The sequence below is a fragment of the Taishania pollutisoli genome (genome assembly GCF_014518315.1).
Taxonomy (GTDB): domain Bacteria; phylum Bacteroidota; class Bacteroidia; order Flavobacteriales_D; family Crocinitomicaceae; genus Taishania; species Taishania pollutisoli.
The window spans coordinates 115344-173014 of record NZ_JACVEL010000004.1; the positions used below are offsets into that span (position 1 = coordinate 115344).

At 38.4% G+C, this 57671-nt stretch carries 46 protein-coding genes and 1 pseudogene (2 of these 47 cut by a window edge); 6 read left to right on the forward strand and 41 right to left on the reverse strand.

Translation table 11 applies throughout. From position 1 onward, the window contains the following. Positions 1-1004 carry the 3' end of an OmpA family protein gene (locus tag H9Y05_RS07665; protein WP_163489747.1) on the forward strand. The gene continues 1114 nt to the left of window position 1, outside the view, so 1004 of the gene's 2118 nt are visible here — the last part of the coding sequence; the start codon falls outside the window, past its left edge; its stop codon occupies positions 1002-1004. 129 nt (positions 1005-1133) lie between these two features. After that, complete coding sequence (locus H9Y05_RS07670) at positions 1134-2426, forward strand: NAD(P)/FAD-dependent oxidoreductase (protein WP_216713944.1); 1293 nt, start codon at positions 1134-1136, stop codon at positions 2424-2426. On the opposite strand, the gene H9Y05_RS07675 is transcribed toward H9Y05_RS07670, so the two are convergent. The 11 genes from H9Y05_RS07675 to H9Y05_RS07725 all read right to left on the reverse strand — a co-directional run bounded on the left by H9Y05_RS07675 (position 2423) and on the right by H9Y05_RS07725 (position 14635). Further along, the gene (locus H9Y05_RS07675) at positions 2423-3286 is read right to left on the reverse strand and encodes an aminotransferase class IV (RefSeq protein ID WP_163489749.1); all 864 of its coding nucleotides are present in this window, start codon (positions 3284-3286) and stop codon (positions 2423-2425) included. The two genes, H9Y05_RS07670 and H9Y05_RS07675, sit on opposite strands and share 4 nt — an antisense overlap. 2 nt (positions 3287-3288) lie before the next feature. Then, positions 3289-3960, reverse strand: coding sequence for a rhomboid family intramembrane serine protease (locus H9Y05_RS07680; RefSeq protein ID WP_216713945.1), 672 nt, complete (start codon positions 3958-3960; stop codon positions 3289-3291). An 18-nt stretch (positions 3961-3978) separates the two neighbouring features. After that, on the reverse strand, positions 3979-4950 hold the full coding sequence (locus H9Y05_RS07685; RefSeq protein ID WP_163489751.1) for a M23 family metallopeptidase: 972 nt from the start codon (positions 4948-4950) through the stop codon (positions 3979-3981). A 125-nt stretch (positions 4951-5075) separates the two neighbouring features. Next, positions 5076-5783, reverse strand: coding sequence for a lycopene cyclase domain-containing protein (locus H9Y05_RS07690; RefSeq protein ID WP_163489752.1), 708 nt, complete (start codon positions 5781-5783; stop codon positions 5076-5078). Further along, the gene (locus tag H9Y05_RS07695) at positions 5783-6232 is read right to left on the reverse strand and encodes a sterol desaturase family protein (protein ID WP_163489753.1); all 450 of its coding nucleotides are present in this window, start codon (positions 6230-6232) and stop codon (positions 5783-5785) included. The genes H9Y05_RS07690 and H9Y05_RS07695 overlap by 1 nt, the downstream gene beginning before the upstream one ends. A gap of 7 nt (positions 6233-6239) precedes the next feature. Continuing rightward, positions 6240-6881, reverse strand: a complete 642-nt coding sequence (locus H9Y05_RS07700; RefSeq protein ID WP_163489754.1) for a carotenoid biosynthesis protein — start codon at positions 6879-6881, stop codon at positions 6240-6242. Beyond that, entirely contained in the window at positions 6874-8328 is a 1455-nt protein-coding gene (gene crtD, locus H9Y05_RS07705) for a 1-hydroxycarotenoid 3,4-desaturase CrtD (RefSeq protein ID WP_163489755.1), read from the reverse strand. Before crtD ends, H9Y05_RS07700 begins: the two co-directional genes overlap by 8 nt. 2 nt (positions 8329-8330) lie before the next feature. Further along, positions 8331-9167 (reverse strand): phytoene/squalene synthase family protein, encoded by an 837-nt coding sequence (locus tag H9Y05_RS07710; RefSeq protein ID WP_216713946.1) that lies wholly within the window; start codon positions 9165-9167, stop codon positions 8331-8333. Further along, a complete protein-coding gene (locus tag H9Y05_RS07715) occupies positions 9164-10651 on the reverse strand; it encodes a phytoene desaturase family protein (RefSeq protein WP_216713947.1) in 1488 nt (495 codons plus the stop codon). Before H9Y05_RS07715 ends, H9Y05_RS07710 begins: the two co-directional genes overlap by 4 nt. A gap of 261 nt (positions 10652-10912) precedes the next feature. After that, the gene (locus tag H9Y05_RS07720) at positions 10913-12184 is read right to left on the reverse strand and encodes a hypothetical protein (protein ID WP_216713948.1); all 1272 of its coding nucleotides are present in this window, start codon (positions 12182-12184) and stop codon (positions 10913-10915) included. 27 nt (positions 12185-12211) lie between these two features. Beyond that, on the reverse strand, positions 12212-14635 hold the full coding sequence (locus H9Y05_RS07725) for a TonB-dependent receptor (RefSeq protein WP_216713949.1): 2424 nt from the start codon (positions 14633-14635) through the stop codon (positions 12212-12214). 295 nt (positions 14636-14930) lie between these two features. On the opposite strand from H9Y05_RS07725, the gene H9Y05_RS07730 reads away from it, so the two are divergent. After that, positions 14931-16925: a transglutaminase domain-containing protein gene (locus H9Y05_RS07730; protein ID WP_216713950.1), complete on the forward strand. Its 1995-nt coding sequence runs from the start codon at positions 14931-14933 to the stop codon at positions 16923-16925. 64 nt (positions 16926-16989) lie between these two features. Here H9Y05_RS07730 and H9Y05_RS07735 read toward each other — a convergent pair whose 3' ends face one another. From H9Y05_RS07735 to H9Y05_RS07780, 10 genes are all read right to left on the reverse strand, one after another. Beyond that, positions 16990-18033 carry a hypothetical protein gene (locus tag H9Y05_RS07735; RefSeq protein WP_216713951.1) on the reverse strand — a complete coding sequence of 348 codons (1044 nt, stop codon included), beginning with the start codon at positions 18031-18033 and terminating at the stop codon, positions 16990-16992. 100 nt (positions 18034-18133) lie between these two features. Then, positions 18134-19162, reverse strand: coding sequence for a hypothetical protein (locus H9Y05_RS07740; RefSeq protein WP_216713952.1), 1029 nt, complete (start codon positions 19160-19162; stop codon positions 18134-18136). A gap of 65 nt (positions 19163-19227) precedes the next feature. After that, entirely contained in the window at positions 19228-20076 is an 849-nt protein-coding gene (locus tag H9Y05_RS07745; RefSeq protein ID WP_216713953.1) for a methyltransferase domain-containing protein, read from the reverse strand. Further along, a complete protein-coding gene (locus tag H9Y05_RS07750; protein ID WP_216713954.1) occupies positions 20069-21820 on the reverse strand; it encodes an FAD-binding protein in 1752 nt (583 codons plus the stop codon). Before H9Y05_RS07750 ends, H9Y05_RS07745 begins: the two co-directional genes overlap by 8 nt. Positions 21821-21956: 136 nt before the next feature. Further along, positions 21957-22148, reverse strand: coding sequence for a hypothetical protein (locus H9Y05_RS16590; protein ID WP_394366342.1), 192 nt, complete (start codon positions 22146-22148; stop codon positions 21957-21959). A 44-nt stretch (positions 22149-22192) separates the two neighbouring features. Then, complete coding sequence (locus H9Y05_RS07760; protein WP_216713955.1) at positions 22193-22549, reverse strand: bleomycin resistance protein; 357 nt, start codon at positions 22547-22549, stop codon at positions 22193-22195. 179 nt (positions 22550-22728) lie between these two features. After that, positions 22729-24612, reverse strand: coding sequence for a T9SS type A sorting domain-containing protein (locus tag H9Y05_RS07765; RefSeq protein WP_216713956.1), 1884 nt, complete (start codon positions 24610-24612; stop codon positions 22729-22731). 76 nt (positions 24613-24688) lie between these two features. Further along, positions 24689-26644: a T9SS type A sorting domain-containing protein gene (locus H9Y05_RS07770; protein WP_216713957.1), complete on the reverse strand. Its 1956-nt coding sequence runs from the start codon at positions 26642-26644 to the stop codon at positions 24689-24691. A gap of 432 nt (positions 26645-27076) precedes the next feature. Beyond that, a complete protein-coding gene (locus H9Y05_RS07775) occupies positions 27077-27487 on the reverse strand; it encodes a hypothetical protein (protein ID WP_163489764.1) in 411 nt (136 codons plus the stop codon). Between the two features lie 11 nt (positions 27488-27498). Then, positions 27499-28074: a hypothetical protein gene (locus H9Y05_RS07780; protein ID WP_216713958.1), complete on the reverse strand. Its 576-nt coding sequence runs from the start codon at positions 28072-28074 to the stop codon at positions 27499-27501. Between the two features lie 492 nt (positions 28075-28566). Between H9Y05_RS07780 and H9Y05_RS07785 the strand changes: the two genes are divergently transcribed. Together H9Y05_RS07785 and H9Y05_RS07790 are read left to right on the forward strand one after the other, a co-directional pair. Then, positions 28567-31812 (forward strand): LodA/GoxA family CTQ-dependent oxidase, encoded by a 3246-nt coding sequence (locus H9Y05_RS07785; protein WP_216713959.1) that lies wholly within the window; start codon positions 28567-28569, stop codon positions 31810-31812. Beyond that, positions 31812-32939, forward strand: coding sequence for an NAD(P)/FAD-dependent oxidoreductase (locus H9Y05_RS07790; RefSeq protein ID WP_216713960.1), 1128 nt, complete (start codon positions 31812-31814; stop codon positions 32937-32939). The genes H9Y05_RS07785 and H9Y05_RS07790 overlap by 1 nt, the downstream gene beginning before the upstream one ends. Before the next feature lie 619 nt (positions 32940-33558). On the opposite strand, the gene H9Y05_RS07795 is transcribed toward H9Y05_RS07790, so the two are convergent. The 3 genes from H9Y05_RS07795 to H9Y05_RS07805 form a co-directional block, all read right to left on the reverse strand. Continuing rightward, on the reverse strand, positions 33559-34242 hold the full coding sequence (locus H9Y05_RS07795) for a methyltransferase family protein (RefSeq protein WP_216713961.1): 684 nt from the start codon (positions 34240-34242) through the stop codon (positions 33559-33561). A 220-nt stretch (positions 34243-34462) separates the two neighbouring features. After that, entirely contained in the window at positions 34463-35209 is a 747-nt protein-coding gene (locus tag H9Y05_RS07800; protein WP_216713962.1) for a hypothetical protein, read from the reverse strand. A 152-nt stretch (positions 35210-35361) separates the two neighbouring features. After that, entirely contained in the window at positions 35362-36336 is a 975-nt protein-coding gene (locus H9Y05_RS07805) for a hypothetical protein (protein ID WP_216713963.1), read from the reverse strand. A 337-nt stretch (positions 36337-36673) separates the two neighbouring features. Between H9Y05_RS07805 and catB the strand changes: the two genes are divergently transcribed. Next, positions 36674-37303, forward strand: a complete 630-nt coding sequence (catB, locus tag H9Y05_RS07810) for a type B chloramphenicol O-acetyltransferase (protein WP_163489771.1) — start codon at positions 36674-36676, stop codon at positions 37301-37303. Positions 37304-37867: 564 nt separating this feature from the next. Here catB and H9Y05_RS07815 read toward each other — a convergent pair. The 17 genes and pseudogenes from H9Y05_RS07815 to H9Y05_RS07895 all read right to left on the reverse strand — a co-directional run. Further along, complete coding sequence (locus H9Y05_RS07815) at positions 37868-38584, reverse strand: hypothetical protein (protein ID WP_216713964.1); 717 nt, start codon at positions 38582-38584, stop codon at positions 37868-37870. A gap of 191 nt (positions 38585-38775) precedes the next feature. Then, on the reverse strand, positions 38776-39996 hold the full coding sequence (locus H9Y05_RS07820; RefSeq protein WP_216713965.1) for a hypothetical protein: 1221 nt from the start codon (positions 39994-39996) through the stop codon (positions 38776-38778). A gap of 57 nt (positions 39997-40053) precedes the next feature. Beyond that, positions 40054-40215: a hypothetical protein gene (locus H9Y05_RS07825; protein WP_216713966.1), complete on the reverse strand. Its 162-nt coding sequence runs from the start codon at positions 40213-40215 to the stop codon at positions 40054-40056. Between the two features lie 422 nt (positions 40216-40637). Next, a complete protein-coding gene (locus H9Y05_RS07830; RefSeq protein WP_216713967.1) occupies positions 40638-41189 on the reverse strand; it encodes a hypothetical protein in 552 nt (183 codons plus the stop codon). Positions 41190-41194: 5 nt separating this feature from the next. Continuing rightward, on the reverse strand, positions 41195-44401 hold the full coding sequence (locus H9Y05_RS07835; RefSeq protein ID WP_216713968.1) for an SNF2-related protein: 3207 nt from the start codon (positions 44399-44401) through the stop codon (positions 41195-41197). Between the two features lie 37 nt (positions 44402-44438). Beyond that, entirely contained in the window at positions 44439-46667 is a 2229-nt protein-coding gene (locus tag H9Y05_RS07840) for an AAA family ATPase (protein WP_216713969.1), read from the reverse strand. A 3-nt stretch (positions 46668-46670) separates the two neighbouring features. Next, positions 46671-47699 carry a Kiwa anti-phage protein KwaB-like domain-containing protein gene (locus H9Y05_RS07845; protein ID WP_216713970.1) on the reverse strand — a complete coding sequence of 343 codons (1029 nt, stop codon included), beginning with the start codon at positions 47697-47699 and terminating at the stop codon, positions 46671-46673. Positions 47700-47704: 5 nt separating this feature from the next. Next, a complete protein-coding gene (locus tag H9Y05_RS07850; protein WP_216713971.1) occupies positions 47705-48319 on the reverse strand; it encodes a hypothetical protein in 615 nt (204 codons plus the stop codon). A gap of 15 nt (positions 48320-48334) precedes the next feature. Then, positions 48335-51415 (reverse strand): AAA family ATPase, encoded by a 3081-nt coding sequence (locus tag H9Y05_RS07855; RefSeq protein ID WP_216713972.1) that lies wholly within the window; start codon positions 51413-51415, stop codon positions 48335-48337. Then, positions 51412-52638, reverse strand: a complete 1227-nt coding sequence (locus H9Y05_RS07860; RefSeq protein WP_216713973.1) for a metallophosphoesterase family protein — start codon at positions 52636-52638, stop codon at positions 51412-51414. The genes H9Y05_RS07855 and H9Y05_RS07860 overlap by 4 nt, the downstream gene beginning before the upstream one ends. Positions 52639-53144: 506 nt before the next feature. Continuing rightward, the gene (locus H9Y05_RS07865) at positions 53145-53930 is read right to left on the reverse strand and encodes an inositol monophosphatase family protein (RefSeq protein WP_216713974.1); all 786 of its coding nucleotides are present in this window, start codon (positions 53928-53930) and stop codon (positions 53145-53147) included. Between the two features lie 2 nt (positions 53931-53932). Further along, positions 53933-54529 (reverse strand): phosphoribosyltransferase, encoded by a 597-nt coding sequence (locus H9Y05_RS07870; protein ID WP_216713975.1) that lies wholly within the window; start codon positions 54527-54529, stop codon positions 53933-53935. A 458-nt stretch (positions 54530-54987) separates the two neighbouring features. Beyond that, positions 54988-55335: a helix-turn-helix domain-containing protein gene (locus H9Y05_RS07875; protein ID WP_216713976.1), complete on the reverse strand. Its 348-nt coding sequence runs from the start codon at positions 55333-55335 to the stop codon at positions 54988-54990. A 585-nt stretch (positions 55336-55920) separates the two neighbouring features. Continuing rightward, positions 55921-56355, reverse strand: a complete 435-nt coding sequence (locus H9Y05_RS07880; RefSeq protein WP_216713977.1) for a hypothetical protein — start codon at positions 56353-56355, stop codon at positions 55921-55923. 125 nt (positions 56356-56480) lie between these two features. Continuing rightward, positions 56481-56684, reverse strand: a pseudogene (locus H9Y05_RS16595) (hypothetical protein); the annotation flags it as partial. 112 nt (positions 56685-56796) lie between these two features. Beyond that, positions 56797-57294, reverse strand: coding sequence for a hypothetical protein (locus H9Y05_RS07890; RefSeq protein ID WP_216713978.1), 498 nt, complete (start codon positions 57292-57294; stop codon positions 56797-56799). Further along, on the reverse strand, positions 57294-57671 hold the final stretch of the coding sequence (locus H9Y05_RS07895; protein ID WP_216713979.1) for an RHS repeat domain-containing protein. The gene runs 8958 nt beyond the window's last position; the window shows 378 of its 9336 coding nt (coding positions 8959-9336); its start codon lies beyond the right edge, outside the window — the gene reads right to left on this strand; the stop codon is at positions 57294-57296. The genes H9Y05_RS07890 and H9Y05_RS07895 overlap by 1 nt, the downstream gene beginning before the upstream one ends.

Below are 57671 nucleotides of genomic sequence, written 5' to 3' on the forward strand. Positions count from 1 at the left end.
CGGATGGAAAAACAATTTACTTTTCTTCAAAAGGACATAATTCCATCGGAGGATACGATGTGTTTTATACGGAATTGCGCCCTGACGGAACGTTCATGGATCCGATCAACATGGGGACTCCGATCAACACACCGGACGATGATGTTTTCTTTGTTGTGACAGCAAGCGGTCGCTATGGTTACATGACATCATTCCGCGAGGATGGAATGGGAGAAAAGGATTTGTACAAGGTTACATTCCTGGGAGAAGAGAAAAAGCCGATGTTGAATTCGGAAGATATTCTGTTGGCCGGTTTGGATGTGATCATTGCTGAAAAAGCGGTAGAACCGATCATTTCCAACAGAAGAGGAGAATTGGCCTTATTGAAAGGAACGGTATACGATGATAAGACCAGGAAGCCGATTCACGCATACATCGAATTAATTGACAATGTGAAAGGAGAATCACTGGCTGAGTTTGAATCGGATCCGGTAACAGGGAAGTTCCTGGTTTCATTACCTGCCGGTAAAAATTATGGAATTGCAGTAAAGTCGGACGGGTATTTGTTTCACTCGGAGAATTTTGATATTCCGAAAGGAGCCGACTATCAGGAGTACAATAAGGATGTATACATGAAGAAAATCGAGATCGGAGAGGTAATCGTTCTGCGAAACATCTTCTACGACCTGGCGAAATATTCATTGCGTCCTGAATCAAAAACAGAGTTGGATCGTTTGATTAAGCTGATGAACGACAACCCGACACTGAAAATCCAGATTTCCGGACATACGGATTCACGTGGTTCGGATGAATCAAATAAAGAGCTGTCTAAAAACAGGGCAAAAGAAGTGGTTGATTACCTGATCAAAGCAGGAATTGCCGCGAATCGTCTGACTTCCGAAGGGTACGGAGAAGAACAGTTGATCTTTTCAGATGCGGATATCGCGAAGTTGAAAACAACCAAAGAAAAAGAAGCGGCACACCAGGAAAACAGAAGAACAGAGTTCAAGATTATTTCCAAATAAACGGTCGTTTTCGCAATGAAATAAGCAAAAAAACGGGTGAACATTCTCACCCGTTTTTTGTGTAAATCATTTTCTTTTGTTTAAATTTGTGACACTATATCCATGCTGTTAACCTGTCAAAAGAAAGGTATGGAAATTCGTATTGAAAAAAATGCAAAAAAACGTATCGTAGTTGTCGGAGGAGGTTTCGGAGGACTGCAGATTTCACAAGATTTATCAGCATCAGATTACCAGGTTGTTTTGATCGACCGGAACAATTTTTACCAGTTTCAGCCCTTGTTTTATCAGGTTGCAACATGTGGTCTGGAAACAAGTTCCATTGTGTTTCCGTTTCGGAAAGTTTTTCAAAAATCAAAGAACATACACTTCCGGATGACTTCTGTTCAACAGATCATCCCGGAAGAACATAAAATTGTCACTTCACTGGGAGACTTAGAGTATGACTACCTGGTTATTGCAACAGGTGCAGGAAATAATTACTTCGGAAACGAAAACATTGAACGGCATTCCCTTCCGATGAAAAGCCTGGTGCAGTCGCTGCATTTGCGAAATACCATCCTGGAACGGTTTGAACAGGCATTGAGCGTGCAGGAAAGCGAACAGGAAAGTTACCTGACCTTTGTTGTAGCGGGAGGAGGACCGACCGGAACAGAACTTGCGGGAGCATTGGCAGAAATGAAAAGTAACATCCTTCCGAAAGATTACCCGGAACTGAATTTTTCCAAAATGAAAATTATCCTGGTGGAAGGAGGACCACGAGTATTGGGTGCCATGCATCCTGAATCCAGTGAGAAAGCGCACCATTACCTCAAAGAATTAGGTGTGGAAATCCGTTTAGCGACATTGGTGGAAGATTACGACGGTTCGGTGGTAAAATTGAAAGGAGGAGACGACATCCATTCCAAAACGCTGATCTGGTCTGCAGGAATCAAAGGAAACATGATCGATGGATTGACAAAAGCGGAAGTAGTACCCGGAAACCGCTTGAAAGTAGATGATTACAACCGTGTGATCGGGTATGAAAACATCTTCGCGATCGGAGATATCGCAGCCATGTTGTCCGAAGAATACCCGAAAGGACATCCGCAAATGGCACAGCCGGCCATGCAACAAGGGAAAAACCTGGCGAAGAATTTTAAAATGATGGTACACAATGGACCGTTAAAACCGTTCAAGTATAAAAATTTAGGTTCCATGGCAACAGTGGGACGCAACAAAGCGGTAGTGGAATTGCCGAGAAAACGATTCGGTGGTTTCCTGGCATGGTTTACCTGGATGTTTGTCCACCTGCGTTCCATTTTCGGCATCAAAAACAAGTGGATTATTTTTATCAACTGGGTATGGAATTATTTTACCTATAATTCTTCACTGCGATTGATTATCCGAAGAAGAGAAGCGAAATTAAAACCGAGTGAAGATTAAATCAACCTGTTGTTCAGGTCTTCATCCCAGTACTCATTGAGTAAGTGGGTTAGTCGTTTTGCTGTATTGTTGAAATACCGTTTGGTTCTGTAACCACTCACCCAGGTAATGCCTGAAATGGCGTTGGTGAGGAAAATTTCATCTGCAACGAGCAAGTTTTGGGGGAGAATATTGGATTCGTACACCCGGATATTGTTGCGAATGGCCAGATTGATAATTTGCATGCGCATGGTTCCTGCTAAACAACCTTCTTCCAGCCCGGGAGTGTACAATACACCATTGGAAACAACAAATAAATTACTGCTGGAACTTTCCAGGATTCCACCGGTGTCATTACTGATCAACAAGTCGTCTAACTGGCGCTCCTGTGCTTTGATACTCGCCATGATCGACAACAAGCAGTTTTTAAGCTTGAAGTTGGCAAGCATATTTTTTTGCTTTTTCAAATCCGTAAAGATATCAACTTCCAATCCTTTTGTGTTCAATATAAAATCGTTGTGATCGACGGGTTTTACTTCAATGAAGAACTGCGCATCATTGGTTTCAGGTTTGTACTTTCCACCATTCATCCTGTCTAGCGACAAGCGGCAGAAACCACCCAGTGTGATTCCCGATTTTTTGCACAACTCCCGGATACGGATGTCAAAAAATTCAGTCGTGAAGTAGGACGGAACACGGATTTTGATCGCTTTTGCCCCCTCCAGCATCCGTTTGATGTGATTCTCCAGGTTAATGGGAATCCCGTTGCGAATCCGGATGCTTTCAAAGACGCCGTCACCATACAAAAACGCGCGACTTCCGGAGTGAATGCTGAATTCCTCTGCTGGTATAATTGTCTCGTTGTTGTTGACGTAAAGCATCATTAAAAGATTAAATCAATAAACCGTTTTCCGGCATCAATATTAGTAAATAAAACGAATAAAATCCCAAAAATTGCCCCGCCGATATGTGCATCGTGTGCAATTCCCGTATTTCCACGTTTGTCCATGTAAATTTCGTAAGCGATGTACAGCGGGCCGAAGATATAGGCCGGAATTCCAATCGGAATAAAGAGTAAATGTAATTTCATCGTCGGGTTCCAGAGAATAGCGGCAAAAATAACAGCCGAAACCGCTCCTGAAGCTCCGAGTGACATGTATCCGGGATTATTTTTATTGCGGGCATACGGAAGAAGTGTTGCGAACAAACCTCCCGCAAAGTAAAGCGCAACAAATAACGCCTGACCGCCCCAAAAACCGTATTTCTGAATCCATCCGTCCTGTACTTCAATGATTCCGCCGCTTCCGTCTAAATAAGTTCCTCCTTCCATATTGAGCATAAAGCTTCCCAGAAAATACAGAGAGAGCATATTGAAGATCAGGTGTCCGTAATCAGCATGAATGAACATGTGTGAAAAGAACCGGTATTTTTCTCCGGATTCCTGTACCCGCGTCGGAATAAACATGAATCGGTACAGTAAATCCTTGTTGTTGAGTGCAGAGAAGGAAATAAGTACCGTAATAACAATAATTAAAATTAAAACGTTGAATACCATCTGTTGTTGTTTAATTGTCTAATCGAATGCTTTGTATGATTGCTGACTCATCTCAATCAGTTTTTCATATTCTTCCGGAGAGAGGTCCGAATGAAAGAAATTGATCGGGTCGATTTTGTTGCCGTTCATTTCTACTTCATAATGCAGGTGAGGACCTGTACTCTTTCCTGTATTTCCAACCAATCCGATCAATTCGCCGCGTTTTACTTTCTGTCCGAGCTTTACTTTAAACGCGCTTAAGTGTGCATAGCGGGTTTTGTAGCCGAATCCATGATTGACTACGATGCATTTTCCATATCCCCAGGAACCATTCTCCAATTCTTCTACAACACCGTCTCCCGTTACATAGACATCTGTTCCGATATCCGCAGTAAAATCGACACCGGTGTGCATCCGACTTGTCTTATAGATGGGATCTACCCTCCACCCGAACCCGGAAACAATTCTGTTCAAATCTACATTCCGTACAGGTTGAATGGCCGGAACACATTGCAGCAATTTCTCTTTTTCCTTTGCCAGTTTCTGTAGTTCCCGGAGCGAAAGACTTTGTCCCAGAATACGTTGCTCCAGCAAATCCATCTGTTGGGATGATTCTTTCATCAACTCACCGGTAGAGTAACTGGACAGGTAATCGTATTTACTGCTTCCCCCGATCCCCATTTGTCGGAATTCTTCCGGGAATTCATCAGCGTACAGTGCGACCCTGTACAGGTCCTTGTCTCGTTTTTCAATGGCGTCCAATGCCTGGTGAACAGTCGCGATATTATTGTTTAGTTCTGCATACCGGAGGCTCATCGCTTCCAGGTCTCTTTTTAATTGGGCTTCTTTGGGGGTTGCCATTCGCTGGCTGAAGAAAAAAGCAAGTACCAACCCCATTACGATACTGGGTGCGGCAAAGAGAAACCACTTGAAAATGCGCTTTCCAAGGCTCTCACGAACAACTTCGTACGATAATTTCTCCTGGTTAAACCGGTACTTCTGCTTCGACATCGTTCAAAGTTAATGAAAAATGAGAGAGAATACCGGAAAATTAGACGAAGGCAATCAGAAAAGTACCCGGGAGGTTATTTCTTGTGTTTTTTTAACTGTCGGCAGAGAATTTTATACCGTTCGCGTCAGATTGTTTGTCTTTTCAGAATCAGTTTCTGCCAGGCAAAATAAAAGAAAAATAAACTGATCATCATCAATGTATTGTAGAAGAAATCTTCAATCGGAATGGTCCAAATGCGGACTCCGCTGATGAAATCATTGCTGTAAAGTACAACGGGTTCGGGGGTGAATCCTCCCGTCAATGCGCCGTTTATCAGGAAGAACGGAATGAAGATGAACAACAGGGAAACCAGGCACAGGGCAATGTAGTTCCGGAATAACAATACACTCAGGTTGACCAATACCAGTGTCAATCCGAAAACGGTAAACGAATACAATTTTTCCCAGAATACAATCAGCAAGGTGATGGTTGCAGCGTTGAAAATGACAAGTGCAACCCAATTCAGCCGGGAGTCAACTTTCTGAACAAAGCCCGGGAGGTAATACCGGACACATTCCAACACAAAAATACAGGCAAAAGGGATGGCTACAAAGAAGATGTTTTCTTCCAGCGGCAAGCCGAATAAATGGATGCCGAGGGTATATTTTTCATTGAACCACCAAACCCCCAGGCTGTGAAAATACAAGTCCCACGGTAAAAAAATAAAGAAGGATGCAATGATTGAGATAATGGAATACCGCCATTTTTTAATGTACCGGACATTTTTATCGAAACTTAAAACGATCGGGCACATGATCGAGAATAAATTCAGGTATAGGTAATAAAACTCCATCAGTTCTTTTTAAAATATTTTTTCGGAATAATGAGAAATCCAAAGCAGGAACCTCCTTCTTTGAAACGGTTTTTGTGGTGAACTTTGTGTGCCATGCGAATGGCTTTGAAATAACGGTTATCAATACCGTCCAGCCATTTAAAGCGGCGGTGAACCAGCACATCATGTGCCAGAAAATAGATCAGTCCGTATGCGGCCACACCAAATCCAAATGAAACGACGAACCAATTCTGATAAATCCATCCGAACATGATGGTCAACCAGCTGGGAATGGCGAAAATGACAAAAAATAAATCATTTTTTTCAAAGAACCCCCCGGTCTTCTGGTGGTGGTCCTTGTGGAGAAACCAACCCCAACCGTGCATGAGGTATTTATGGGAAAACCACGCTACAAACTCCATGAAAAATACGGTAGCGATTCCTATCAATATGTAAATAATCCACAACATCGTCCAACTAATTTGCTAAAATTACGAAAAAAAGAAATTGTATCACTAAAACAGGTAGTGCCATTTTGTTACTCATTTCAGGAGTAAGGGTTTTACCCAACAACCAGGAAAAACACATGGCAATAACAGCCCACGACATATAATTTTGCAACGGGGGTACTGTTTCCAGCCATTGCCACAAGTTCCATTTGATGGCAAAAGGTTCGATGAAAATATCCAGGATTACAAGCAATGCACCCGTTAAAACAGGTTTTGACCACGCCGGCAGTTTCATAGGATGAATGAATAAGGTGCCCGCGTACACCAGCATTCCCCAGTTGATCCCCATCACCAACGGTGTATTGAATAGTTTTACGCCCAATACATCGGAATACGAATACAAACCAAAGGGCAATCCTGTCTGTGTTCCGACGACTTCTACCAGAAATCCCAGCAAAATAATAATCCCAATGGGAAAAATCAGTTTTTTTGACCAGTGAACGTGATTGAGCAACAGGACGGCTGTTGTGAACATTAACGTAAATGGTGTGAGCCGGATAATTGCTTCTTTGTCCTCACTCGTTGTGAGTAGCGTAATACCGACAATGTAGTAGATCACCAGACAGATCAATGAGATCGGGAAGCGATATGTGCGAATGTGTTCAAACATGTTCAGTTGCGATTTTAGCGGAGTGCAAACATTGCGGAATTCCTCCTCCGGGATGTGTACTTCCTCCCACAAAATACAAATTTTTGTACGATTTGGAAAAATTGGAATGTCGTTTGAAAAAAGAAAAAGCCGAATTACTGGAAATTCCGTGTAGAGCTCCCTGGTACGAATTGGTTTTTTTCTCAATCAACCGCGGTGACAGGTGATCTTCAAAAACAATGTGCTGTTCCAGATCAGTCGTTAGTACCTTATTCAGTTTGGCAATCGTATTGTTTCGAATCTGTGCGATTGCCTGATCATTGATCTGTTGAGTGTCGCTTGGTGTCATGACCATTACGAACCAGTTTTCCATTCCTTCCGGAGCATCAGACGGAACCACTTCACACGAACGGTGGATGTACACAGAAGCATCGTCAATCACCTTTCCTGTGGAGAAAATACCGTTGAATTCAGCGGCATAATCATCCGGGTAGAACATGTTGTGCAGATCCAGTTCCGGGAATTTCCGATTGATGCCCCAGTAAAAGACAACGACCGAGCTGGAACGTTCCTGTAAAACGGATGCCGGAAGTTTCTTTTCTTCCAGTAGGTGTCGGTGCGTAAAATGTGCATCTGCTCCACTGAAAACAAGGTCACTTTTGATAAATGTTCCGTTGACAACAATCCCTGTTGCCTGTTTTCCTTCCGTTACTATTTTTTCGACCGGAGCACCGAAATGAAACTGAACCCCAATGTCTTTTCCCAATTGATAGATGCTGTTTGTAATGTCGTGCATCCCGTTTTTCGGGAAGAACACCCCTTCTGTAATCTCCAGGTGAGGCATCAGACTCATAATACCCGGCGTTCGATAAGGATCGGATCCGATGTAGGATGCAAATTTATCCAGAACCTGTACCAGTTTCGGATGCCGGATGAATTTTTTATTGGTTGCATGTAGCGACTTGAAGATGTCCATTCCGACAAGTGCAGGATAGGACTTCAGGTACGCACGGCTGAAATAATTTTTTTTGAGGTGAACACTTTTTTCCAGGAACACCGGTTTACTGATCCGGTATTTTCGTTCACTGTCGTCCAGGTATTTGAGAATGTGTTGCCGCGCTTCACCAAATTGGTGTGTCGCAGCTTCAATAAACGCGTCTTTATTGGCCGGTGCTTCAAACACTGTTCCGTCATTCCAGAAATACCTGGCTGAAACGGGATGTTGGATGTATTCAAAATAATCCGTTGGGTTTTTACCGGCCAGCTCAAAAAGTTCAGTCACCAAATCCGGTAATGTAAATACGGAAGGACCTGCATCAAAACGAAACCCATTTGCCTCAAGCACGGTCAGTTTACCTCCGGGATAGTCATTTTTTTCATATACATGGACATCAAATCCTTTTACCTGCAAGCGGATAGCAGTGGCTAAACCTCCGATTCCTGAACCGATGACAACCGCTTTTTTCATGCTTAGATAAAATTGAATTGGTGTCGGACATACGAACTCACCAGGAGTGTGTATTTTTTGCGATCCGGGATCCGGACACGCTCATTTAACAATGTATGAGCCGGTCGTTGCTTAATGGATCCCAGCAATTTAGTATAGTACACATATGCCAGGTATACACCAAAGCGCGATGACTTCGGCAATTTCTTAATCCCGTCCAAACCGATCTTGAAATCCTGTTCAATTTCCGTTATCAGTTCTTTTTTGGTCGTTTCGTCAAAACGGGACATGTCTACGTTCGGGAAGTAAATTCTACCCAGGTCCTGATAGTCATCTTTCAGATCACGCAGGAAGTTGATTTTTTGGAAAGCAGACCCTAATTTCATGGCGTACGGTTTGAGTTCCTCGTACATCGCATCGTTTTTATAGACAAATACGCGCAGGCACATCAAACCGACCACTTCAGCAGATCCCAGGATGTATTTTTCATACAAATCGGAGTTGTAATCGATTTTTTCAAGGTCCATTTCCATGCTGTCGAGGAAGGTATCGATCAATTCCCGTTCGATTCCGAATTCATTGACGGTTTTTTGAAAGGACTGCAACACGGGATTGGTGCTGATTTTCCGGTCGATGGCATTGTAAGTATCCTGGCGGAATTCCTGCAACAAATCCGCTTGCGGACAGTCGTGAAATGAATCGACTATTTCATCGGCGATGCGCACGAAACCGTAGATGTTATAGATGGGTTCCTGTAATTTTTTGTTCAGCAGCCGAATTCCCATCGAGAACGAAGTGCTGTACGTTTGTGCAATCGTTTTACTTGTTATACTCGATATGTTATCGTAGACTATCTTCATAACGTATTTTCAGTCGTCAGTTTGTTGATGTATTCCGCAACTACCTTTCCTGAGATGATCGCAGGAGGTACTCCGGGGCCGGGAGTTGTCAGTTGCCCGGTATAGAACACGTTGTTCAATTTTTTATTGCGGATTTTAGGTTTTAAAAAAGCGGTTTGTTTTAGTGTATTCGCCAATCCGTAGGCATTTCCTTTGTAGGCGTTGTAATCACGGATGAAGTCATTCAGTGCGTATGAACGTTTGTAAACAATGTGTTCAAGGACTGATTGATTGGTCAGTCGCTCAAATCGGTTCATCACTTGTTGAAACAACCGCTCACGTTCATGCTCACTGTCTTGTATTCCCGGCGCGATCGGGATGAGCAAAAACAGGTTCTCACATCCTTCCGGCGCTACGGTTTTGTCCGTCACACTTGGTGCACAAATGTAAAACAAGGGATTTTCAGGCCATTTTCTATCGGTATAAATCTCAGCGGCGTGTTTCCCGAAATCGGCATCAAAAAAGAGGTTGTGATGAATGATGTGCTCCAGTTTTTTCCCCACTCCGATGTAATAAATCAGGCAGGAAGGTGCCATTTCGCGTGAATCCCAGTACTTTTCTGTGTAGTTGCGAAACGAATTGTCAAGTAACTGTTGATCGACATGATGGTAATCCGCACCTCCGACAATGGAGTCAAATGCATGTGCTACTCCATTGACAATAATTCCCTTCGCTTTTCCGGACCCTGTTTCTGTTATGACCTTTTCAACGGTTGCATTGTAGTGAATGGTGACACCTTGTTGTTCACAAATGGACACCATCGCTTTGATGATCTCAAACATGCCTTTTTGCGGATACCAGGTACCTCCGACCAAATCAGCATAGTTCATCAGGCTGTACAACGCCGGAATATTCTGTGGTGTTGCTCCGAGAAATAATACCGGAAATTCAAGAATTTGAATGATCCGTGGATGCTTGAAATAAGAACGCACGTGTTTGGAAAATGCTTTCAGCAAATCCAATTTCATGAATCCTTTCGCGATTTCCCATTTTGCAAATTCAAAAACAGAAAGGGAAGGCTTGTGCACAAACCTGTTCATGCCGGAATCGTATTTGATGGCTGCATCCGCCAGAAATTTATCCAGTTGAGCGGCTGCACCTGCTTCCAATGATTCAAACAATTGCTTGAGTTCATCCAGTTTATCGGAAACCGGAACAGCTTGTTCATCTCCGAAATGAATGGAGTAGGAGGGGGACAAGCGATCCAGTTGATAAAAGTCGGATGTTGTCTTCCCGAAATCGTTATAGAATTGCTCGAAGACCTCCGGCATCCAGTACCAGGAGGGCCCCATATCAAAGGTAAATCCTTGTTCTTCAAACTGCCGGCATCGCCCGCCCGGGGTACTGTTTTTCTCAAAAACGATCACTTCATGCCCGTCTTTCGCAAGATACGCAGCACATGAAAGACTTGAAAAACCGGTCCCGATAACGGCTATTTTTGACATGGTTGGTATTCTTTTAGGTTTTGATCGTTAGCAATCAGGCAACAAACATACGTCATTTTTCGGAAAAAATGGTGACAGGATGTTAAAAGATACTGAAAATATAGAGGTGAGTAAAGACAATTTATACATGTGGTATATCCGGTAATTTATTGAATGATATAATTATTATAACTGGATGAAGTGATAGTGTAGGCTTGATTATTGGGGTACAAAAAACCCTGCGACAGATCTGTCGCAGGGTTTTTATAAAATTCACTGATCTTAAAAAATTCCTAAATAGAATGCATCTGTACCTGTTTGTAGTTTGGCCCCCGTTGTAAATCCATCCGGAGTCGCGTTTTGCGGGTCGAAGATGTAGATTCTCCCTTCTCCTCCAAGCGGAGTAATCGCCATGTACAACTTACCTTCAATTACAGAAGCCCATTGGTATTGTTGCAACCAGAACGACTGACCCAGGTTCATTTTTGTTGCTGTTCTGCTGTTGAGATCGATGCGAACAATGTCCCAGTTAGCAGATGAAGAAGCGCCTGCATCGGCATTCAAAACAGGTGCATAACCGATTCCGTTACCAACGTAAAACCAACCATTTGTCTGGCAGGCGTGACCCAATACATCATCCAGTTTGAATACGTATGAAGCATCGTATGTATTGTTGGTGATTTTCAATACGCTCATTCCTTTTGATGTAGAAACCTGGTACACATCCCCGTTGTCCATTTGATGTGCAACCGGGGTACGGTAACCGTTTGTATTTCCTTTTGCCCCGCCTGCATTTGTGCGAATGATGTGTTCATTTTCCAACGACGGGAAATCAACAACCAGCGACATCGCATCTGTTCCGGTGTACGCAGCTGCAGTATTGGTTGTTGTATTCATTTTTTGTTTTCCGCATCCGTAAATCAATTTTCCGTTTTGCAAAACAGGCGCATCAATACGGAAAATGAATCCGCCGTCCGCATCCATGTTCACAGGAAATGAACGAACAGTTCCCAGGCTCATTGTTGACAGGTTTACCACCGCCAATTTGATGGTTGAAGTGGTTGTCTGGTAAACCGAATCCGTTGTATAACTGTGTTCCACAACTACGTGATGCAGAAGGGCATTATTGTCATCAATTTTTGTCCAACGCGGATTGGCCGTTCCGATTGCTGCTTGTACGGAAGTACTCAATAACTGCGTGTATTTTTGACCACCGTCGTACCGGTATTTTGCCACTTCACCACCACCGAAGTTCAGGTTGTACAAAGTTTTACCATCCGTTGACGTATACATCCGTGCCGTTCTGACAGAAGGAATTTCAAATCCGAAATTATTGAAGGTGATCGTATGATTTGCATCCCGCATCTGTTCAACCGTAATTCCCTGGCTGAATGTCAATGATTCTCCTGTAGATCCTTGTCCCATTACAATGTGATAAGGTCTGTATGCTGATTCCGGCATCACAACTTCTTCTTCTTTGTCTTTTTTACAAGAAGTTAACGTAACTCCGAGAATCAACGTAATTTTCGTAAATGTTGAAAAAACTTTTGTCATGTTATTGCTTATTTTAGTTGTTACTTATTAAAAGATTGAATACGTTAATTTTACATAGCACCCTCTTCCGGGTTTTTGCAGCGCGAAATTGTCGAACAATTGGGCGTTAAAAAGATTCCTGACATCAAAGCTGACGGTAAACCGTACCTTCGGGAAGGTATAAGCAACTCCGGTATCGTGTGTCATTTGCGTCGGAATGAATGTCTGACCGGCACCGCCCAACCCTGTTCCTCTTCTCAAAAATTCATGAACGTACAGGAAATTGTAATGGAAAATAAACAAATCTCCTTTTGCAAACAAACTTGGCCGTTCGATCCGGAAATTGGAATTGATGGTGAAATAAGGGGTATTCGGCAACCTGCTTTTATTGGTCAGGACGGGTTCACCGGAAACCGGATCCAGAGTCGTGTTGTGAATTTGCGCATCAAAAATGGAACCGTTCACAGCAACCATCAACCATCGTTTAAAGGAATACAAGAGTTCCGCATCGACCCCTTTCGTAAACACTTTCCCGATGTTGCCGCTCACCAGGTTTTGATCATATCCCCCTTGATTGTATCGTAAAATGAGATCATTGGTATTGCGGATAAAGATATTCGGTCGGAAAATAACGTTGTGTTTCGGTAAATCGGGATTGAATTCGATTCCAAAATTGAAATTGTCGCTTCGTTCAGGTTTCAATTCCGGGTTGGCAATGATGTTTTCCGCAACAATTCCGAAAATTTCATTGGCTTCCGGTAAACGCACTGCCCGCTCCGCAGAAGTCATGACCATCAACTGGCGAATAATTTTAAAGGAAATCGCTCCCCCGAAACTGTAATTCTGCGTGGTCATATTCGTTTCCTTCAAATTGACAATCTGGTTGGGGCCATTTCCTGTTTTCGTGCGCAAAGATGCGTTGCGTTCCATGAAGTACCCTTTTCCGAAAACGGTTGTCCGCAATTTCTGTTTGAATGCCACATTCTCATAAGACAATCCCAGGATGTTCTTCATAAACGAACGTTGTTCACGCATGGCATTTTCAGCAGCCGGAATCATCGGATCGTCGGACTTGCGCTCAAAGGTGTTCAACAGGTGGTTGAACGTCAGTGTGTTGTTTTCATTGATGTGATACACCAGGTTGGTGCGTGAATTGATGTTCAGGTCAATGTCGTTTAACAGTGATTTTCTCCCTGCTTCTCCGCCACCGAGTACCCACACATCGGGTTGTGTCCCATTGTAATAATAGGTTTCCCTTCCCAACCAGCTGTAATGCGTGGGAATGGTATCCACCGTCGTGCGATCCAACCGGGAGACAGAAGCAAAGGTGCTGACATCCAGTTTTTTGAAGATACTTCTCTTTACGAATTCGAGATTTCCCATTATAGAATGAGATTTCATGTGCCGGTTTCCATAGACCACTTTCATTGATTGCCCGTGCTGAATCTGTCGATCCATGTTGGAAAACATACCGCCGATCATCAAGCGATCCGCCCATTTCACGTTTGTAAATCCAAGATCCATTTTTACACCCTGTGAGCGGTAGCGGTCGTGAAAACGTTTGGCGACAACCGGAGTGTTTGCCGCTCCAGGTGCCAGCTGCACATTCACATTGTCACCCCACACCTTGTAATTGTTATCCGAATAATTGATGAATCCGCCTCCATTCACTGTAAAACCCGACTTTTCGTTGCGGTAATTGCCTCTGAAATCAGATTGATGCGTATTGAACGATCCGTAGGAATATGAAACCGCGAAATTATTGGTCATTTTCTTTTTCAAAATAATGTTGATGGCTCCACCCAGGGCGTCATCAGACAAGTGAACGGGTACAACACCTTTAAAAATCTCAATGCGGTCGATCATAGCAGGTGGAATGCTGTTGATGGAAAACGAAGGACCGTAATTGTGGATCGGAATCCCGTCGATGAACACTTTGACTGAATTTCCCGAAAGTCCGTTGAGGTTGTAATTGACCTCCGATCCCAATCCACCAGACTGCCGTACACGGACACCTGCTGTTCGATCAAGTAGATCATTGGTTTGAATGGATTGTAACTCTAAGTTCCGGGGTTCAATGACCGAAACCGCAAACCCTTTGTCGCGTACTTCCCGCACTTCTGTTTTCCCGTAGACAATGGTTTCACCGAGCAACTTATCGGATGTGTTAACGATGATGGATATGGTTTCTTCTTCTTTATGAATGGTTTGCGAGAATGCGGTTTTTTCTATTTCGATGGAGCTGAGTTGAATGGTGTACTCTCCGAAAGGAATGTTGGTGAGTTGAAAGCGACCGTTTGCATCTGTCATGGCACGAAACTCCGTACCGACTAACTGAATGGCAACTGCAACTGCAACTTCTCCATTTTTGAACTGAACATCTCCTTTTAGTGTCCCTTGCTGAGCAAAGCACGATGCACCTGAAATCAGCATTAAAACTACTGCAAGAATGTATCTAATTTTTTGAATCATTTCCAATTGTTCAACTAAGCCAATTTGAATTTAGTCTAAATAATCGGCGCGAAATTACAACATTCTTAAGGGATATCCTATACCGCTAAAAGGGTATAGTTAAATAATTAAAGGGATGTTAAAAAGGGATAGAGTTGGAGGCTTTGCTTTCAACTAAACAGGATCTCCAACAACAATTATTTCAGTAAAACCACACAGTTTGTTAAAATAATAACAATGAATGGGCAGTTATTACGATTAGATTCCTATTTTTGCACCGCTCAAATACATACATCATCTAAAAAACACATCAATTATGACCCGGATAGGTATCCATCTACTTATTTTCGCATTTAGTTTCACGACACTTTCATACGCACAAAACAAACAACCGGAGATTCCGAAAAAAATCCAGAAATCCATACCGGATTTAGCTACATATCTGACCAAAGGAGAAACAGACCCCTTTGATAAGGTAGAACGCATTTATGAATGGATCACGGGAAACATTAACTACGATTACGATAAACTGACATCACATAAAACATTCGTGGGAACCAACCCGGAAAAAATATTGAAATCCAAAAAGGGAATCTGTACCGATTATGCCGAACTGATGTATGCCATGCTGGGTGCAATCGGGATCAAATCCGAAACAATTCCGGGGTATACCCACAATGCACACTGGCAGCCTGGTGATACACTTTTTCAGGAGGGACATGCCTGGATCGCCATTGAGATAGAAGAAGAATGGTATTTGGCAGATCCGACGTGGGATGCAGGATATGTTGGCCGTATTCCGATCAAGCCATACAAGCCGAAAACTTACAAAGAGAAGGCATTTAAAGATGAGAAAACTGCTGAAAAAGTTACAAAAAAGCGGGAAGCAAAAGAAGCGAAACGGAAGGAAGCGTACGACAAAAAGCCACCGTACACGGAAAAACACGGATTTGTGCGTGACCCTAAAAAGGAGTTCTTTTTGATTCACCCGGATACATTTTTATTGTCCCACTTGCCAACCAATCCCATCTGGCAGCTCCGGAATAATCCGATTTCCATTGAGGAATTTTCCAATGAGGATTCTGTCATCGTTGCAATCATTGAAAGCAAAGGCGCAGACTCATTGGATAACAAATTGGCGTTGATTGAATACCAGGAATTGGATTACCTTCAGAAATTGTTGGTTTTAGGTGAGGAAGGACATAAATTCAACCCTAAAAATCCTTCCGTTAAGGCATTGTATTACTTTAATTTCCTCGAACTGATTACCCGCAAGGACCTGCAAAAACTTGCGCGGGGAAGTCGTTATGAAATCGACCCGTCGAAATACAAAGCGCTTTCTTCCCTGAATGACACGTTGATGAAGTATATTTCATTGGATAAAAAATTCCAGAAAGTTTTGTACAAAAAGAATAAGGAATTTGATAGTGCTGACTTCAAAACTTCGAAAGAACGGGATAAGGTAAATGAAAAGGCGATGAGTCAGCTGGAACGCAAATCTGAAAAGTTTGGTTCCGTTCTGAATACAAATTCAGGCAAACTGGACGATCAGCAGGGAAAACTGGAATCCATGTACGCGAAAGTCAGAGCTGATTATCCGGGTGTGATGAACTATAAAAAACCGGACAACCTGGATCTTCACGTGATTCAAAAATGGATCGATTCAATCCGGGTGCAACAGGTGATGATTGATCAAGGAAAAGAACAGTTGACAACGCTGCGGAGCAATTCGTCCCTGAATCGTTATGTGAACAGTCTGCAGTACCTGGATTATCTGTACAAAGCCAATCAAAATTTTATTCCCAACAATAATTACTCGACAAGTTTCGTGATTGCCAAAGTGGATTCGTTGATTACGGTTGAAAGTAACCTTGCTACAATCATCCTTACCGATTCCATGGAATTGGAATTGTTTGACAAAGCGCTGTTTGATGCCGTGAAAAAAATTGAGTTGCACACGCGGTCAGCCAAAACGGAACTGAAAGCGATGGAAACGGCCAATCAGTTGAAATACCCTGCTCAATATGAGGAGTACCTGGCGGCATTGTTGGAAGAACAAATCCGGGCGGTGAATCAATTGATTTTAAATAGCCGGAATTTTAACGCACAAATAGCAAAAGCACATAGCCAGACGCATGGTTATTTAAAAGAGATCATCAAGAAGAAAGACAAACAAGTACAACTGAAGCAGGCAAAATACGATTTTAATTCAGAGCTGACAGAAACACAAAAAGACCGTTCGGAAGATTTGATTGACATCATGACAACGAAGTCGAAAGAGTGGAAGAATAAGTATAAGGTGAAGGGGTAGGGATACGTTTTTATGAGTTTTATTTGAGGATACTTATAGTCTTCACAATGAAACCGGATGTTAATTATCGGATGTTAATTCTGAATTCTTTATAAATGTGACAAGCACGATAATGTACCTGAAAAGGACCTGTATAGTAAAATGTCGCGTACTTCAGATCACCTTTGTTTGCTATTGAAAACCTTTCATAAGATTTTTCGGAATCATTCATCAATTCTGTTATATTGATGCTTGTTTGTGTACCCCCCATATCAAAATAAACGTTTATTCCTTTTTCACAATTCCCTGGAATTTTAAGAACATAATTAGCGTGGGTCCTTATCATGTCGATAGTTATTGAACAAGTGCATGAATCACTAACCTGTAATACAATAGGATGTTCGGATTCAGAATAATTTGTGTTCATATACTCACATGTTACCTGTCGAAGCAACGTTCCTTTATAATTCAAATTGTTTATAGAAGATAACCACGGATAATACTCTTCTGCTGTAATATTATTTTTAAGTTCTTCAATATTAATCCAAAATACTTCACGGGGTCTTGCACCTTCTTGTTCTGACATAAAAAAGCCAATATCAGATGGTATAAAATCAGGTTCATCTGTTTGTTTATTACTGTTTTTAATTTCCTTAATAACAATTTGATGTATATCCGAAGTTTTTAAAGGATATACCTCTCTTTCCGGGTAAACAAAATGTAATCCTCCAGTTGCGTCCGTTTCTATTATCGGATCCCCGAATTCATCCACAATAGGATTATCCTGATCAGCGCCTAACATAGAAAAATACGGAAACCAATTGTTCTTATTCTGAGTATCTGTTTTTGCTTTTAATACTGCTTCCTGATAGTCAATATATGACCATTCGAAACTACCGTCTTCTAATTGTTTTTCAGAATAGATATTGATTTTACCAGCGTCTACTATTTTTTTTACATAGAATATAAAATCTTTCTCTATCGGGAGGTTTGGGTCTAAACAAAAAATAGCTGAATTTATATTACCGGGCCTTAACCCGATCCAACGGGCATAGATACAAGTAGTATCTTCCACTTGTGTCAATCCGAACAATGGAAATAATACAGCAGTGATGATAAATCTTTTCATAGATTCATTTTCTATTTAATGCCGAAAACTGCTGTAAGTAACATAAAAAATTACAAAAGGCATAGGATAAGGTTGTCGAACATTAATAGACCATACGCTATTAATAATCGAACACATGTTCCACATCATACTGGTCTTCCTTTACCTGAATGAGTAATTTGTGCAGGTCTTTTACTAACACGGCCAGGACGACACGTTTTCTACCCGGTTCAGAAGGTATTGGCTGAGAGAATATATTTTCAGTATAAACAGTTGAAAAAAACTTGTTTGAAGGTAATTTAAGGGAAACGAAAATAGCAGCATTATTTCCTGCTATTTCTTTAAATGATAACCCGTCTTGAGCGAGTTGATTTATTTCACCATTAAAGCGGGCATAACGATTCAACTGAAGAAGAGTACGTTCATTATTTGTTTCAAGAATAGGATAGTTGTTATTGGATTTTGTTGGAAAAGAATCTACCAAAACGGTTGTGTATGTATCATCTGGTCCGTGAATTGTTTCAGCTCCCATTTTGATCAATTTCCCGTATCCCCATTTAACCAGCAATTCAGATGTCAGATAATATTTCCGTTCAATCTTTCTCAAAAAATGATTGTCAAAAAATGAGGTTTCAGTCCAAAGCTGCTTCAGGCGATTCTTGAAATCAAATTCATACCAAAAGTTATCGTTAATAAATGCAACATAATCACTCATATAACGAGATGCAAAACGATCTTCATCTGTTTCAACAGTTTTTGTATCGGTTAACTTACCAACGGTTCGCTCATACCATCCTTTGGTGATATATTCAGCCGAAGAACTAAAATTGATTACATAAATCATTAGTTGATACTCACCATTATAGCGATAGTTTGTTTCATTAGTATCTGTATATACTTTGATGATCTTGTGTATATCCCAAATCTGAGCATTTTGTCTCATATAGGGAAAGGTTGTTGCTGTTGTATGTGCGGTATAGGCTGCCTGCTCTTTCGGACTGAATACTAAATACCACTCCGGAATACTTAAAATAGCTTGATCTACTCGTCTTTGATACTTCGAGGGAGTTTGTGCATGTTTATTACCGGCAGTCCATTCTTTAGGAATTAAAACGCCTTCTGCACTTACATATGTATTCGGTTTCTGCATGAAAAATGTTATCAATGCAAGTAAAGAAGAAATGAATGTAAACAATAACAAGCGACGCATAAGTCTTATATTTTTTCAAATGCGAGTAAAGTGTTTAATGATGGATCATTTGTTTGTAAAATGCGAAATCCAAGATCTTTAAATCCATACTCTTCAACAATTTTCACCCATTCTTCTACTGATTTGAAAGAACGGTATTCCTGTTCATTTTTTGACCAGGATTCACCCAGTCCCAGATTAAATACCGTATGTACCAATGAGGTAAAAACGGACATTTCCTCTGAAGTCACATCGTGATCTCTCATAATAAAGAGCCCGCCCGGTTTCAAAACACGGTTGATTGACTGAACAAAAGAAGGGAGTAGTTCTGTCGGACAATGGTGCAGGCCTATATGACATGTTACAATGTCAAGGCTATTATCTGTTATTTGATGTGAAATAGGAGCGTAATCCAACGGAAGAAAAGTGCCGATTTTCCCGATTTTCCCACGTTCCATAATATCTGCAAGCCCATTATTCGGAGCAATATCATTCATTAGAAAAACAGGAGTATATACACGGATGTGTTTTTTTAATCTACTGATGTACCTACCTGTAGATCCGATTTCCAAATACCCATTTATTTCCTGGCGATTATTCAGAATCTGCATTACCTGGGTAGCCATTTCCTTTTTTTGCTTTTTAAGCGCAGGTAAGGCATATGTTAGTGGTGCAAGAAAAGGAGTAATACTTTTTAGCTCTTTCTGGACCGCTTCATAAATCTCTTTATCTGTGTGAAACTGATTCGACTTATCGGCTATCAGGTGGTGAAATTTATCTTCCGGATATAAATGAAAGATTCCCTGTAGGAATTTATAAAAATTATCGCTCCAAAGCGTATCGGAGAAAACAGATTTGAATTCGGATTTATTCATAAGTGACAGTTGGATGATAGTATTTTTCCCAAAGGGAATTTCTGAATTTATAATTCGGATCAACTTGTTGCTTTAAACGAAACAACTTTTTAGCACGGGGATAGGCTTGGTGAAATTGTCTTTCTGTTGCATGAAGTTGATAAGGCAAATAATAAGTTCCATGACAACTTAATACAGCATCAATTAATTCTCTTGTCCAGATTCCTACCGTATTTTTAGCTTTTTCATTTGTACTTTGTTTATACCAGATGACAAACGCAAAGACTTCCTGATCACTCCAACTAAGTAGTGATTCCTGATTTTGAACGGCATGTCTGATAGAAACATTAATCACATTGACGTTGTAACGCTTAAACACTTCGGCCATTTTTGTGGAGAAAACCTGAAATTTATCAACCGGAACAAAATACTCCTGCAGAATATAAGAACTGTATTCACGGGAAGCCGGTTCGAGCTCTGCTACGTCATAACCTGCTTCATAATTTCTCCAATGAATTTTTTTGCGACTATAAAGTATCGGATCAATGACAAATTGCCTTCTCCATTTCGAAAATTTACTTTTGCTGAAGGAACTGATAAAGAAACGCTCTATCGGATAGTTGGCATGTAATGCAATTAAGCGTTCTTTTCGGGTAACTTTCTTTTTCGTTTTTTCCCAGGAAACGACACGGATTCGGGAAAAATCAGGAGGATATAAATCACCGTTTTGTAAAATAACCTGACGATTATTTCGGATGTTTTGCTTGAAGAAATCTACATATTGATCTGCACGCATGAGTTTCCACTTCCGTTCCAATAATTCATTTTCTGTTAGTTCTAACTCGACTGCTATAATAATTGCTATGGCATTGTAACAACCAATAACAGCTTCAAATAATTCATTGTTTACGAATCGTGATACCGTTAATAATTCACCATTTGCCATTACAATATCCAATGAACGGACAGTCATTACCAGTGAACCATAACCCATGTATCTTCCATGGCAATTTACACTGACTGAACCACCAACTGTAAAGTTTGCATAGGATTGCATAACTTTAACGCTTAAATTATATGGATCAATGTGTTTTTGAATGTCGCACCATCGAATTCCTGCTTCTACTTTAATCACTTTCTCTTCCGGTGAAAAGTCAAGTACACGATTCATTTTCTGCATGTCAATATGAATCCCATAAGAGCTTGCCGTATGCCCTCCCATACTAAAACGACCCCCACCAACTGAGATATGAGAAGGTGCATTTCGAATAATTTCCTGTATTTCTGTTATCGAATTCGGAACAACAACTTTTGACACTAATACAGGATTTAAACGAGATACATCATTGACAATCTTTTCACCTGTTTTTAAATGTTTAATTGTTTCCGGACTCGGATTTTTATAGTAATCGACAGCCAGAGAAGAGGATGGACCAAATTTATTCTCCTTCTTTGTTCCTCTTTTGAATCCTAAAATCAAAAACAATAGTAGAGGACCTAAGACAGGAATAAGAATAAGCAAGAGCCAATAACCTGACATTCCCACATCGTGTAGACGTTTATTTGCTGTGCAGAATAAAGACCAATATAGCAAAGGATACAAAATCCAGACTGCCGATTCAGCTATTCGATATTCCAGTAAATTATATAGTGTATAAAAAGTAGTCCAGATAAAAACAGATATTAACCAATAAGTACGACGATTAATTCTCCCTCTTTTCGTAAAAAGCAGATAAGAAATAGGGAGTTGCTTCTGATACTTCATTTCGGGGTAAATATACAAGAATTTTGATTATAAGTGACTTAGAAAGAGGAAGAGATTATTCATCAGAGTACTTCCAATCGGAATAAAACTCCTTGGAACATTCAACCGTTCGTTCAATTTCTTTATTGTTTCTGCTCTATTCACTCCAGGAGCTGATGCATAACTTCGGCAACTCCATTTTCGCATATGCCAATGCCAACAAGGTGTGACAAGCTGTTCCTCCGGAACCGCAATGGACGATGATATTTTCCGGATGTATGTTACCGAATTTTGTTTGATATAAGAAGGGAAAAACAGAAGGAATAAAGTCGTCGTTCTCTCTAACCATTTTTTCATGTGTTCATCTACAAGATATACCACGGATGTAATTGCTTAAATACTCTGCCCGAAAGTCAATAAGTTGTTGTCCGGATCGAGCACAGAAAATTCCTTTTGTCCCCATGGTTTTATCTGCAAAGCTCCGTTTGGATGAATGGTTACATCGTTGTCCAGCAATGATTGATACAAACGATCAATGTCATTTGCCCGGATATACACCTGTCCATAGTTTGTTCTTGTGTCAAGCTCCTTAAACTCAAAAAAATGAATTTGAATGTTATCCTTCTCCACCATTAAGTACCCATCGAAGTCAACACTTCCAAAATTTTGAAAACCCAATTTATTCAAATAGAAATCTGTTGTTGTAGCCTTGTCCTGCATTGGTAATTTGGGATGTATGTTTGTCAGCATCTGTTATGTTATTTCTGGTGCAACTAAAAATACGGATTAATTTTTATTGATAACAACGCTTTTTGATTTCGAATTCATTCTATCAAATTCTTCATCCCTTTTGTGCTATTTGTTCTGACACGAAGAAGGGCCATAAATTAAGTTTTATAGCCCCGTCTTTTTACGTCATTGAAGTGTAATTAATGCATTACTGTAATTCGATCACTTTCAATCGTTCCTTTTTCAGTAATGAGCTGATACGTATAAGTACCCTGCGCCCATGACCGGACATTGATGTTCAGCTTTTCTGTCTCAGGGTTAATTGTTTTCTCGAAGATTAATTCACCTACCGCGTTAAAGATCCGCACTTCTTTTTTCAGCCCTTGATCACCTGCCGAAAAAACGATCTGCACCAGATCAGTTGCAGGATTCGGAAAAATAAGTGGTGTAGTACCATCCGTTTTATCTCCGATTCCTAACGTGGATACGATTGTAAAACAACTATCTGATTGACATGCATTGCCATCCAGAATTTCTACGCAATATTCTCCCGGAAGATCGACAAGTACCTGATCGTCTGAACCTGTGTTCCATACATAGGAGTAGGGTGCTGTCCCTCCTGTTACATGCAGTTCAATGCTTCCGTTGCAACCTGGGCACGCAGCATGAACAAGGGCCGTAGAAACAGTCATGGCGTCCGGCTCAGAAACGGTATATGTATTTGTATACAGGCAATTATTTTCATCTAAAACGGTAACGGTGTACGTTCCTGCAGAAAGATCAGCAGCTGACGTCCCTGTTTGGCTGATTCCGTTTCCGTCCCAGGAGATGGAGTAAGGGGTAGTACCACCGGTTATTGCCACTTGAATTGATCCGTCAGTTCCTGAATGGCAGCTTACCGGAACGATGAGGTCAGTAACACTAAAATCTTGTATGGATTGAATAATGAATTCCTGTTCTGCTGAACACGTGATCGCATCTGTTACGGTGATAGAATAATTCCCGGCATTTACATTTGTTACATTTTGGGTGATGTCTCCGTTCGACCAATTGTATTGAAGCGTTCCGGAACCACCATTTACGATCAATGAGATTCCTCCTGCACCATTCGGGCAGGTTGGCTGCGTAACAGTCCCATCGATTGTAATGCCGGGATGCACTGTAACCTGAGTTGTTTCCTCACCATTTACAACAGGATCAGTTGATGCAATGCGCAATTGGTAATCCGCGCTCGCGGTACCTGCCGGGATGAACCCGGTGATCGTACCGGTATTTGACGAACTGTTTATTGTACCGATCGTCAACGGAGCAGAAAAACTTCCGGAGGCATCTGATAGTTGTAAAGAATAGGTATTTCCGGTATTAAATGTTCCGGAAGCATTGAATGAGACTTCTATGCTGTCTCCCTGAACAGCGGAAATGCACATCGGATCAGTACTTTCTATTGTAGCGGCTGAAATGGAATTAGAAATGGCAGGCGTTGAACTCCCAAATACTTGCGTACCATTTACAATTTTCAATTTTGCTAACGTGTTAGTGGCATTCCAGGCAACCAGTCGAAAAACAACACTGTCGCTTGCCGGAACAAGAATAGGTGAAGAAGGGATCATCAAAACAGGTACATTGGTTTGAGCCGCAAATGACAATACATATACGGTGGAATTAATCGGAACAAATGCATCTCCGGTCGCGGATGATTGGTATTGAAGAATGCATGAATCCGGCGCAGATGTACTTGATTTATATAGAATGAATGAGAGACTGTCAATTTGAGCAGCAGTGGTGCTATTGCTTGTTACAGAGAAGGTAAAATAACGATTGTCTGTAATTGCCGCCGCTGCCGATGTACTATTCCACTTACCGCAGATGATTCCGTCTGAAGCAGTTGAAAATTGGTTTCCTGATCCAAATAAAAATTGTGAAAAAGTAGTTCCCGGAGCGGCAGGAGTGGTAGAAAACAGATGTGTTGGAGTGGACTGCCAGTCTGAATATGCCGTTGGATTGAAAAGGGTTTGTGCGTTTGCCTCACTCGTTGCGTAAGAGCAAACAAAGAAAATCAGATACTTGAATAATTGCTGTTTCATGAGTGTTATTTTTGAATAAATGATTAAAAGAGTCTCCATTTCTGAAGACTCTTTCATATGTTAAATTTTATGGGTATTATTTTTCTGCTTTGACAATACGCAGTGTTTTATTTTCAGAGGCAGAAGTAATATGAACGATGTACGTTCCGGCCGCAAGAGTTGATAAATCAGCTTGCAGGTGGTGTGTTCCTTTTGCCAAAAGACCGTTTTGAAGTGTCAGATGTGCTTTTCCTGAAAGGTCATACACAACCACTGCAACTTTCTCGTCGGACGTTGTATTTACTGTCAGTGCAACAGCCCCTGTTGTCGGGTTAGGATACAATTCAACTGTTGACTCTTCCATTCCTGCAACGGCTGTTCGTGTACTTCTTTGTGCTGGTTGAGGAGCACATGTATTTACAACAATTTGCCCCGGAATTGCTTCACATCCGTTGAATAAGCAGAACGTTCCTGTAACGTTAATTACCGAGTTTTCCGATCCGACAGCGATTTCTGCACAATCACCTGAAAGACTTGAAATTGATGCGTCACCGGAAGCCACACTATAGCTGTACGATGAAGCTCCGAAGGTATGCATTCCCAAATCCGCAACCTCGTCAATTGCAAGTGCCTCCCATTCTGTTGTCAATGTAGGAAATCCATTGATTCCTGCCAAATCCGGGTTAGCGGTGATTCCTGCATAGACACATGCCTTTCGGATCAATGTTTTGTTTTCTGTAGACCAATCAAAAGTTGCACTTGTCGTATCAGCATCTCTCCAGGAAGAGCCCGGATCGTTTCCTACGGATCCAAAGATATCAATTGCATTTCCCGATCCTGAATTAAACAAGACTACTGCATCGTCTCCGTTAAACTGCAATTTGTCAGAATATAAATCCGGTGTACCGGTCCACGCAGTGGCAGATGGATGAGCGATTACAAACACATCACCTGCAAGGATTGTTCCTGTCAATGGAATTGTGTATGTCGGAGTACCTGAAGCACCGTTATGGTATGTATACACTGCATATTTGCTCAAATCAACATCTTCACATGTACCGTTGAAAATCTCCAGGTACTTATTGAATCCGCTTCCTTCCACATATTGAGAAAACAGTAAGTCCTGTGCCTTCACTTTAGCACATGCCTGAACAAGATCTCCTTTACATCCGTCCAGTGTAACCGGACAATATTCAATTTGCGGATAAACGTGCACGTATACTTTTTCTGTTGTTGCTTCACATCCATCTTCACTGCTTACAATGACATAATAAGTTCCCGAAGTTGCCGGTGAATATACATTTAAGTCAGCCCCGGAGATGATTCCCTCCTGGTCATACCATTGGAAATACGGGTCAACAATATCTGTTGTTGCTGTCAATTGCGGCATTGTTGAACCTGCACATACAACTGTTTCACCTGAAACTGCAACAGCTGCAGTCGGCTCTCCACACGCTGTTGTCGAACCACACGTCATTGAAATGTCATCAATGCGGTAGTGTGGATTTGATGTGGATGTTCCTACTAATGTGTTTCTGAAACGAATGCGCAAATTGGACACATGAGCTGCTGTTGGTAGTGCAGCTGATCGTAAATACCACTTTGAAGTACCCGATCCGGTTGGTAAGCCGGCATAAGACATCGGGCTCCACGAAGCACCGTTATCGTCACTGAATTCTACTACCAAATAATCAATTCCGGTAGCAGCATTGGTGTTTTTATGTATTCCGAAATGAATGGAATCTCTGCTGGAACAGCTGGCGGCATTAATTCCCTGGATTTCAAAATACTCCTGCGCTTGGACGAGCGTGTTATACCCACCGGAAGCACCGGCATAACCGGTAGACGGCGTGGTTGTTCTCATGTCCGCGGTACCGGTATACGTGAGTGCTGTCAAATCGAAATGTCCAGCTGCCTCCCGTGCGCTGATCGTTTGCGTTCCACTTCCTGCGGATCCCATTGTCTCCACTAATTGCCCATTAGAGACAAATCCCATTAGTGCAATAGCACTTGTGGCAAATACTTGTTTGATTACATTGTTTTTTGTTTTCATGATAGGTATTTATTTGTTAAATAATAATAGGGGCTTCGAAACCTGAGTGCAAGGTATGACCAAAGGTGTTTTCAGAGCTTAAAGCCATGAATAAGATAATCTTAAGTTTTTCGGAGAATCCTGTCGAATATTAATTTTTACATTATAGCCAATCGGAATAAAGTCGTTCTGCGCACGGGATTCTTCTATTAAGAAAGTATCCTTTTCAGATAGAATAGCGTTAATATAAGATTATTGGACTGATTTTTGAGTTGAGCGGTATGGATACAGGTCATCCTGAGACATTGCTAATGGCAATATAAATCAATTATTTTTAGCGTGTTAAATTAATAAAGTACCGGGACTAACCGATGAAGGAAGCACACGAAACGTTCGGAAATGAACAAGGAGATAGAATGTAAAAAAATAGTAGCAGGATTTTCAGCCATTTTTTTATACGTCTAACGCATAAATACGCTCTTTCAGCAGCCCTTCCTGCCCGAATTCCTCTAACGTTCCGTCTAAATCCATCCAGATTTTCGTTCTGGGATCACTATCTAAATTTGTCCCCACCCACGTAAAAACACCTGTAAGATCATAGATATCATCGTTATTCTGAAGTGTGAAATTACACGTAACAGCTAAACCGCTTCGTAGTAGAATCATTTTGTCAGTATGTTCAGATTTTCTGCCTCCGGTAAGCCATTGAGGAGAACTTGTTACCTCAAAACGAAGCATTTTAGTATCGGGGGCTTGTTTGATAAACATTGCTTCAATGGTAGCGGTTATTTCCTCAAACGGTTCGTCAGAAAACCATTCTAACATATGTTTCGTGTCGATTAACTTTTCAAAATTTACTTTCATGTGTCGATTTTTTAACGATTGATCGGATGTCCCCACTCACCATTAAATTCACCCTTGTAAAACATACCGTCACCTTTTGCTAAGATGTGACAATCCGGAATTTCTTTGGAGATTTTTAACAGTCCTTCAAATGTGTAATTATTTTCCCGGACATCAATCGTAAGGTCTTTCAGATTCTTCAGTACCACCAATTTACTCAAACCTTCCTCTGTAACGGAGGTTCCGTGAATTTGTAAATCCTCTAATTGTTCTACTGCTATCAATGCCGAAATGCACGCGTTCGTGAGCTGGTAATTTTCTTTTAATCTCAGGTACTTTAGCTTTTTTAATTTCTTTAAATAGGTTATGCCTTCATTCGTGATTTCAGTTTCTTGCAAGTTCAAATTTTCAATTTCACGGCAATCGGATACATGAGCGACTCCTTCATCGTTCAGATTTGAACATGCAAAACTAACCGATTTTAAATTAGGAAACCGACTCAGACAGGATAGTTCACGCATATAGCCAGTATCTTGTTCCCATTCAAGTGAGAAATGTACACAGTTAACATCATAGTAGTGATTCCCTATTTTTATCGAATGTTCCATTTATGATGGTTGGTCTTACAATAGCGTCCAATGGATTTATTGACGAATATAACAAATTTTTAGCTGGGTTAATTTACTTATTAATTCCACCAAAATCAATTTTTTTAAACTTAAATGGGGCTGCCTGTCTTTCCAGCTTTTCCGGAAAAGAACATTCATTGGTAAAAAATCTGCGATCAGGACACAGCATTGACGGTAATTTGTCGTTATTCTTCCCGATTTCATCCTGAAATCAAGTAAAATCAGGTATAAATACCCTATTTAAAGTAAAAAGATTCCGTTTACTTTGTAAACATCCGTACGCAATTGGAACGTAAGCAACTACTATTATGAGTAAACAGTTCATTCATATGTTACGCAAGCAAACTGGCACACACTTCAGTTTAGAATAAATGTAACGTAGACAACAACAATCCAAAAGTACAATCAGTAATCAAAACGCGTATCCTGAAAAGCGAAAAAAGAGTAGGGGAAAACTAACAACTAACAGTTATGAATGAATCACCAGATGACAAATTAGCGATTGATCGGTTAAGAACACTTTTTGTCGATTTACATCAAAAAAAATTAATTAACCAAAATCCCGGGAAAGCTCCGAGAGCAGTATTTCGGAAACAACACGGAGTTGTCTTCGGAATGTTTACAATCAACCCGGATTTGCGTGCGAAGTACAAAATCGGATTATTCAATTCCCCGGGTGAACACTTCCCTTGTGTACTCCGATTTTCATCCGATACAGCACCCACGAAAAATGATTTGAATTCGACAGTCGGTGTCGGGATTAAAGTACTGACAGACCGGTTTCCCAATCCAAACTTTGAAGGACCGAATGTAGATTTCATTTTCCAGAATTTTGACCGATTCTTTGTAAATACAGCGGAGGAAATGGCAGATTTTGAAACAGCGGCACTTATTTTAGGCAATGTGGATACCTACTTCGATGAGCATAAAAGAGTAAAGGAACTGATTGATGAAATGGCTCGTCCTGAAGGGAGTTGCTTGACGACGACCTATTGGTCTGTTGTGCCTTTTAAGTTGGGGAATGACTACATTGTTAAATACAGACTGACGCCTTGTGAAGTCGAGAAATCGTATCCGGTTGAAGACAAAAATTACCTGGCTAATGACTTGCAGCAACGGTTACTAAACAAGCGATATTCGTTCAAACTTGAATTAGGAGTACAAACGACGAAAGATGCTCAAGATAAAGTCAATCAATTACAGGAAAAATGGAACCCGATTGAATGGGTTGAGGCAGCAACAATTGAATTGGTGGAACAGGATATTTGTTCAAAAGGACAACCGGAATTCGGCGATCAGTTGAGCTTTAACATTTGGCGTGTACCGGAAGAGCATTCGCCTTTAGGAAGCATTGCGACAGCGAGAAAGAGCGTATATGAATACAGTGCCAAAACGCGCTACAGTGCCAATGGATGGATCTACCAGGAAAGTGATCACCTTCCGGAACAGTATAAACAAGGCTCCGAAGAGAGTCCATTGGACACCGAAATTGTAACAGCGGCGATTTATCCTTCCATCGGCGTTATGAGAGTAGGAAACAGTGATGAGTTTTATATGGGACCGTTGGTACCTGAACCAAATCCTGACAATAACCTGGATAATTACAGGGATCAATTCGGAAGGTTGAAGCGTCAGGCGGCCCAGTTTAGAATTTACGGGTTAAATGCAAAGGGAAAGGTGGTCAAAGAGTTGACAATGGATAAAAATGCGAAGATCGAATGGTCGGTACATTTAGCGAATCAAAAAGCTGCCTGGTATGAATTCAATATAGCGTTGGATATTCCCGATGCTAAAAATTATCCTGCCTGTAATCCCCGCAATTTAAAAATCAACGATCGGAAATCGTTAATAATTGACGGAGGAAGGCAAATCATTAAAAATACAAAGGCACAGGAAAAGAAGGTATTTAAAGGAAACTTCCTGACGAAGAGCGATATTTATTTAGGAGAGCTATTTTTGGAAGATACTTCAAGTCGTTTAATTGTATTAGGTGGTAAGGGAAAGGCCGAAAATATCAATGGAGATATGGCGATCACCTTTGCAAATAACGATGGCTGGTATGATGATACATCTGACGGTCCGGTTCGTGCCAAAGTACAATTGAATGGAAAGGATATCCAGGTGAAGCCTGCATGGGTAATTTGCGGCCCCCCGGATTATGCACCGATGCAAAAATCCGTTCGTACGATGTGGGATTTAATGCGTGATTTGGCGGTTACCAATAAACTGTTGCCGATACCCGAACTTCCATCATTGAAAGAGGATATTTTACCGATTTTTCAACGCATGACGGATTTACAATGGGTCAATAAAGGGTTTTCAGATTATTTTGGTGCATTGGGACCGTTTAATTTTAATTCGCCTGAATGGATGCATAAAATCAGCGATGCTTCTCAGGGAAATCTGGAATTCAGAAGAATTCTCTATAACCAATTCAGAAAAATAGACCTGCCGGCTTCTCAGTCACCTGCACTATGGCCGTGGTTGTACGGAGATGGCGTCGAAATACCACAAGAAAATACAAATACCCAACATTCAACCCTGACTGGACTGCAATTGCGGTTTTTAAAGCAATGGATGGAAGGAAAATTTATCAATGATCTAAAGAAACCGGGAATAGAAGGGTGCCCGTTTCATGCTGCGAAGGAAGAGGCGGTACAGGATAAATGGAAAAACATTGATGAATATCCGGTAGGCGAACAACCTGATTTATTAACCAGAGCCGCATTGGATTACTGTCTGGCAGATGCGTTTCACCCGGGGTGTGAAATAACGTGGCCGATCCGGAATCCGAATATGTACATGGATGCGTTTCGAATGAAACATGAATCCACAAAAAGCTTTATGGATAATGACGAGGATTTGAGCAAGTATTTGAATTACGGCGCTACGATTAATTACACGTTACCGGATGCGGATGTCAATCCTTTTGGCGGGCAGGTAGCTGGTGGACTTACCCGTTGGATGGCGATTCCCTGGCAAACAGACACTTCCAGCTGTCGGGATGGGTATGACTTAAATTATGATCCTTATGTACCGACGTTCTGGCCGGCAAGAGTACCGAACAATATTCTGGCGTTGAGCGATGCGATTCAGTTGGAATCTCCTGAGCTGGGTATGAAGGAAAAGCTGGCATTATTCAACTACAGAAAAGAATGGCTTGCGGATTTACCCGGCGAACCGACACGTTTTACGGATTACCGGGAGGTGATCAATAGCATGGTTAGCCATTACGACAGAGTAGGTGTAGTGCTGCAAAGAGAAGTAGAGGGTGTTGAAAGAATTACGGATAAAATTCAGATCGCATTTCCGAAAACGTTGCAGCATTTGGTGAATGTTATTTATGAGTTGCTTCATCAACCTACCTGGCTGACGAAAGATGATTTGTATGCCATTTTGAAGCCGATCTTTAAGGATGATTTCAATAAAATCGGAAACACCATTGATTTTCTGTTGGAATTTAAAGAGCGGACGGAGAAATTCCTCAGTAAGAGTATAGCATCCATTGCAAAGATTGAAAAATCAAGTGGTGTTAAGCTACTATCCGGTGTGCAAAAATCCAGATCGGAAGCAATGGTGCAAACGCAATTGCAGGAAGGTCTGAAAAGGATCATCGCAGAGGCTGATGAGAATTATAAGAAAGCAATCCTTAAACCCGGAACAGAAGTGATTACCATTCATGAGCAGTTTAGAAGACAAACGCAGCACAAACAATAATGAACAACGGGAAGTTTGTCGAAAAGGATATACTGATCATTGGTGCAGGCATGGCGGGATGTGTTTCCGCTATGTCCCTGCATCGTGACTTTAACATTGCGTTAGTTGAAAAAGTAACGGATACGGACTGTTACCTGGCAGAAACGTTAATCGCATCCGGCAAACGGATTTTTAACGAATTGAATCTCCGGGACTGGCTGCTGACGGAACGTTGTCAGCAAACATACCGATTGTCTGATGGTTCGGTTTCATACTGGGGAGCAAACGCGCCGGTTTATACAGATGCATTGCGCAATCCCGAGGGGGAAAACTGGATTCTGAATAAAACGGATTTTTTAGATGAATTGCGGAATCACACGGAGCGATTTTCTGCTCCCTTGTTAAAAGGAACGGTTCATACACTCGATTATGCGCATGGTTACTGGAATGTCGCAATCAAGCTGAACGATGAAACCATTCAGTGGTACAAGGCAAAGTTCATTATTGACGCTTCTGGCAGATCCGCTGTAGCAGCCCGGAAAATAGGTATAAAACGCATCATTGAAGACAAATTAATTTGCATCAGTGCTGTTGTCAACAATCCAACGGCAAATCAGTTGTGTAAAAACTTTTCCGATGAAAACGGCTGGTGGTTTGTGTGCCCGTTGAATTCAGCTAAATTACAACTATCGTACTACACGGATGCGGATTTAATCCATAAAAACCTGACAGGAAAAGCAGAGCAATTTAGAGCATTTATTCACGCAAATCGCACATTCAACGAACGAATCGGGAATGTTGATCCGGACTCGTTTCAATTTTTGGGAACCAAGGCCGCGAACACTGCCCGTTTGGAACAATTTTGTGGTAACGGATGGTGTGCCGTCGGCGATGCAGCGATGTGTTTTGACCCACTTTCCTCCCAGGGTTCGTTTAAGGCAATGGCAACAGCCATGCAATTGACAGCTCTGCTGAAAGAGGTTAACTTTATTACCACTGAAAAGAAACAACATGAAGTGGTATTTCAGGAATTGTTTCGTGAACAAATGGAAAAAATATGGTCACATTACAAGAATCACCAGGCGTATTACTATCAAATAGAGAAGCAATCTTCGAACGTATTCTGGAAGAGAAGAAGTTTGGGGTAACAGACGGGCGCCTTTCCCGTTTTCAGACAATGGTTAGAATGAAAAGGATTTCGATGTTTTTACAAAATTCCATTTTCCTCTTTTTTTTCTGTAATAATCTACAATAAAATAGGAAGTTAAATTCTTAAACCGGACTTCATATTTAATAATGAATGTATCATTGTTCTTATTAAATAACGGTGAATGTATGTATAAACATGAGTCAATCATTTTATCGGTTGTGAAATATCCATATTTAGATGTTATCCCAAATGTTAACCAATTGATTTCCCTGCCGAAGTTATATTGAGTGTATACAGTATCGGTTCTTGTCGTTCTTTCAGAAAAAGCAGATATTTCAAATATCGGGTATGCTTTTTTCATCCTTTTATCTCTTTCTTTGAGTTCAAGATGAATTATTTCCTGAATAAAAGTTGAATCAGACTGGGATTGGCAGAAGGAGGTTATATGAATGGATAGAAAAAGGAGAATCATTAACCTTCGTGGTTCCAAAAATAGGATATTATTTCTTTTAACTTTCATTGAATCTGGAAATTAAGTTTATGAACAGAATTTTAATTTTCGACGTGTGATCATCAGGTGATTATTTACCACGTTGTTTTTTGTAACTAATCGGTCGTCAAAACAGTAAGGGGATAAGACGATATTTCACTTTTTCACAATATGCTTTATACCCAACCAAATTTTGTTTCAATTCGTTTTCTTCATCAATCGTTCGGTAAGCAATCACGAAAGCAATAATCAAAACAGGCAGCAAACCATAATAAGAACCCAGGGCTGTTGGTGTGAACGATAATAAAGCTAAAGCACCTGTATACATTGGATGTCGTACAATTCCATACAATCCTGTCGAAACTACTTTTTGTTTTTCCTGTACTTCGATCGTTGCGCTCAAAAATGTATTCTGCTTGAAAACAAAGAATAAGAAAATAAATGCAAGGGCACAAACCAAATCGCTGGTATAAGAAAGTTGTATTGGAACATTCGACCATTTGTTTTGATAGTCGAGTGCTGATAACACAAAAATTCCTAAGAATAATAGTCCGGCGATGGATTGAATTATTTTTTGTGTTACCCTTGTTTCACTCACAGGTCCGGCTTTAAGCCTGCTTTTCAATAAATGCTTGTCAAACAAAAAAAGATAAACCGTAATCGCAATAACAGAACAGGCGAATATACTTAAGTACAACCATGTCAAAGCATACTTAAAACTTCCGTATGAGAGAAATAATGCTGCTCCCATAGTGCAAAGTAGGAATAACAATCCTAAAAAACTGTTCAATAATAATTCCGATGGTTTCATTTGTTTTGCCTCCTTTTTGTTTCTATTACAATGATCGTTAGTATTTTAGTGTGCGTGGTGGAATGCCGAATGTTTTTAAAGCAAACCTATTTTTCGAAGTTAAATAATTTTTTGTAATCATTTTATATCCGATTTCACACATGCGTATATAACACTACACTCACCTTCAATGCGTTGAGTCCCGACATCAAAGAATACCAATTAGTAGATGTTAGCAGCATTAGCAACTTGTAGGAGTATTAAACACGATGAATTTTTGAATTCTGTCACCCGTTTTACTTTTTCGAGCTACAATTTTAAATATGTATGTGGTGGTAAAAAGTTCTGAGGGGAGTTGATCTTTTGACTTCATATTTTTAATCTCATTATACCATTCTATGCCACAGTGTTCCTTTACAGCAGCCTTCAATTCTTCAACTGTAAAATTTATTATTGGATTTATATCTTCCTCATTTGACCTGAATTTTAGCTCATTCTGATTAAGTTGAACTGGACTCCATTCTGATTCGAACGTTTTCCAGTTGTTGATCACACAAAAAGGGACTTCGATTGTGCGATTTGATCTCATTGCCATTTTGTAGATTATCTTTTCGTATAGTTCAATTTTGTCAAACTCTGATTGCTCAATGTTGAATTTTTTATCAAAAAACCAGTCGCCGGGCCATAAGTCAAAATATGCAGTGTCTTTATCCGTTACATATATACTGTCATTGTCCGTTAGATACATATCATCCCAACCCATTTCAATTTCTTCCAATACGATGGTCAAATCTGAATATTGAATTTTCTGGGTTCCATTACTTTCAACATAATGCGAAGTTGACCTATACGGTTGAAATTCATTTGTTGGCTTTTCAGTATCAACACGGTCATTAGTATGCTCATCTGGGTTTTCAATATTTTTTCCATCTGATATACAGGATGATAGCAGAAGAATCAAAGTAAATATTTTAACAGAATTTTTCATGGCTGCTGGTTATTATTTATTTAACTGTCGTTTTAAAATTATGCCTAACGGTTTGTCGTTTGGCGGAGGGAGATTTTGGAGCAAACGTTGAAAAAATCAGGATTCAAACCGTATATGATGCTACAGAAAATGGAGTTATAATCACCAAGAAATTACCTCACCACCACTTCTTTCAAGAATTCAAAATGAGCGTTTTCCCGCTTATCTTCTTCGTCATAAATCCAGATTAATTCAGTATTAAAAACGAGTCTTCGTTGGTTCCGTTTTCTTTTTTTGTAAAAAGCTTCAACCGCCTTAATAACGGCTTCTTGTTCCGGTTCGGCTTCCACGCCAAAAATTTTAATCGTAAATGGCTTGCGGTAGTTCCCTGATTCGATTCGGTATGTTACTTTTAGATCCCGCCAGGGAAGGTCTCCGGATTTGAATAGTTTATCCAGTTTTTTTTCTAAAGCCAAAACATGCTTATCGTTATACATATCCGTAAACAGTGTGTTTTCAAAAGGTTCAAATGGTAACTTCAGGTTGTTTCTACGGGCATACTGGATGTAGATTTTATCAATGCAATCCACACATTTCCAGCCGCGGGTTTTCATCAGGTCCCGGTAGATAGTTTTAGCTCTTTCCAATGGTTTCTTATCAGGGTGTTTTAAAACAGCAGTATACCAATCTCTATTCTGTTCTATTTCATCTGTTCCTTTGAGTTGTTTTCGTAACCCCTTAATGTTTTCAGAAGGAACATCAATGGATTTCAGAAGATCCTTTACCTTGTATTTATCGAAACATTTTAAACAAAGCCTGGTAGTCTGCACGGGAACTTCAAAAAATGGCACATAAATTCCCTTGTTTAGTTTTTTAGCTAAATGTTTGCACATTTCTACTATTCCGGTTTCACCGTGTTTGGGACATTTCGTAATCGGCATTGTTGTATTATTTAGAGTTTGTTTCTTTGGTACATTCTTTTTCAAATCCTTCCAACGAAGTTGAAAATAATTGAATTTATAGGAGTTAAATGTAGGAAAAAAACGAATTATATTCGTTTTTGACCGTGAACGAAGTACAAACGTTGAAGCGACCACTTTAACTTCCGCTTTTGGCAATAGTGTTATTTTCTGTGTTTTTCTTCTCATTCAAGCTTTTTTATTCTTGATTGAATGGCAGATTGATTACAATGCAAATCACCCAGACAAGGCTTTAGCGTGGCAAGTCCCTGGTTGTTTATGAAAAATAATAAATGGAAGAATTAGAATGTCTTAAGAATAAGGAGTACGTCATAACCAGTGTCTGAAAAAGAGAAAGGGGACACTGCTATTTTTCAAACCCCTTGTTATGTGTCGTTTTTTGTATCTTTATCAGATGAAATTATCGGATTAGCATATTTACTTTACGCACCCGTACAGCAAGAGTATAATTTAACAGTATGCTTCGCTTCTTTATTGTTTTATTGTAATATTAAATATGTAAATAATGAAAAATTTCTTTGAAAGTCCTTTTAAAGGAAAAATAATCAAAGACCACATAACGAACCCCAATATAATTGCGGGTAAATATTCGTATTATTCTGGTTATTATCACGGTCATTCATTTGATGATTGTGCTCGTTATCTGTTCCCGGATCGGAAAGATGTTGATAAACTAATTATTGGTTCTTATTGTTCAATCGGGAGTGGTGTGAGTTTCATAATGGCAGGTAATCAGGGGCATAAGTATGATTGGATTTCCAGCTTTCCATTTTTTTATATGCCTGAATGTGATGTTTTCAGTAAAAGCCAGGATGGATTTCAAAAAGCAGGAGATACAGTTGTCGGAAATGATGTTTGGATTGGTAGTGAAGCAATGATAATGCCTGGAGTTCAGATAGGAGATGGGGCTGTGATCGGTAGTCGCGCTTTGGTCACAAAAGATATTGAACCTTATTCAATTGTAGGAGGAAATCCCGCCAAGTTGATTAAAAAGAGATTTTGCAATGATGACATCCAAAAGTTACAGGAAATGAAATGGTGGGAATGGGAAGAGAAATATCTTTTTGAAGCAATGCCAATGCTTTGTTCAAATAATATTGATTTGTTATATGAGTTTTTTAGAAAAATGAAATAATAAAAAGAAGGTTCCGGTTCGGATCTTTTTTGCTTTCACCTCATTCGGTTAAAACTATACATAATGATTCACGGCTTGGCGTTTGTGTCGGAAACCAGGAAACGTCGGATTGAATTGCTATAAAGTGCTGAAAAAATAGATTGATGAGTAATGAAAAAGCCAATCCAAATAGGATTGGCTTTACTCTGTGACCCCGGCAGGATTAGTTCCTGATCCCTTCGGATCGACGTGCAGTGGATCAAAAGCATCAGTCACTATGCGCCTTCATGTGCTTTTTTCGTTTACCGGCTCACTCGAACAAGTTCAGTTCACTTTAAACAAAAAAAGCACTCGCTTCGCGAATGCTTTTTATCAGAGTGACCTCAAGAGGGGAAACTTCTAACTTTTTGATGGAGGATTTGGAGCAAGTTCAACAACTTGAAATCATTAATTTTTAAAGGGGTTGAATACTTAGATTTAGATTATGTTAGTTTATGGCTGCTAACAGTTTGTAGCTTGGTGAAGTTTTTCTGTGTTACGCCTACGGCAGAAAAATTGAGACAAACACCTGTTAGTGGTTCGTACTTAATTTTTTAACTTTTTCAAGTGTTCTCGTATAACCTCACCAATATCCTTTAATAAATCTGCTTTTACATCTACGCTTAATTGTCTCGTATGGATTACTAATTTAGTTCCATCCTCGTTGTAATGTGAGAAAAACCAATTTGTTTTATTATAAACTTTCTTAGGATATTCGTCCTCATATTTTACGCCAAAAATTTCGTCAATTTCTCGTAGATTCTTATTGTTTTTTATATAATTCGAGCAAGCTAAAACAACAACTGGAAAGTTTTGAATAAAATCAGATTCTTTAAACAATAACTTTCGTTCGTTCAATTTACTTTTATCAGCAGTACTCGTATTTTTGTTAGGTGCATCATTTATTTCTGTTGTAAACACATTTTCAAGAAAATCAATATGGTATGGTCTTTCTACCTTTTCAAATATATGGTTTGTCAGTCTTTGATATTTGCTCCAGGTGTTCTTTCCCCAGCTCTTTTCTCGTCTAAAAACATGGTCTTCTGGAATTGGATAACTTAACACTTCGCAAGTATTATTCTCGATATGATTTTGCCAATGACCTGCGTTCCTCTCATACCATTTTTGACCTTCAGTATTGTCATCAGCAATTGCAGATTCTTTTCCAATAAATAAAATTTGAGCATTGGGATTACCTGTGCCAATATGAAATTTATTTTCAACTCCGTTACTTACAAACTTTTTAAAATCGTCTTTGTACATACTTTTATTGATTTGAGAGTTCTGCTTCTCAGGTTCCGCAGTATGGCCACTAACGGTTTACGGCTTGGCTCAGAAGCAAATTTCGGAGTACAAAGCTACCAATATACCACAAAAGTTGATGCGAGGTAGAATGTTCAATTAACCACTTCACCCGGCCATTGAGCCAGACGCCTGTTGGCAGTAGTTGTTTCTTATTCTTTTTCAAGTGTCTTTATATATTCACTATATCTTTTTTCCGTGTCATCAATTAAGTCAATAAATGTTTTTAGTTTAAATTGACTTCCTCTGTATTTTACTCTCTTTTTCAAGTCGTCACTTATTTTTCGTCCTACTAAATATGCTTCAAATGTCTTTAGGTCGTAGTGATTTTCAATTACAGTCAAGTAATTTTCGAGTTGATTCAAGTCTTCAATTTCTAAGTCGTGAGAAGGTCTTTTTAGTTCAATAATTATTAATTTATTATCTACGCTTCCGCAAACAAAGTCAGGTCTTTTATCCTTAAATTCTTTGTAATTTTCGGTTAGATCTTTTACAACAACTTTTCTTAAAGTTTCATTACTGTGCATTAGCCAATATCGCTCATCGACTATCCACATTGCTCGTTCTAAAATCCGATGAATAGAGTTTTCACCGCGAATCTCATAAGTTGCATCATCTAAAACTCTTTCCTTAAAAAGGTTTAAAGTTTCAAGTCTTTCAATTACTTGATGTGATATCGATGTTATTTGCCGTAGTGACCAAGATTTCAATAGATTCCCAAGGTCTTCAATGGCCCTTTTTTGATCTTTTGGTAAATGGGTTACTACCTCTCTAAATGCTGTCCTGTAACCTTGGTCTGTTTTTGATAGCAGCTCAGTAATTTCATTAATAATTTCAGCAAAATCTTCGTAATTGCTTTCTTCCCATTTTGTAAAATCGACTTCTTTTAAAACTTTTCTGATTAAGTCAGGATATGCTTTTGTAAGTTTTGTAATTTGTTTTTCTGCTGACTCTGATTTCTCACCTTTGGTTTCAATTTGTTTAATTTCCTCAATAATTTTTTCTTTCGTTTCCCAACCAAGAAAGTCAAGAAGCTTTGTTTGAATTATTTCCGATATTTTTTCCCATTGTTCTAAGTTGTTAATGTTGTACGAAGAACGCCCTCCTGGCCACCATTTGTATAAAGTAATTCTTTTATCTTCGCTGGCTTGGGGCAACGTAACTTGAACAAATGTGTTTCTGTTTATTTTTTCAATTTTTTTAATGTATTCAGGTGCAAATTTATCTCCCTTACAACTTATACATTTAACAGCATTTGTTGGATTATTTGTAAAACACTTCTGACAAACAATATAGCTGTCAGAAAGTCCTTTTGAAGAAATCTTAGCTTTCGCTTTCTTTTTTGTCGGAGTGGTCTTTGTCTTTTTAGCCATTTTTTAGTTGTTTGAGGTATCCTTACAATTATTGCTAACGTGTGTTGGGTGCAGTTTTTATTTCAAAGCTTCTTTGTATAGCTCAATTTCATTGATTTTCAAGTGGTCAGAGTATTTTGTTAATGTTACTCTATCTTCAAGCCCAAGCTCATTGACTTTGTTTCTTAGATTTTCAATCTCTTGAACAATACTTTTTTTACTTAATTCTTTTTCAGTCATTGTCGTTTTTTAAAATTGCACCCATCGTCCGGACGGCTTTCGCCACATCTTATAAATATACGCAACAAATAATTACTTGTAATCAATGGTTATCAGTTTTCTCATTGATTTACAAGGTAATTGTATAATTCCTGTTATGCATGTACAAAGCTACTAATCCCAATCGAAATTAAAATACGTATTTATACGCCATTTCCATAGGTGATTTAATTAAAATTACCAAGGCAAAGACCCAAAAGGATTCTAACCAAAAACACCAAAAGTTCTAACTTTTTGAATAGATGTAGTGTATTGAAGATGAATAATATAAAAACTAAAAAGCCAACCCTAATCGGATTGGCTATACTCTGTGACCTCAAGCGGGGAAACGTCTAACTTTTTGATGGAGGATTTAGATGGCATAACTCAATTTATGTTACAATCTAATGCTTCCCAATAATCGGATGAAGATTCTGTGCTACTTTTAATTCAATTACACCCATAAGATCAGCCATTTCGGGGATGAATTCCATTACACTTAATTTTAGTGTCAAATTCATTCCCTTTGACCAATGGAATAATTGTAACCCCGAAGTGTCAGGGTTTTTGTTATAACCTAAATGTGTTACCATACGACCCGAAATCCCTTTTTTTACTTTTCCAACGTAGAGGTATTTTGAATTGGGTACTGTGTAACTCCACATTGCTGAACTAGCCCTAACACCTGATGTGTTCTTGTATTCAATTAGCTTTTGTCTAATTTCCTCGTGAGTATTTTCTGAAAGAATCTCGAACCAATATAGAACTGGTCCTTTCATACTTTTTAAGTTATTGAAAAGTACCTTATGGTCGGTAGAATTCCGGACGTCAATGTTCATAAAGTCCTTCAACGAATCACAATAAATGACTTCACTATGTTCTTTTATTACCCCAGTTAAAAGAGATTTTTGGAAAATTTCTATTTGATCGTTCTTGATCTTTGATATTAAATCCATAGTTCTTATTGTTTATTTGCAATCCCAATAATACAAGAAGCGATCTTGCTGTCAACATCTTCTGTTATGCGTGTGTTATTGAGAATTCTGATTAAATCATTTATTTTAAACACAATTTTACGATCTTCCTTTAAATTAGATAGGTTTAAGATTTTCTTTTTCCTAACCTGATTTGCTCTTTTTTTATTTAATAATGGTTGAAGGTGTAAAATCCAATCATCTGCAAAATGCTCATAGTCGATAATAAAATCTGGGGTTTTGGCAAACAGATCCAACAGACGCTGTATTAATTCTTTCTCCTCTATTGAAAATTCTTTACGAGTTTTTTGCCGAAGTAAAATAGCGTGGGCAACCTCGAGAGCTCTTTTCTTTTTAGGAGGCAATAAGTCACGTTCCATTCGTTTAAAATGGTTTATATATGCTTGCAACGATTGCTGCTGCCATTGTAGTTGATCCGATTTCCTGGTAATATGATGCCGCAATTGTTGACATATATCAGGTAAATCTGTATGAATGTTATTTTCATGATCTATGAAATACCAACGTGGGCTACGTTCCTGATCTCCTTTTAAGGCAATGAAGCACCAATTTGTTTCACTTCCTACAAAAGAAACCCTCGTTCTAATGGATGATCGAACTTCTTTGAATTGATTGTAAAAATCTGTTGTAATGAGTGGATTTTTTCCTTCTTTCAACTCTACAACAGCTTGAAAACTATCATTAAAACCACTCCACGACTCATCCTTATCCTCGAATTGTTTGTACTCATCGATAATGTTTTTAATCGAATCTATTTTTTCGAAATGCTTATCTTTTAGTTCTTCGGGAATAGTAATGTTAGCACCGTAAATTTTATCTACAATCGCATTCGTGTCCACAATTCGTTTATCTGCCTTGAGTGAATATTCATCAGAATCATTCGGCCAGTAGATCTCGATTTCTTTATGAAGACTGTCCATTCTATCGGCTCTACCGATGCGTTGTTCCACAATGCGAAGTACACTTGGAAGATCTAACAGAACAACGGCTGAGGCTTTTTGTAAGTCAACACTCTCCGACATTTTATCTGAGCATAGTGCAATCATTCCATCTTTAGATTCAGAAGTAAGACTGAACACCTCCATGACGTGTACACTTTCTTTGTCTTTTTCACTTCCTGTTGCGATCAAAAGTTTGCGATCCGGATATAATTCAGAGAAAAGCTTCCTCAAATAATATAGTGTGATTACTGTGCTGTCGAAGGCTAAAACAAATGAATGTTTTTTGTGAATTCTTACTAGTTCATCTAACTTCCCCTTCTCTCGTTCTCCAGATAATTGCTTGGCAAGTGCAGCTATTTCCTGATAAATTCGTAAATCATTTTTAACTGCTTCTACATATTCGTCCAAATTCGTTAACCAATCGGGAAAGAATTCAGATTTAAAAATCGAACTTTTGTATGGCAATTCATTTTTACTAATGATCTTTTGAATGGCTGCAATTTTATCTCCTGAAGTATTTGATTTTCCTGAAAATTCAAAATGTTCTTGCGCACTTTTTGTTCCTTCAATGTGCTCTACAAGTGCCACATGAGAAGATCGCAATGCGGCACGGATTTGATAAACGCACAAAGCTTTTCCAGCGCTGATACGATTGTCAATATAAGATCTTTTGCTTTCTTCTTTCGAAATGTCAAAATCAGGTTTATTAAATTTGGTGAGATGTGTCACTCCTTTAATCCCGGATGCCAGATCATTTATTTGGGCAACAATTTTTTTGTCCTTATCAGTCTCTTTTGTAGTGTATGTTTTTTCTACTTGTTTCGGAAATTTACAAACCTTATCCAAGCGATTTCGGTAACTCTCAGGTTCTTTCTCTATTTCAATATTTAATGCTCGCTTGGTTCTTCTGACTGTAAATTTGCTAATGAAATTGCGTAATTGATCAATGTGTTGATCGCTTCGTTTATTTCGTTTTTGAACCAAATTGCAATAATCAATGAAATGGTCATCACTCAAATTGTCTACATCCAACAATTCGATTAACTGCAAAAGGTCTTCTAAACGTTTACTAATCGGTGTTGCAGTGACCAAAATTTTAAAATCTGCATGATTCTTTTTAATTGTTTCTGTACGATTGGAATGTGGTGATAAGTAATTGTGTGCTTCATCAATTGTCAGGATTTTGGCAATCTCTAGGTTTCCAATGATTTCTTTACGTTTTACTTCCCCGGAATTACTCAGAATACCCATGGATTCTACTTCACAAATACGTTTTTGAGATCGAAACTCCTCTTTCCATTTTCCAACCACTAACGGGGGACAAATTGCTAAAGCGTTAGTATGATGGTTTCTTCCTGATTCAAACAACCAGTGTTGCAAAGATAAAACGAGCGAGGTACACATTTTGGTTTTACCTGCACCTGTTGGGTCTGCTATCAAAACATTCGACTGGCTTTGCAAAATAGTCATTGCTTGAGCCAAACCTTTCCATTGTGTCGACCATAACTTGGCATTTTGTAGCTTTTCTAAAATCTCTCGATAGGACTCTAACCATTCTCCTTCCAAAATTTCTGAAATGGCTCTAGCCAAAGCTTCCTCCCAAGTAACTTGCTGAATCAGGTTTTGAAGTAATTCAATTATTTTTTGATTATAATCAACCGAATCTTCCCAATAACTTTCACCAATCAGCTTAATGTCATTGTACTGTTTTTGCTCGTGTTCGTGATTTTTACAAACTCGAATATTTGCTTCATCTTGCTCATTCAAACCATTCTTACTGAAATTGGACGAGCCAAGGACTGCATAATTGTCTCCGATAAAGAGTTTGGCGTGTAATCGATCCTTGAATTTGAATTGTACTTCTTGCCGATTAATCTTTTCAATTAGGTTCATAACAGCTCCACCTAACATGACAGAAAGCCCTTTCTTGATCCAGTATTCTTTGATTTCTTTATCTAATTTCACCATTGGATATTTTTTTCGGCCACGCATATTTGGTTCAAATCCAATCAGTATTCGCACTTTTTTCAGTTTCTCGAATTCTTGTGATCCGAAAAAGTCAATTAAGTTAGACAAAGAGGTAAATCCAGTCAAAATCAAGTATTCGTCGCTTTCCTTGATGTCATTATATACAATAGTTTGAACCGTCCGTTTGTGGGCAGACAAGTTGAGCGGAAAACATTCTTGTTCCGGCCAACGATGGGCGTCGAAGTCAAATTGACCTTGATCCATATCTACTATTTTTTTGGAAGAGACACTTAGTAACGGATTAAACAACTGTACTAATTGTTGTTTCAACTTGCATCATCATATTATAATGCTCTATATGTCCCGTTTTATCAAAAACAGCTTTGAAAACTTCAAAATATTTCTCTGCAACAGTATCTTGATGTTCTATATATAGGTCATCTGGAATCACATGCGATCCATCATTTATCCATGAAATAAGAGATCTGCAAATTTCCTGCTCTTCAACGGTGTCAAATCTACTTACCAAAGCATCATCTGTATACTCACCAAGTATTTTATAATAATGTTCTATTATACGTCTCATAGTATTTTGAACCGTAATACTGTCGTTTTGTTCCCGATTTCTTAATTCTTTCCATAACAATTCGTATGAATTTTTAATCGGGTTTTCCATTTCAAAAGATTGGACTGAGGTAATGTTCCGATTTCGTCTTAGAATCCAAAAAAAAGTATCACCATTTATAGGTGTTCGTCCGTCAACAAAAGAGACCTCCTTGTGGAAATAAACATTATGAGTTAACAATATTAGTTGATGAATATTTCCCTCTCTTTTCTTGATATTCTTTATTACTTCTTTCAATAAGGAACTAACCACATAAAGAACCGTGCTATCCAAACTCGAAATTGGATCATCAATAATCAATATACGATCTTCTGTAATTGAGGACTCATCAAAACTTCCTTTTGACAATTGAAGAAAATAGAGAAAAGTAATAAATGTCATTTCCCCTTCGCTCAGAGTGGATTCGGCAATTGTTCCGTCATCTCGTCTTATTTGATACTGATTAGGGTCGGTTTCAAGGGGTACAATTTCGAAATTTAGAAAACCATATGATTTAAGGATACGGTTGATTTCGTCTACAGAAGGTTGAACACTTGTTACATTCTTGTTTGCTTCACTAATAGCTTTATTTAACTCGATATATTTTTTCCTAAATTCTTCTTGCTGTTCATTTAATTTCTTAATACCTTCCGTCAAACCATTACTTTTTTTCAAGAACGCTTCAATACTTGCTTTGTGATCTTCAACTAGGAATTTCCAAATTTCCTTTATCAAATTACTTCTTTGATTGGACAAATCATTCACAATTTTATTATGGGAGTCAATTTGTTTATTAGTGTTTAGAACTAGAGTTGAAAGAATTTCTGTTTGTTGTTCTATCGAAGTAATAATGATAACTCTACTAGGTTCCTTAATTTTACTTTGAAAGTGTGCAACGTTTTCTGACATTAAACTAATTAAGGTTTTAGTACTAGCTGAAAACAAATCTATGTTTAGCTTTGAGTTACTAATAGCCTTTTGAGATGTTTCAATTTGTGTCAAAAGATTCAAGGCAAACTCAGATAAATTGCTGTATTCATCAAATAAAGCTTTGACCGTGTTTGTATCTTCGATAAATGCTTTATCAAAATATTTTTCTAGCTGTTTCCTGAAGTCATCTGATATAGTTTCCTGCTGACAAAATGGACAAGTATTTTTATTTGATTGAAGGTATGTTTGGCCTTCGTTAACCCAATCGTTCATATTTAAGCTTTGAATAAGAGAAGCAATATCAACGTCTGTTTTTCCAAGTATTTTCTTTTTCCAGATTGAATCATTTTCTATCTGAATAATCCTATCCAAAACGGGAAGTTGAATCAAGTCTATTAAAATTGGTGTTTGCCCAAATATTGTTTGTGCCTTACCTTTCAAATCTAAATATGAAATGGTTATGGTTGTATTCGTCTTATACTCTTCAATCAATTTTGCTTTAAAAGCATCCTTTCTCATATACCCCGAAAAGGCATCTTTAAAGTCGGTTTCATATTTTTTATAGACTTCCGACCAAATCTGTTCTTTAAACGAATCTACATATTGATTGTTAACCTGCTCTTGTTTTTCTTTCGCCTCTTTCTTAGCAATCCCATTCTTTTTTAGTTCATCAAGTTGTTCTTTCATTTTCTCGATAGCTTCTTTCTCTTCTTTCGTGGCTTGCCCTAATGTGAAAACACCATCAATTTTTCCTTTTCCGAAGTTTCGCTCTCGAAAGTCTTTATTGTAAACTAATGCTTTTATTGATAATCCATTTTTCCAAGATAGTGAACTATCCTTAAAATCAGCATGTTCTGGATCATCAATTAGTTTAGTAATTGTTGTTTTTCCGCAGCCATTTGCGCCATAAATAAAGTTGATTTTTTTAAGGTCTTTTATTTCAACTCCTTTTGTATCATAAGTTGCTATATTCCGAATAGTGATTTTTTCTATCATAATTTAATCAGCTTTAATTGTTAATTCTTTACCAGCAAAAGTTCCATAGGCCTTACCTGAGACTTCGCCTCGTTTGTAATAGTCGGACAACACCTTCAATGCAAGATCTATATCACGATCATCTTCAATCAATAATTTTCCCTCATTAACCTTTAGATTAAATCCAAATTTTTTACTGACAGTTTTCATTTTACTTATTGCCTTTGCATCTAAGGATTTGTAATTACCTATTTTAGATAGCCTAACAAGTTTTTTATGGATTGCTGGATCTTTTTCAATTTTCTGTTTGATAAAATCTAATCCTTCGATCATTTTCGTGTTTTCTAGCTCTGTAATTACTTCTGTGGCTTGCTCTTTATACTCTTCTTCCAATCCAACAATCTGTTCAAATTGCCGTTTTTGAGCAATGTAAAAAGTTTCCTTATAGAATATGCAATCAACTTTCTTATCGAGATTAATTGTTTCTCCCTGCAATAGCTCCAGTTTTTGGCTCTTTGTATTAAAAACAGTTCGTATTGATTTCAAAACTTTGTTCTTCGACTTGGTGTCTTTTTCATCAATAGCTACCTTTCCGGATAGTATTTTTCGGAAAGAATAAACCCAATCATCTTCATTTACATCGTAAAAACCAACGCAGTAGGCCCATAATTCTTCCTGGTCAGAAATTATTTCAGCAAGGCTTTCTACTTTAGGAGGGCTTGATTTTAATTGATTATAAATTACATCTGAAAAAGACATAACTTTATTTTTCATTTGATAAGTGAACAGATGTTCAGTATCATCGGTAATCACATCATATTCCTGAAGATCGGATTTCTTTTTTGCCAAATAGTCAAGTTGTGTCTTGGTAAGATCATGTAAATACTGTCTTATCTCATCGTTCACATCCACCTGATAAACCTTGAAAAGAAATTTATCTAAAGCTTTTGATGTTTTCTTAATGTTTGGTTTTAATACCCTTGTAATAAAATACAAGTAGGTATTTTCTACATTGATTGATTCAATTTTTTCGTGAAGTTCTTCTAGTATCATATTCATCATTTTAATTCTTTTGCAAAAAACAGCTTATGGCCGATTTCATAAATTTTAATCTTCTCATCATCTTGAAGAGACTTGTTGCGGGAAATTATCATCCCATTTTTTTTATTATTATTTTCAGAGTATTCCACCTCGTATATTGCAAACCTTACACTCAACAAAGGATTGATCAGAATAAGTGATGAATGGATGTATATTCTATAAATGATTACCATTAGAAACAAAACGGATAAACATTCATACCATCCATCAAATCTTTGAAACAAAAAGGGAATTATATAGGTAGCTATGTAACCAATTGCTTCACTATTTTTATTTTTTACGTCTTTAATAGTAACTGGAACACCATTTTCAGAATTCTGTTCTATATTTTTTAATGTCAACCTATATCCAATAAATCCGACGATTGAGGTTGTTATTAAAATGACAGATAATCCGAACTTCAACACAAATACTTTTACTCCATTCCAATTGATACCACCCCAGTTCAGATACTCATAATTATCAGATATTTGTTTTGATACAATGAGAACAAAAAGTGGTAAATACGATGACACAAACATGGCAAATTGGGCCATTTTGTGAAGTGTGTTAATCTTTGGCTTGTTTCCCATTGTCTCTTCTTGTTATTACTCCCAACTTCCCATCACCCAACTTCCCGTCTCAGGATCATTAGCAATAGTTAGGTAAGTATCAATTTCTTGTTGTAATTCTTCTACGTGCGAGATCACACCCACAATTCGATTTTCCTGGCGTAACGCTTTTAGCGATTCAAAGACAATTCGCAAAGATTCTTTATCCTGCGAGCCGAATCCTTCATCAAGGAAGAAGAAATTCTGATTGGCGCGACTTTGCTGAGGGATGCTTTCAGCCAAGGCCAATGCAAGACACAGCGACGCTTGAAAAGTTTGACCTCCTGATAACGTTTTAATGCTACGAACACGACCTTCATTCAAGAAGTCTCGTACTTGAAAGTTATTGTTCTCGGTTACTTCTAATCGCAATTGTTGACGAGTTAATTTATGGAAACGTTCATTAGCGGCTTCGCACAATTGCTGCAAGTAAACAGATGAAATGTAGCTCACAAAGCCGCTTGAAGTAAACAGACGTTTAAGTATCTGAATATTGGCTTTACGCAATTCCAATTTTTTAAAATCTATTTGTAATTGTTTCTTTGCATTCCAATCTGCATTTAGGCGATTGAACTGAGTTTCAATTTCAATTCGAGAAGTGTTCAGTGTTTCTACCATTTCTTTTTTAGCGACCAAACTTTCTTTCAAGGTTTGATATGCTATTGGATCAAAGGTTTTACCTTCCAATTGCTGATTTAATGCCTTGACATCTTTTTCTGCGCTAAATAGCTGTTGATTGAATGTGGCTATTTTCTGTTTCTCGTCTACAGCATTCATGGAGGTTTGAAGAACCGTTTCTACTTCACTTTTATCTGAGAATGCACTTTCCGTTAATCGTTGAGTAAATAGATTTTGAGTATTTTCCAACTCTTGGTCCAATTCCTTAATGGTGCTTTCCAATCCTTTCTTTTCAGTATCAGCCGCCGCAAGTGCTATTTGATTTTGTTGAATGTTCTTGGTGAGATCGTTGTATTCAGTTGTTGTATTAGCAATATGATTTACCAAGGCAACTACTTTCTCTCGTATTGTTTCTGTATCCATTACATATACGGAAGCATCCAATAGTTGAACCTGACTTTTGAGCGTAGTTACTTGCCCTGTCAAAATTTTAATTTGAGTTTCTATCGTATCTACTTGCTCTTTAGTGGCATCATATAATTTTTGTGCGTTAACTGACTTTTCTTCTAAAGAACTCAATGCTGCTTCTTGTTGTTGGAGTTCCTGTTGTTTACCTAAGGCTTCTAACCGAACGGTATCAAATTGTTCTTTATTGTTAGAAGAGAACTGTGACCAAGTGAAGTGTGATAAATGTTGTTGCTCTTCTCCCTCAAGTTCAATAATCCTTTCTATAATACGTTTCGTTTGATCTGTTTGAACAGTAATAGCCGAAATGGCAACATTCAACTTTTGAGTAGCAAGTGTAATCTGTCTGTTTTCGGTTTCGTGTTGAGAAATCTTAACTTCAAGTTCCGAAATATCAGAAGAGACTGCGTCAATATGTAACACATTCGGATGATCATACGAGCCGCATAATGGACACGGAGCACCGTCTGTAATTTGTTCTGTGTAAGCCGCCAACTGTGTCTGAACTTGCGCATGATTTAGTTGATCTTGTAACTCTTTCAACGTTTGAACATTGCTTTTCTCCTGGTTCTCCAGAGCAGTTAAAAACAAGGAAGGAGAATCAAATGAGGAAAAAGCAAAACGGGCGTTCAGCTCCAGTGGTACACACTCCACTAGCTTACTTTTCTTTTCATCGATCAATTCATTGGCATCCTTTAACTGTTGGCGTACCACTGAAAGTTGATTTCGGATACCTTCCATTTTCACAAACCAACTTTGTACATCCCCTAACTCACTAAAATTCGGTTGTTCCGATTTCAAGGTTGCAACGGTTGCTTTTTGGTTGTTATACAGTTGTTCACTTGTTTCTTTGTCTTGATTTAATGGAGTCAACTGATCCGAAAATGTTTTCTGATTTTGTCGCTCGGTTACGATTTTCTCTTCATATTCTTTAATCGATAGAACCGTTTCGTATTCGCTTTTCTCCTTATTCCGGTTTTCCAACTGATTGTAATCAACAGTAACGGTTTGCAGTTTTGGCTCATCGATGCTTAACTGACTTTGAATTCCTTGCAAACGTTCAGAAACTACTGTTAATTGACCCCGCTTCCTCGTTTGATTCTCAAAGACGGAAGTTTCCGTGTCCATTAAACCTTTAAAATGAAGCAAGCAATATTCATACTGTGCTACTTGCTTTTCTAGCTGATCAATTTCAGGTTTCCGATCCAAAAGTGTTTTCAGAATGGTTTGTTTTTCTGCTCGGTCGTCAAATTGTTTTTTCAATGATGCAGCTTCCGATTCTTCTACTTCGAGTTTGGTCAACTCATCTTTTGCTGTTTTATGTTGTCCGGTTAAATCTTTTAATGTTTCCGATTTGGCTTTAACGGCTTCCTCAGTAACTTCTCCCAATTGATTCAAGCGACCGGATAGCTCTTGCATAACTGCATCGTTTTTTCGTTCGAGGGAGGCAGTTTGCTGATAAAACTCATACTTTTCCAATTGGAAGATTTCTTTGAGCATGTTGGTTCGAGCAGTGTCTCCTAATTGCAGAAATTCCTGGAACTTGCCTTGCGGAATGATGATTGTTCTTCGAAAGTTCTCATAAGACAACCCAATGATGGAATCAGCAGTAGGTTCGATAGGTTCCCACGAACCATTATTTAGTTTATATGCCGAGCGAGTAAAAGCCGGAACATTATCGAAATTATTACTGTTCCTTCTACCTTTTACGGTGAAGCGATAAACTTGTTCATCGTAATTCAAAAAGGTGAAATCGATCAGAAGTTCATTGGATTTCAGGTTGAGCATGTTGTAGTTTCGATTGTCACCCGATTTATTCAATCGTTCCGTATCTCCATACAATGCAAACGAAATGGCTTCTAAGATCGATGACTTTCCAGAACCAACCGTACCGAATATGCCAAACAATTGTGCATCGGTCAGCTTCTTAAAGTCAATGACCTGTTCGTTTTGATAGGAATAAAGCCCTTTTATAGTAAGCGATATTGGAATCATAGGTTCTCGGCTTTAATTTCCTGAAATAATGTCAGTAATTCGTCATTTATCGGTTGACCAGTTTTAGAATGGAAATAATCCTTGAATAAGTCATCCATTTCTTGATTCAAATTGATCGTTTTTCTTTCTGTTGGTTCGGTACCCGTATTCCGTATTTCAGGAATAATAGCTACAATACCATCGTGTGCTGTCAGAATGGCTTTTCTTTCCGTTGCTGTCAAGTAACTTTCTGTAACAAGAGTTAGTTCAACTAATGTGTCCGGATTTTGAGTAAGCCACTGTAAGGCCTCTTCCGCTCCCTCTGCTCTGTGGCGAATTAAACGTTTTCCTGACGTTAAAGAAATCTGCTCATACTGAATTGGCTTTCCCGGTTCTGCGTGAAGAATGTTTACAAACTTTTGCTGCTCCGCTTCGCTAAAACTGTAAGAAAGTGGACTGCCTGAATAGACTACCGGGCATGGGATTGAATCCATTTGAAAAGGACGATGTAAATGTCCCAATGCAACATACTTAATTTGTCCAGGGACGTTTGATGTGAAAATTGCTTGGGCTCCACCAACATGATTGATCGGTTTTTCTTCTTCTGGTTCGTCCGGAATTGGTCCACCATTTTTTACCATGAATAAATGTGTAATCAACATATTTACTCCATTCTCATCACAATGACTATCCGCAATACTTTTCCAGTGTTCTTGTAAGATTTGTCGCAATTCATTCTCTGAATCTTCCATTCCGAGGAAGGTCTTCATTCGATACTCATTCGCATAAGGAGTCAGAATTAACCGAAGCGGAACATCCGCATTGGGAAGTTTTACTTCAATAAATCCAGGAGCAGACTTTGTGACTTCTAGACCTGATTCCAATTGAAACAAAGGAACTGTCGTTGTAGGAAAGCCAGAGAAAACAATTCCACATTCTCGTGCTAAAGGATCAGGAGCCTCGATCCGTTCAGGAGAGTCATGGTTTCCGGCAATGGCAACGACTAAACGTTTCCCATTATTGGTTAACCGTTTGAGTGTTTTGTAAAACAAGTCAACTGCTTCCGTGGCAGGATTAAACGTGTCGAAGAGATCACCTGCAATAATCACAGCATCTACCTGCTGCTCATCCGCAATATTGCAAATTTCAGCTAATACAGCTATTTGTTCTTCCATACGAGAAAATTGTTCTAGGCGTTTGCCAAGATGCCAATCGGCAGTGTGTAGAATTTTTATACTATTCATAATTCAGTAGAACTTGTTGAAAGACGATTTATAAATATTTGATTATTTACGATTCCATTCAAAATTCTTAAATAGTCCAATTTTTTAATGTATAGTTTTATGACCATGTCATATCAATTTTGGTGATTCAATTATTTTGGTGATTTAATTGTTTTTGATAGTGATTAAAGCGCCGAAATAACGCAACTATTAATGAATTTATCAAGCGTATAAATACTTGTTTTTAAAAGACAAGTATAATAATAAACAATGAGTTAATTTTCTTGTATACTTCTTCATTTTGTAATCCTTATTAATCCTTCATTTTTAAACTTAGTAACACTGTCTCCTGGACTAATAAAATCAATTACCCGAACATCCGTCAAAGTATCATTTTGATTAATAATTGAATATATGCTGAAATAAGTGCAAGTTCCATTGACATTTCTCCAAAAAACGAGACCATTTAAAACTAGAGACTTTCGGGTATCAAAAACGTAAATACTTTTACTTGCATTATGTAAAAGTCAAATATTAGTGGAGTTAATTAATTCTAGTAGCTCTTTATGAATTAAATTATTTGTTGCTATTATATTGCTCTTGTCCTTAAAATTTAATCTTAAATTTTTCCAATCTGAAATATTTCCGCCCGCTTCACTAATTAATAGGCTTCCAGCGGCAAAGTCCCAAATTTCTAAATCTAATTCAAAAAAACCATCTATTCTGCCACATGCTACATAGGCTAGATCTAGAGCGGCGGAGCCTGTTCTTCTTAAATCTTGTGATTTAAAAATGGCTTTTTTCAGTAAATCTACGATTGGTAATATTTTTGTCTTGTCATAAGGGAAACCAAACCCTAAAATACTCTTTTGTAAAATATCATTTTTTGAAACATTTATTCTTTTATCATTTAAAAAAGCTCCTTTTCCTTTTTGTGCTCTGAATAAATCTTTTGTTATTGGATTATAGGTTATTCCAATAATTGGTTCATAATTATTTATTAACGTTATGGATGTACAATAATGAGGGTAGTTATGAATCAAATTGGTTGTTCCGTCTATTGGGTCAATTATCCAGTAATGACCATCGTCAATATCGGGATTGGCATCATATTCTTCAGAAACAATATTAGCTAAAGGAAAAATATTTTTCAATGATTTGGCTAAATATTCTTGAATTTCAAGATCTAAATAACTTAAAAAATTATCTTTTCCTTTTTCTTCAAAGATGTTTTTATTATTACGACGTTCTACAAACTCACCACTTTGTTGAATAATATCAATTGCCTTTTTATTTAAATCATTATAATCCATAGCTATTTCGCTTTTCCCCAGGGGAAATAAAAATTAGAATCAGGTATATCTAACCAATGGTATGTGGGTTCTTTGTGATTACCAATGGCTACTTTTGTTGTAACAACTGACATTGTCTTAATATTTTTTTCTTTAAATCCGTTTTCAATTAATAGTTGTACCAACTTACTTGTAAAATCTCCAGACATTACAAAATCGTCAACGATTAACACTTTTTTGTTCTTTTGTTTTAGCATTAGTTTTGGAATAGAGACATACCATTTATTCGTCTCAATTAGTTCGTGCTCATCAATTAATTCCTCATCATTAAAGGATTCTTTCCAGTAGGATATACCAACAAATACAGGAACTTGATTATTAATCTCATTCACTAATAAATTTACAAAAGTAGCTCCTTTAAGACCCGGTGTAAAAATGACATCGGGAGTGAAATTATCTTTTTTCATTCTATTTCCTAAATCGTTAGCACAAGATTGCAAATCCGTCCAATCTAATTTCTTTCTACTTTTTTCCAATTTAGAACTTTTTCTTCCATAATAGATTGTTAGACCAAAACTAATTATAGTGATTATGCCAAAAATAATGTTTAATGTATCCATCCTTTTGAATTAATGTTTTTTATTATTTCTAATGATGTCTAACGTTTTGGTAATTAAACAAAGTCGCAGGGCTAAATTAAACGAAAGTTTAATTTAGCTAGAATAAATAGCCAATACAGTTAGCTAAAGTAAAGAAAAAAAAGCCAATTCCCATAGTATTTGTGTAGCCTTTCTTGTTTCAGAAGCTGATTTTGCTCCTTGACCAATTCAATATAATCAAAAACAAAGTCTGGAACGTTAATATTAATTGTTCCTGAATTGAAACTATTTCCCTTGTTGATACCACCATTAAAATGATTACGGACGCAAACAGGAGACCGGTGACCTGATCTTTATGATCAGGTATACGATATAATGTCCATTGCAGCAATAAAGCTGACAGAGATACCATTCAGCTAGAGGGCATTGTTTTGATCACAGTTATGGAGACGGTTTAAAGGAAGAAAAAACGTCTAAGTTTATCCTTTTTTCCGGTTTTGAATGTTTTCGTTGATGACCTCAGCGAGTTGGTAAACAGCATCCTTATCGGTAATAATGATGATTGCGCCATTCAGGATGGAGTTATCCTTTCCTTCGTTATGTTGTTGGGTGATGCTGATATTATTGCTTTTTGCCGTGGAGAATAAATCCTCAATGCTCACTTGCAACACGTCGGCAAGTTTCGGAATATATTCTGCCTTAATGTCGTTTTCACCACGCTCCCAATTGGCATAAGTGTTTCGATCAACACCCAGGTAATCTGCCATTTCCTGCTGGGACAACTTCGTTCTCTTTAACCGAATGCGCTTAATATTTTCACCAATCATAGTATAGTTTTCTTCAAAAGTAGCTATTATCGGTCAATCAACGTTCGTTTGCATAAAAAGTTATGCAAAGTTTGCCCAGTTTTTGTTACCGATCTCTTAGTCGTTGTAAGTAACTTAGTATAACTAATTCATTGAATTACAGTTTGTGTTGCGCGGCTGTGTTAGCGCCATAAAATGCTTTGACATTACACGAAAGATTAAGAAATAGTGCACAATTTGGTCAGGATTGCATCGGTAGCAATTGGTTTAGGTAAGGTAGTAATATTTTTGATTGTGTTGCTACCGGTCGATCCTTAACCTGATCGGACTTTAAGACAGGCTGAATAACACTTAGCAGTTTCATAAGTTGTAAATAGTAGGTAGGTTAGGTGGGGAAACATCGGCAGGAATTTCGTTAAGTAATGTTGGTAGTGAAGTTAGATTCCTATTCCTGCCGGGTGCCCCGATAAAGACACCGGAACACTCGCTTAGAAATCAACCAAAATATCCTAAATACAAAAAACCGCTTCATAAGTTAATTATGAAGCGGCTTCACGTGCGCTTTATCGGTTCTGATTACTCACAACCGCAAGATTTTAGGACCTGCTAATCAAAGCCCGGCTGGGTATCAGTTTGTACAAATCTTATTTTGCCATGATCATCACCTCTGTAAATAATGTATTTTCCGGCAATTTCTGAAATTGAGTTTGTATTTACTATATTATAGTTTTTGTTTATCAATTTCAGTTCATTCATATCCCTCACCTTAATAGGAAACGAATCGGTTTCATTAACAACAGCGAAATGATGTTCATTATTTTGATAGACTTTGATATTTACCCTTGTCAAATCATACGGTTTACTATCAAGACGACAGTTTTGAAGCAGTATAGTATCGTTGAAAAACAAGTCAATGGTGTCATTATCAAAATGATCTGCAAAATAGATGTCATACACCAATACAGTAAGTGTGTTTTTGCTTTTACTGATTCCACAACTTAGACCAAGTGCGCAAATCACAAGAAAGATGATTTTTTTCATATTCATTATCGGTTTTGTACTCCGTTGTGGGGTATCTTTTTGATGCTTACTTCGCGTTCGGACTATAGTTTATACTTTCAAAGAGCAAAATGATTGAATGTGTGGAGTTAACACCCAATTAGTATTTATCTTTTACTAATATTCCCTACCAGTTTTGAACCGACTTTGAGACGTATCTTTTTCTTTGTCGATATCGTTAGTGATTTCCCCATTGACGGGTTTCTATCCTGGCACGTGTTTTGGTTTACTGTACATCTCATATTCCAAAACCGACCAGTGTAAATTCCATCACATTTGGCCAGGGTTTCCTGTAGTCTTTCTATAAATGCATCTAAAAAGTTTGATTTCTACCTATGAGGTAACTGCTTTATCGGCAATGACTTGTATGAGTTCGGACTTGTTCATTGATTTTATGTTTTTGTTGATTGTAATTGATTTGTATTACCACCCATTCACATGTTCCTTCACCAGTTCCTTTGTGTCTAAATCATATACCTTGTAAAAGAATGAATCACCGCCACCCATTACACTGAGTATTAATCCTGAAAAACAGCTATTTTCAAGCAAATATCCCTCAAAAGGAACTTCCATAAAAATAACAGAAACATAATTCTTCTTTTCTGTTTTGAAAAAGACAAGTTGAATAATGTAGTTATCTTTTTCAAAGTCGGGATTTTCATCTAAGTAACTTTGTATTTTTTCAAATGCAAAATCAAGATATTTATTTGAGGAAGTGAATGTAATTTTATCTTTTTCCCTTGTTAGAATACCTGCCATTTGCCCCAAAATTGTACTAGTATTTATCCTGTATTTTACAGCCAACTCTGGGATTAATTCAAAGACTTTTATCTCGTTCACATTATACACAAGACAGCTATCGTTTTGCGCTTGTAACGACAAACTTCCAAAAACGATAAATAAAATTACTATTGCTCTCATTAGTTCCCTGTATTTTGTTTGAATACTTCATTTGCTTGTTTAATCTGTTGTTTTGCTTTTTCCGAACTTGGTTCAACAGGAGTGGTACAAGTAATACACCCTACATTATTTATTTCTATTGGTGGGGTATATGAACTCCTAATACCCTGACCAAGATATTTTGCAATTGCAGGTTCCATACCTTTGGTTGTTGCATTGTGTTCTTCTACTTCGGGATTTCTATTGGCATCAATTTTTCGATCTGCTGCTCTAACTTCGGAGGGCGTGGTTGCTTCATAAGAAGCCTGCATGGCATCAAAATAGTTGTATGCGTGTTGCATCTCATGTCCCAAACTTACTAAAGGTGACTGTGAACTCCCGTTTTGCAACACATCTGC

Coding starts and splice junctions, on each gene's coding strand:
- H9Y05_RS07670 (WP_216713944.1), top strand. CDS start 1,134: ATGGAAATTCGTATTGAAAAAAATGCAAAAAAACGTATCGTAGTTGTC.
- H9Y05_RS07675 (WP_163489749.1), bottom strand. CDS start 3,286: ATGCTTTACGTCAACAACAACGAGACAATTATACCAGCAGAGGAATTC.
- H9Y05_RS07680 (WP_216713945.1), bottom strand. CDS start 3,960: ATGGTATTCAACGTTTTAATTTTAATTATTGTTATTACGGTACTTATT.
- H9Y05_RS07685 (WP_163489751.1), bottom strand. CDS start 4,950: ATGTCGAAGCAGAAGTACCGGTTTAACCAGGAGAAATTATCGTACGAA.
- H9Y05_RS07690 (WP_163489752.1), bottom strand. CDS start 5,783: ATGGAGTTTTATTACCTATACCTGAATTTATTCTCGATCATGTGCCCG.
- H9Y05_RS07695 (WP_163489753.1), bottom strand. CDS start 6,232: ATGTTGTGGATTATTTACATATTGATAGGAATCGCTACCGTATTTTTC.
- H9Y05_RS07700 (WP_163489754.1), bottom strand. CDS start 6,881: ATGTTTGAACACATTCGCACATATCGCTTCCCGATCTCATTGATCTGT.
- crtD (WP_163489755.1), bottom strand. CDS start 8,328: ATGAAAAAAGCGGTTGTCATCGGTTCAGGAATCGGAGGTTTAGCCACT.
- H9Y05_RS07710 (WP_216713946.1), bottom strand. CDS start 9,167: ATGAAGATAGTCTACGATAACATATCGAGTATAACAAGTAAAACGATT.
- H9Y05_RS07715 (WP_216713947.1), bottom strand. CDS start 10,651: ATGTCAAAAATAGCCGTTATCGGGACCGGTTTTTCAAGTCTTTCATGT.
- H9Y05_RS07720 (WP_216713948.1), bottom strand. CDS start 12,184: ATGACAAAAGTTTTTTCAACATTTACGAAAATTACGTTGATTCTCGGA.
- H9Y05_RS07725 (WP_216713949.1), bottom strand. CDS start 14,635: ATGATTCAAAAAATTAGATACATTCTTGCAGTAGTTTTAATGCTGATT.
- H9Y05_RS07730 (WP_216713950.1), top strand. CDS start 14,931: ATGACCCGGATAGGTATCCATCTACTTATTTTCGCATTTAGTTTCACG.
- H9Y05_RS07735 (WP_216713951.1), bottom strand. CDS start 18,033: ATGAAAAGATTTATCATCACTGCTGTATTATTTCCATTGTTCGGATTG.
- H9Y05_RS07740 (WP_216713952.1), bottom strand. CDS start 19,162: ATGCAGAAACCGAATACATATGTAAGTGCAGAAGGCGTTTTAATTCCT.
- H9Y05_RS07745 (WP_216713953.1), bottom strand. CDS start 20,076: ATGAATAAATCCGAATTCAAATCTGTTTTCTCCGATACGCTTTGGAGC.
- H9Y05_RS07750 (WP_216713954.1), bottom strand. CDS start 21,820: ATGAAGTATCAGAAGCAACTCCCTATTTCTTATCTGCTTTTTACGAAA.
- H9Y05_RS16590 (WP_394366342.1), bottom strand. CDS start 22,148: ATGGTTAGAGAGAACGACGACTTTATTCCTTCTGTTTTTCCCTTCTTA.
- H9Y05_RS07760 (WP_216713955.1), bottom strand. CDS start 22,549: ATGCTGACAAACATACATCCCAAATTACCAATGCAGGACAAGGCTACA.
- H9Y05_RS07765 (WP_216713956.1), bottom strand. CDS start 24,612: ATGAAACAGCAATTATTCAAGTATCTGATTTTCTTTGTTTGCTCTTAC.
- H9Y05_RS07770 (WP_216713957.1), bottom strand. CDS start 26,644: ATGAAAACAAAAAACAATGTAATCAAACAAGTATTTGCCACAAGTGCT.
- H9Y05_RS07775 (WP_163489764.1), bottom strand. CDS start 27,487: ATGAAAGTAAATTTTGAAAAGTTAATCGACACGAAACATATGTTAGAA.
- H9Y05_RS07780 (WP_216713958.1), bottom strand. CDS start 28,074: ATGGAACATTCGATAAAAATAGGGAATCACTACTATGATGTTAACTGT.
- H9Y05_RS07785 (WP_216713959.1), top strand. CDS start 28,567: ATGAATGAATCACCAGATGACAAATTAGCGATTGATCGGTTAAGAACA.
- H9Y05_RS07790 (WP_216713960.1), top strand. CDS start 31,812: ATGAACAACGGGAAGTTTGTCGAAAAGGATATACTGATCATTGGTGCA.
- H9Y05_RS07795 (WP_216713961.1), bottom strand. CDS start 34,242: ATGAAACCATCGGAATTATTATTGAACAGTTTTTTAGGATTGTTATTC.
- H9Y05_RS07800 (WP_216713962.1), bottom strand. CDS start 35,209: ATGAAAAATTCTGTTAAAATATTTACTTTGATTCTTCTGCTATCATCC.
- H9Y05_RS07805 (WP_216713963.1), bottom strand. CDS start 36,336: ATGAGAAGAAAAACACAGAAAATAACACTATTGCCAAAAGCGGAAGTT.
- catB (WP_163489771.1), top strand. CDS start 36,674: ATGAAAAATTTCTTTGAAAGTCCTTTTAAAGGAAAAATAATCAAAGAC.
- H9Y05_RS07815 (WP_216713964.1), bottom strand. CDS start 38,584: ATGTACAAAGACGATTTTAAAAAGTTTGTAAGTAACGGAGTTGAAAAT.
- H9Y05_RS07820 (WP_216713965.1), bottom strand. CDS start 39,996: ATGGCTAAAAAGACAAAGACCACTCCGACAAAAAAGAAAGCGAAAGCT.
- H9Y05_RS07825 (WP_216713966.1), bottom strand. CDS start 40,215: ATGACTGAAAAAGAATTAAGTAAAAAAAGTATTGTTCAAGAGATTGAA.
- H9Y05_RS07830 (WP_216713967.1), bottom strand. CDS start 41,189: ATGGATTTAATATCAAAGATCAAGAACGATCAAATAGAAATTTTCCAA.
- H9Y05_RS07835 (WP_216713968.1), bottom strand. CDS start 44,401: ATGGATCAAGGTCAATTTGACTTCGACGCCCATCGTTGGCCGGAACAA.
- H9Y05_RS07840 (WP_216713969.1), bottom strand. CDS start 46,667: ATGATAGAAAAAATCACTATTCGGAATATAGCAACTTATGATACAAAA.
- H9Y05_RS07845 (WP_216713970.1), bottom strand. CDS start 47,699: ATGATACTAGAAGAACTTCACGAAAAAATTGAATCAATCAATGTAGAA.
- H9Y05_RS07850 (WP_216713971.1), bottom strand. CDS start 48,319: ATGGGAAACAAGCCAAAGATTAACACACTTCACAAAATGGCCCAATTT.
- H9Y05_RS07855 (WP_216713972.1), bottom strand. CDS start 51,415: ATGATTCCAATATCGCTTACTATAAAAGGGCTTTATTCCTATCAAAAC.
- H9Y05_RS07860 (WP_216713973.1), bottom strand. CDS start 52,638: ATGAATAGTATAAAAATTCTACACACTGCCGATTGGCATCTTGGCAAA.
- H9Y05_RS07865 (WP_216713974.1), bottom strand. CDS start 53,930: ATGGATTATAATGATTTAAATAAAAAGGCAATTGATATTATTCAACAA.
- H9Y05_RS07870 (WP_216713975.1), bottom strand. CDS start 54,529: ATGGATACATTAAACATTATTTTTGGCATAATCACTATAATTAGTTTT.
- H9Y05_RS07875 (WP_216713976.1), bottom strand. CDS start 55,335: ATGATTGGTGAAAATATTAAGCGCATTCGGTTAAAGAGAACGAAGTTG.
- H9Y05_RS07880 (WP_216713977.1), bottom strand. CDS start 56,355: ATGAAAAAAATCATCTTTCTTGTGATTTGCGCACTTGGTCTAAGTTGT.
- H9Y05_RS07890 (WP_216713978.1), bottom strand. CDS start 57,294: ATGAGAGCAATAGTAATTTTATTTATCGTTTTTGGAAGTTTGTCGTTA.